Genomic DNA, 53,456 nt, shown 5'->3' with positions numbered 1-53,456 from the left:
CCCCCCCCCCCCCCCCCCCCCCCCCCCCCCCCCCCCCCCCCCCCCCCCCCCCCCCCCCCCCCCCCCCCCCCCCCACAACCCCCCCCCCCCCCCCCCCCCCCCCCCCCCCCCCCCCCCCGGCTGGTCAAACCTTGCTAGCCAAAACTAGTAGCAAGTCGAAAGGTTACCTTGGCCGCCCTGCGCGGACTGGTATGGGCCGCCGCAACGGTGATACGGGCGCGGACCGATATACGAGTCGCCGCCGTAATAGACCGGACCGTCGTCGTAGTAGACCGGGCCGCCGCCGTAATAGGCAGGAGCATCATAAGCGTAGGCGTCACGGGTCGCTGCGATTGCGAGGCCGGTGCCGATAGCACCGGCAATGGCTGCGCCGGCAAAGGCCGCGCCGCCGCCACCATGCCAATGACGGCCGCCCGCGTATGAAGCGGTCGGAGCCATTGCGGTCAGCGCCAGCACCGCGGTGGTAGCGAGAACGGCCTTACGGCCGGCAAATCCCGAAAATCTATCAAACATGTCCTGGACCCTCCTTGGGACCTCGAATGGTGCCTGATGACAGGCTCGTGTCTCTCAAACACCCGCATCCCATGTTGGGTTCCCCTACCCAACACAAGCTGGACGGGGTTGCGTGATCGTGACGCAACCGCCGCTCATCCGCCGTTCATATTGGCGCAAACAGACTGCTATGCCCGCCGGCGCTGCGAGCGTCACGAAACCACAACAATGCGGGACCGGCGCGACTGATGTTCGGATTCAGGACCATTGCCCTTCGCTGCCTGCTCGCCGCTGCAATCTCGCTTGCCGCGCTGACGGTGCGCGATGTCTCGGCGGCCGAAACCGCCGTGCCTTCCATTGCGATCCACTTCACCTTCGACCGCCCGATCGATGCGAGCATGGCGCCGTTCTTTCTTGCCGCAAAGGACGGCAGCTTCGGCGCCGAACGTCTCAACGTCTCCTTCAGCAGCGCGGCCGGATCGCCAGAGGCGCTTGCGCGCGTCGCCAAGGGCGACAGCGAGCTCGCGCTGGTCGACATCAACGAATTGATCCGTTTCCGCGACAAGGATGCGGCACCGGTCAAGGCGGTGTTCGTGCTGTTCAACCGCGCGCCCTACGCGATCATCGCCCGCAGGAGCCGTGGTATCCACCTCCTGCCCGACCTGGACGGCAAGACCGTCGGCGTTGCCGATAGCGATCTGTCGATGCGGCTGTGGCCGGCGCTGGCGCAGCAGAACGGCATCGACACGAATCACGTGAAATTCCACAAGATAAGCGCCGCGGTGCGCGAGCCAATCCTCTCCGCGGGACAGGTCGATGCCGTCGCCGGCTTCAGCTATCTCTCGGCAGTGAACCTGCGCGACCGCGGCGTGCCAGGCGGCGATCTCGTCGTGCTTCGCTATGCCGATTATGGTTGCGAGGCCTACGGCTTTGCCGTCGTGGTCAACCCGGCTTTCGCCGCGGCCAAGCCGGACACCGTGAAGGGATTCGTCCGCGCATTGATCGCCGGCATCAACGCGACCGTTAAGGACCCGGCGCGCGCGGCGGGCGAGGCTGCGAGCCGCATCGAGGACGGCGACCGCGATCTTGAGCTGGAGCGCCTGCGCACCGTCCTGGTCGACAACATCCTGACTGACGAGGTCCGTCGCAACGGCCTCGGCGACATCGACCCGGCGCGCATGGATCGCTCGATCGACCAGATCGGGCAGGATTTCAAATTCCGCAAACGGCCGGCGGCGGGCGACATCTTCGACGGCGGGTTCTTGCCGCCAGTCGCAGGGCGGTTGATCAACTGAGCAAAACCGACAGCTTCCGCTATATCTCGCAGCCGATCCCTGATTAGAGTATGGGCTCACTCCGTTCTATCCGCCCGAGCTCCTCGCCCATGCCCATTCTTCGCCTCTACACCCGCGTTCTCGAGCTGCTCGGCAAGGAGGCACGGCTGGGCTGGCTGCTCGCGATCGTCAATCTCCTGCTTGCGGGCTCGCAATTCGCCGAACCAGTGCTGTTCGGCCGGATCGTCGATGTGCTCTCCGGCAAGACTGTCGCAGGCTCCAACTCGGCCTGGCCATTCCTGGTTGCCTGGGTCGCGTTCGGGCTGTTCACCATTGCCTGCAGCGCGCTCGTGGCTTTGCAGGCCGACCGGCTCTCCCACCGCCAGCGGCAGGCGGTCCTGACGGACTATTTCGAGCACATCCTGCAACTGCCGCTGACCTTCCACTCCGGCACCCATTCGGGCCGGCTGATGAAGGTCATGCTCAACGGCACCGATGCACTATGGCGGCTGTGGCTGGGCTTCTTCCGCGAGCATTTTGCCGCCATCCTCTCGGTCGTGGTGCTGCTGCCGCTGTCGCTCTACTTGAACTGGCGGCTTGCAATCCTGCTGTTCGTGCTCTGCATCGTCTTCACCGCGCTGACCACCTTCGTGGTGCGCAGAACCTTCGGCATGCAGATGGAGGTGGAGGAGCACTACAGCGAGCTCTCCGCGCGCGCTTCCGACGCGCTTGGCAACGTCGCGCTGGTACAGAGTTTCGTCCGCGTCGAGTCCGAGGTGAAGGGCCTGCGCTCCGTCGCCGACCAGTTGCTAGCGGCGCAAATGCCTGTGCTGTCGTGGTGGGCACTCGTCACCGTCATCACGCGCGCCTCCACTACGATCACGGTGCTCGCGATCTTCACTTTCGGCATCGCGCTGCACGACCAGGGGCTGACCTCGGTCGGCGAGATCGTGATGTTCGTGAGCTTCGCGACGCTGCTGATCCAGAAGCTGGAGCAGGTCGTGAGCTTCATCAACAACGTTTTCATGGAAGCCCCGCGCCTGCGCGAGTTCTTCAACGTGCTCGATGCGGTGCCTGCGGTGCACGACCGGCATGACGCGATCGATGCGGGTCGGCTCTCCGGCCTCGTCGAATTCAACGACGTCACCTTCTCCTATGACGGCAAGCGGCCGGCGGTGGCGGACCTCTCCTTCACCGCGCTTCCGGGCCAGACCATCGCGCTGGTCGGCGCGACCGGCGCCGGCAAGTCGACGGCGATTGCGCTGCTGCATCGCGCGTTCGATCCGCAGTCCGGCTTCATCAGGATCGACGGCATGGACGTGCGCGGGGTGACGCTGACATCGCTGCGGCGGAACATCGGCGTGGTCTTTCAGGAGGCGCTGCTGTTCAACCGGTCGATCGCCGAGAATTTGCGCGTCGGCAAGCCGGACGCCACCGAGGCCGAGATGCGCAAGGCGGCGGAGCGCGCGCAGGCGCTCGAATTCATCGAGCGCAGTGGCGGCTTCGAGACCAACGCCGGCGAGCGCGGCCGCATGCTGTCGGGCGGTGAGCGCCAGCGGCTGTCTATCGCCCGTGCATTGCTGAAGGATCCGCCAATCCTGATCCTGGACGAGGCGACCAGCGCACTCGACGCCGTCACCGAGGCCAAGGTAAATACCGCTCTCGACGAAGTGATGAAGGGCCGCACCACCTTCGTGATCGCCCACCGTCTCTCCACCATCCGCAATGCTACTCGGATCCTGGTGTTCGAGAACGGGCGTGTGATCGAAAGCGGAACTTTTGATGAACTCGTGACCAAAGGCGGCCATTTCGCCGACCTCGCCAGGGCTCAGTTCATGGTTCAGGAGAACGCACGGGCCAGCGTGACAGCGGCTGAGGCTGCCGCGACGGCAGCCAAATCGCCTTAGCAAGCCGCCTTGGCAAGTTCTCATAGAATCGTCGAAATTCGGCCTATTTCATTGCGGAATACCCCGGTGATGCCCCTATTCGCGACGCACGAGCCGGTATAGGTTTGCGGCGCCGCAAGCGGCGGCGCTGGATTTCAGAACCGAACATCAGATCACGAGAGCCGACCGGAACCGGCGGGTCTCCAAGGACCGGAATCGGATAGTGCACGCTCTTCGCCCGCTGCTTCGTCAATCCCTGTTCAACCTGCTTGCTGCGGGACTCGCGTGTGCCGCATTACTGGTGCCGCGCGCGGCGAGCGCCGAAGCGCTGCTCCTGATCGAGGCCGATAGCGGCAAGGTGCTGCAGGCGGAAAACGCGACCATTCCCTGGTATCCGGCTTCCGTCACCAAGATCATGACCGCGTACGTGACGCTGAAGGCGGTCAAGGACGGCAGGCTCACACTCAACACACTGCTCACGGTGTCGCCGACGGCAGCCTCGCAGTCGCCCTCGAAGATGGGGTTTCGCCCGGGAACGCAGCTTACCGTCGACAACGCACTCAAGATGATGATGGTGAAATCGGCGAACGACATGGCCGTCGTGCTCGCCGAAAGCGTCGGCGGTTCGATCGACGGTTTCTCGGCGCTGATGAACGACACCGCGCAGAAGCTCGGCATGACGCAGACGAGCTACGTCAATCCGAACGGCCTGCCCGCCGACGGACAGATCACCTCCGCGCGGGATCTCGGCATTCTCGCACGCTCGTTCCTGCGCGATCTGCCCGAGTACGAGTATTTCGTGCACATTCCGGCAATCCGCTTCGGCAAGCGCGTCACCGGCAATTTCAACAAGCTGATCGGTCGCTATCCCGGCGCCGACGGTTTCAAGACCGGCTTCATCTGCGCCTCCGGCTACAATCTCGTCGCATCGGCCACCCGCAACGGCCGCCGGCTGATCGCCGTCGTGTTGGGCGCCAACTCCGGGACCGCGCGCGCGGTGAAGGCGGCGCAGCTGCTGGAACGCGGCTTCTCGCAAGACAATCTCACCTGGCTCCGGCCCTCGCTCGGCACCGTCGACAAGCTGGTGCCGGTCGACGCCTCGCCGCCGAACCTGCGTGACGACATGTGCGGCGGCCACCGCAAGCGGCCGGCCAGCGATGATGACGACGCGCTGATCGCGACCAATGGCGGCATGTCCGGATCGGCCTCCGCCACGGGGGGCGAAGCCCAGGTCACCTTCTTCACGGCCGGGCTTCAGCCGCCCCTGATGAAGGCCTCCGAGCTGATGGCCTCGGCCCCGGCGGCGGCCGAACCCGTGCTGGTCTATACCGGTCCGACCCGCACCGGGACCGCCCTGATCGCGGCGGTCGCGGCGGATGCCGACCAGCAGGCCACGCCAAAGCCGCGTGGCAAGAAGTCGCGCGTCGCCAAAAAGCCCGACGCGGCAGACAAGCCGAAAGATGCCAAGACGGCGGCAGCGAAGCCCGATGCGAAGCCGGCGGACGGCAAGTCCGCAGCCAAGCCGGCCGGCACCAAGCATGCCGCAGCCAAGCCCGATGCGGTGGCAAAGCCTGCGGCAAGCGGCGAGCAGGCGGCCAAGCCCGCCAAGCCCAAGGCCGCCACCAAGCCCGCCAAGCCGGCCAACAACAGTTAACGCCGACGCGAGGCGAGACCGCGCCGCACTTCGCACTTGCGGCAGCGCCGTTTGCGAGGATTCCGGTAGCCACTCCCTGACGTTTGTCTTAAGCCTCGACCGCTTGCCACCCGTTCCGGCAGGCTCGATACTGACGGCAATGAGGCAAGCCCGAGACACAACGGGCTCTGGTCAATGAGGGGAGTTTCCATGGAGCGCATCTGGCTTAAGCAATATCCGCCCGGCGTCCCCGCCGATATCGAGCCGACGCAATATTCATCGCTGGTCGACCTCCTGGAGGAGAGCTTCGCCAAGTTCGCCGACCGCAAGGCGTTCATCTGTATGGACAAGTCGATCAGCTATCGCGACCTCGACCAGATGTCGCTGGCGATGGCGTCCTACCTGCAAGGGCGAGGCCTGCAACGCGGCGCCCGCGTCGCGATCATGATGCCGAACGTGCTGCAATATCCGGTCGCGACCGCAGCCGTGCTGCGCGCCGGTTTCGCGGTGGTCAATGTCAATCCGCTCTACACGCCGCGCGAGCTCGAGCACCAGCTCAAGGATTCCGGCGCCGAAGCCATCATCGTGCTGGAGAATTTCGCCCACACCGTCGAGCAGGTGATCGCGAAGACGCAGGTCAAGCACGTCATCGTCGGCAGCATGGGCGACCTGCTCGGCTTCAAGGGCGTGATCGTCAATCTGGTCGTCCGCCGCGTCAAGAAGATGGTGCCGGCCTGGTCGCTGCCAGGCGCGGTGTCCTTCAACGACGCGATCTCCGCCGGCCGCTCTCTGGCCTTCAACAAGCCGAAGCTGTCGCCGGGCGACGTCGCCTTCCTGCAATATACCGGCGGTACCACCGGCGTGTCCAAGGGCGCCACCCTGCTCCACCGCAATATCGTCGCTAACGTCCTGCAGAACGACGCCTGGCTGCAGCCGGCGATGGCCGCGCCGCCGCATGTCGATCAACTCATGGTCGTCTGCGCGCTGCCGCTCTATCACATCTTCGCCCTGACGGCCTGCTACCTGCTCGCCGTGCGCGCCGGCGGCTGCAATCTCCTGATCCCCAATCCGCGCGACATCCCGGGCTTCATCAAGGAATTGGCGAAGTATCAGGTCAACAACTTCCCGGCCGTGAACACGCTCTACAACGGCCTGATGCACCATCCCGACTTCAAGAAGCTCGACTTCTCCAAGCTGAAGATCTCGAACGGTGGCGGCATGGCGGTGCAGCGCCCGGTCGCCGAGCAGTGGAAGGCGATCACGGGCTGCTCCATCGCCGAAGGCTACGGCCTGTCGGAGACATCTCCGACGCTGACCTGCAACACCACGACCGATCCCGAGTTCAACGGCACCATCGGCATCCCCGTGCCCTCGACCTGGATCTCGATCCGCGACGACGACGGCAACGAGATGCCGCTCGGCCAGCCCGGCGAGATCTGCGCCAAGGGCCCGCAGGTGATGTCGGGCTACTGGAACAGGCCGGAGGAGACCTCCAAGGTGATGACCGCGGACGGTTATTTTCGCACCGGGGACATCGGCATCATGGACGAGAGGGGCTACACCAAGATCGTCGACCGCAAGAAGGACATGATCCTGGTCTCCGGTTTCAACGTCTATCCAAACGAGATCGAGGAAGTGATCGCGAGCAACCCGGGAGTGCTCGAATGCGCCGTCATCGGCATTCCCGATTCCAAGTCGGGAGAGGCGGTGAAGGCGTTCGTGGTCAAGAAAGACCCGAACCTCACGGCGGAGGCCCTGGTCAAGTTCTGCCAGGAGCAACTGACGGGCTACAAGGTGCCCAAGCACATCGAATTCCGCACCGACCTGCCGAAGACCAATGTCGGCAAGATCCTGCGCCGGCAGCTGCGCGACGAGAAGAAGGCGGAGGCGGCCTAAGCGCCTCTTTCGTTCATGACTGATTTCGGCAACATCAGCCCGGCCGGCATCCTCGCCTTCTGGCACGAGGCCGGCCGCGATGCCTGGTACGAGCGCGACGACGCATTCGACGCGGAGGTCAGGCGCCGCTTTCTCGCGCTGTGGCAGAAGGCGGTCGCCGGCGAGCTCGCGTCATGGGAGGAGACCGACGAGGGCGCACTCGCGCTCGTCATCGTGCTCGACCAGTTTCCACGCAATATGTTTCGGGGCACGTCGCAGGCCTTTGCCAGCGACGCGCTGGCGCGCGACGTCGCCCGCCGCGCCATTGCGCGGGGTGCAGATCAAAGGATCGACCCGGTCCTGCTCGAATTCCTCTATTTGCCTTTCATGCATTCCGAGCACCTGCCCGACCAATTGCACTGCGTCGCGCTGTTTCAAAACACCGACAATGCCGAAAACCTGAAATACGCGCGTGAGCACGCCGATATCATCCGGCGGTTTGGCCGCTTTCCTCACCGCAACCGTCTGCTCGGCCGTGACACCACCCCGGACGAGCAGGCCTTCCTCGACGGCGGCGGGTTCGCCGGCTGATGACATAACGGTGAAGGGTCCCGCCCTCACCGCTTCCCGTATCACTATCCGTGTCGGCAATATTGTGCAGGCCCGCCGCACGGTCTAAAAAGCGGGACCGATTTTCAGGGAGACTAACGATGGCGATCCAGACTGGCGACAAGCTGCCCGAGGCGAAATTCCGCGTGATGACGGCGGAAGGTCCGCAGGTGAAGACCACCGATGAGATATTCAAGGGCAAGAAAGTGGCGCTGTTCGCGGTGCCCGGCGCCTATACCGGCACCTGCCACAAGATGCATCTGCCGAGCATCTTCCTCAACGCCTACGCCATGAAGGACAAGGGCGTCGACACCATCGCCATCGTCTCCGTCAACGACGCCTTCGTCATGAACGCGTGGAAGCGCGACACCGACCAACGCGACGAGGCCATTTTCCTGGCCGACGGCAATGCCGACTTCGCCAAGGCGATCGGCATGGAGCTCGATGCTTCCGGCAACGGTCTCGGCATCCGCTCCAAGCGCTATTCGATGCTGGTCGAGGACGGCGTGGTCAAGAAGCTGAACCTCGAGGCGATGCCCGGCAAAGTCGAAGTGTCCGGCGGCGATACGCTGCTCGGGCAGCTGTAGGTTTTAGACGCCGCTCTCAGCCACCAGTGACACTGTCATGCCCCGCGAAAGCGGGGCATGACAGTATTCCAGAGACGTCGAGATTCATTACAGCCGCCGCGGCGTACTGGATCGCCCGCCTTCGCGGGCGATGACACTTGAGAGTGGAGCGCCGACCGCGCGCCTACTCCGCCACGCGTGCTTGCAACCGTGCCTTCACGATCCCGTCGCGCGCGAGCTGATCGGCGCGTTCGTTCTCGGGATGCCCTGCGTGGCCCTTGACCCAGTGCCAGCGCACGTCGTGAGCCTTCAGCGCGGCATCGAGGCGCTGCCATAGCTCGACATTCTTCACCGGCTTCTTGTCGGCGGTGCGCCAGCCGTTGCGCTTCCAGCCGTGGATCCAGCCGGTGATGCCCTGACGGACATATTGGCTGTCTGTGTAGAGATCGACAGTGCACGGCTTCTTCAGCGCTTCCAACGCGGAGATCGCCGCCATCAATTCCATCTGGTTATTGGTGGTATGGCGCTCACCACCGTTCAGCTCTTTTTCCTTGTCGCCGAACTTCAGGATCGCGCCCCAGCCGCCGGGCCCCGGATTTCCCGAGCAGGCGCCGTCGGTGTAGATCGTGACAATCGGGAGCTCGCTCACGCCACCAGCCCCGACGGCGACAGTCCGTAGTCGCGCACGCTGGAAACGCTCTGGTGGAAGCGCAGCTTGCGGACATATTCCAGCGGATCCTTCGGTCGAACCAGCGCGCCGGGCGGAACATTGAGCCAGTCGACTAGGCGCGTCAGCAGGAAGCGCATCGCGGCGCCGCGCGCGAGCAGCGGCAGCGCTGCCTCTTCCCCCTCGGACAGCTTTCGCACGCGGCCATAGGCATTGAGGAAGGCCCGCGCCTTGGTGACGTTGAAGGAATGATCCGGCTCGAAGCACCAGGCGTTGAGGCAGATCGCGACATCATAGGCAAGCCAGTCATTGCAGGCGAAAGTGAAGTCGATGATCCCCGAGAGCTTGTCGCCGAGAAAGAAGACATTGTCGTTGAAGAGGTCCGCGTGGATCACGCCTTCGGGCAGCTGTGTCGGCCAGACCCCGCTCTCGAGGTAGTCGAGCTCGTGGCTCAGGAACGCGCGCAGGCCGGGCTGCATCTCGTCGGCCCGGTGTGACGCCGCATCGAACAGCGGCCGCCAGCCCGGGACCGACAGCGCGTTCGCACGCCTGATCGCGAAATTCGCGCCGGCCAGATGCATCATGGCGAGCCCCTCGCCGACGCCGGCGCAATGGGCCGCGTTCGGCTTGCGCGGCCAGACGCCTTCGAGAAAGGTGATGATCGCGGCCGGCCGGCCCGACAGCTCGCGCAACGCCTCGCCGTCCATCCCCTTCACCGGCAGCGGACAGTTGACGCCGTGCTCGGCCAGATGCGTCATCAGCGCGAGGAAGAACGGCAGATCGTTCTTCGCCACGCGCTTCTCATAGAGCGTGAGGATGAACGATCCCTTGGTCGTATGCAGCAGGAAGTTGGAATTTTCGACGCCCTCGGCGATGCCCTTGTAGGAGAGCAACTCGCCGAGATCGTATTGGTTGAGGAAGTCCGCAAGCTCGTCGGCGGCAACGTCGGTGTAGACCGCCATGAAGGTCTACTCGGCGGCGGCTTCGGGGCGCACCTGGCGCGGCAGCGGGAAGAACTCGTTCTCTTCCGCGGCCGAGACCGTCTCCACATGCAGCGTGAAGCGCTCGGCGAACGCGTCCATGATCTCCTCGACGATGACTTCCGGTGCCGAGGCGCCAGCGGTGATGCCGAGGCTGGTGATGTTCTCGAACCGCTTCCAGTCGATTTCGGTGGCGCGCTGCGCCAGCACGGCGATCGGGCAACCCTCGCGCTCGGCGACTTCGCGCAGGCGCTGCGAGTTCGACGAGTTAGGCGCACCGACTACGATCAGGGCGTCGACCACCGGCGCCACCTTCTTCACCGCGAGTTGGCGGTTGGTGGTGGCGTAGCAGATGTCTTCCTTGTGCGGCCCGTTGATGTTCGGGAAGCGCTCCTTCAGGAGCGCCACGATCTCCGCGGTGTCGTCGATCGACAGCGTGGTCTGGGTCACGAAGGCGAGGTTGTTCGGATCCTTCGGGGCGATGGTCTTCGCGTCCTCCGCGGTCTCGATCAGGGTCACGGCGCCGGTCGGGAGCTGCCCGAGCGTGCCCACCACCTCCGGATGATGGGAATGGCCGATCAGGAAGATCTCACGGCCGCGCTTGAAATGGATTGCGGCCTCGCGGTGCACCTTGGTGACCAGGGGGCAGGTCGCATCCAGCGAGAACAAATTGCGGGACGTGGCGTCGGCCGGAACCGATTTCGGCACGCCATGGGCCGAGAACACCACCGGCGCGGTGGTGTTTTCCGGGATCTCGGCGAGTTCCTCGACGAAGATCGCGCCTTTCTTTTTCAACCCATCGACGACGTATTTATTGTGCACAATCTCATGGCGAACATAGACGGGGGCGCCGTATTTATCGAGTGCCCGTTCCACGGTATCGATCGCCCGGACCACCCCGGCGCAGAAGCCACGGGGAGAACAAAGCACGATCTTGAGGTCTGGTTTGCCTGACATTGAGCGATCTCGGGACCGAATCACCTCGCCAAATGGGCGGGCAGCGGTCGATGGATGAATAGGGCTTGGGTACGGTCTTACAGGGACTTCAGAGGGAATTGGGCCCCCTTTCGGGCGCTGTCAAGGCACTATCTATAGCAGAACCATTGCGTGGCTACCCCCTCCGGGCTTATATAGCCCGAATTCCCAGTCATCGCTGATGACCACCGGTTTCGCCTCCAAAGGGGTGGGCGAAGCACAAAGGAGATTTGCCATGAGCAACGCACCTCTGATGCCCAAGGCGACCGCCGTCTGGCTGCTCGACAACACCGCGCTGACCTTCGATCAGGTCGCCGATTTCACCAAAATGCACCCCCTCGAGGTGCGCGCGATCGCCGATGGCGACGCCGCCCAGGGCATCAAGGGCATGGATCCCCTCTCGAATGGCCAGCTGACCCGCGAGGAGATCGAGAAGGGCGAGAACAACCCGGACTACCGGCTCCGCCTCCAGGAGAGCAAGGTGGTGCTGCCGCCGCAGCCCAAGCGCAAGGGCCCGCGCTACACCCCAGTCTCGCGCCGCCACGAACGCCCGAGCGCCATCCTCTGGCTGCTGCGCAATCATGCCGAGCTCAAGGATGCCCAGATCATGCGCCTGGTCGGCACGACCAAGAGCACGATCGCCAGTGTCCGCGATCGCACCCACTGGAACACCTCCCAGCTGACGCCGATTGATCCCGTCACCCTCGGCCTCTGCTCGCAGATCGAGCTCGATTTCGAGGTCGCGCGCGCGGCCAAGGAAAAGCCGATCGACGCAGCCTATGGCGGCGCCACCCTGCTGCCGGCCTCCGAAACCACCAAGAAGGACGAGTACGAACCTGCAGAGAGGTCCAGCGACGATCTCAACGTCGATGCCGTGTTCGCCAAGCTGAAGACGCTCGGCGGCAAGAAGCAGGACCAGGAGGAGGAGTAATCCTTCGCTCCCTGCTGGTCATCGAATGGGAATGCGAACGCGGCGGGGCCAACCCGCCGCGTTTTTGTTTGTGGCTTCCGCAAACTTCAGAACTTATACGTCACGCCGCCGCCGACCAGCCACGGGTCGATATGCGCGGTGCCGGTGACCGGCAGACCACTGACCGTCGCCGAATAGTCCGGCCGCAACCAGAGCTTCTTGACGTCGACGTTGAAGCCCCAGTGCCGATCGAGCATGTAGTCGAAGCCGAACTGCACCGCGCCACCGAAGGCGTTGCTGACATGCAAGCTCGTGGTGGTGGCGACGATCGCGGGCGGACCGACAATCGCGGCCGGCGCGTTGGCGGCGGAATTGTTGAAGAACACGGTGTAGTTCACGCCGGCGCCGATGTACGGCTTGAACGCGCCGAAATTGTCGAAGTGATATTGCAGGGTCAGCGTCGGCGGCAGCAGCGTGGTCTTGCCGATCGGCAGATTTGCAAGCGAGCCGGTGCCGCTGATCGAATGCCGGGTCACGCCGAGGATCAGCTCGGCCGCGATATTCCTGGTGAAGAAATAGCTGATGTCGAGCTCAGGCACGACCTGATCACTGATCGAGAGGCCCGAATTCGGCGACGACAGCGATGGAACGCCGGCGACATTGACGGTGGAGCCGCCCGCATCCGGCAAAACGCCTAGCACCCGCAAACGCACCATCCAGGGATTGAAGGCTTCTACCGACGGCGGCGCCTTTTTGTAGATCGGCAAATCGGCGGCCCGCGCCGAGGCAATAGCCCCCACCAGCGCCGCACCCAGCGCCGCGAGCCGCGCCACGTTTCGTAGCATTTCGTCCATTGCATTCCCCTTCAGCCATGTGCGCGCTTCGTTGCGCGACATCAGCGTCAGAGCAGAAAGGCGATGGTGAAGGATTTGATGCCGATCAAATCAGGACAAATGCGATTGCGATTCGACTGCGGCGTTGCAGATGTGTCGCGGCAGGATAATGCCGCAGCTTACATTATGGCCGGTCCGGATGGTTCAGCATGTATTCGCCGAGGTCGCGCTGGCGACGGTCGGCGCGGGTGGTCGCGGCACTGCGCTGGACGTCGCGGTCCTTGCGACAGGCCACGTATTCGGGCGAGCCGGCCGCATAGCCGCGGCCCTGGCAGACCGCGTCGTCATCATCGCCGCCCATCGCCACCGGTGTCTGGTAGCGCGCGGAGCAGGCGGAGAGAATGATGGCAAGCAGCACAGCTGCAAGCAGGCGCGGCGCAGCGGCGAGTGGCATACGAGGTCCCCTATTGGCCCGCTCTGTTTAGCGCGGAATGAGGAGAATGTAAGTCCCTGGACGCCGTTCCCGCTACCAGTGTCATCCCCGCGAAAGCGGGGAATGGCCTGCCTGCGCAGGCGATGACAGCGGGATTGGAGAGGCGGCGTCGCGCCTCAATGGCTATCCTCGCAAAGCAAATTCACACCCGCCCCTTCAGCGCGTCGCCGATCTCGTCGAGCACCTTGGGGTCCTCGATCGTCGCCGGCATGGTCCAAGCTTCACCATCTGCGATCTTCTTGATGGTGCCGCGCAATATCTTTCCGGATCGCGTCTTGGGCAGGCGGCCGACGGTGATGGCGAGCTTGAACGCGGCAACGGGCCCGAGCTTGTCGCGCACCAGCGCGATGATCTCCTTCTCGATCTCGGCGGGCGCCCGCTTCACACCCGCCTTGAGCACCAGGAAGCCGCAGGGGACCTCGCCCTTGATCGCGTCCTTGACGCCGAGCACGGCGCATTCGGCGACATCGGGATGCGAAGCCAGGATCTCCTCCATGCCGCCGGTGGAGAGCCGATGACCGGCGACGTTGATGATGTCGTCGGTGCGGCCCATGACGAAGACATAGCCGTCTTCGTCCTTGTAGCCGGCATCAGACGTTTTGTAGTAGCCGGGGAATTCGGTGAGATAGGCTTCCTTGAAACGGTCGTCCTGATTCCACAGCGTCGGCAGGCAGCCCGGCGGCATCGGAAGCTTGATGACGATCGAGCCCATGGTGTTCGGACCGACCGGCTTTGCCGCTTCGTCGACCACGTCGACCTGATAGCCCGGCATCGGCACTGTGGGCGAGCCGTGCTTCACCGGCAGCTGGCCTAAGCCAACCGGATTGCCGGCGATACACCAGCCGGTCTCGGTCTGCCACCAATGGTCGATGACAGGCACTTTCAACTGCTGCTCCGCCCATTCCACCGTCGGCGGATCGGCGCGCTCGCCGGCCAGGAACAGCGTGCGGAACGTCGAGAGGTCGTATTGCCGGATGAATTTTCCTTCCGGATCTTCTTTCCGTATCGCGCGGAACGCGGTCGGCGCAGTGAAGAAGGCGACAGCCTTGTGCTCGCTGATCACGCGCCAGAACGCGCCGGCATCGGGCGTGCCGACCGGCTTGCCCTCATACATGATCGAGGTCGCGCCGTGCAGCAGCGGGCCGTAGACGATGTAGCTGTGGCCGACCACCCAGCCGATGTCGGAGCCGCACCACCAGACCTCACCCGGCTTGACGCCATAGAGGTTGAACATGGACCATTTCACCGCGACGAGATGGCCGCCATTGTCGCGCACGACGCCCTTGGGAATGCCGGTCGTGCCTGAGGTATAGAGGATGTAGAGCGGATCGGTAGCGGCGACGGGCACGCAAGGCGCCTGCTTGCCGTCGTTCATCGCCTTGCGGCGCAGGCCCGCCCAATCATAGTCGCGGCCGGGCGTGAGGGCGCAGACGAGCTGCGGACGTTGCAGCACGATGCAGGCCTTCGGCTTTGCGCCCGCAAGCCTGATCGCCTCGTCGAGCAGCGGCTTGTACTGCACGATCCGGCCGGGCTCGATGCCGCAGCTCGCCGACAGGATCAGCTTTGGCTGCGCATCGTCGATGCGGGTGGCGAGCTCTTTCGCGGCAAAGCCGCCGAACACCACGGAGTGCACAGCGCCAATGCGCGCGCAGGCGAGCATCGCGACGACGGCCTCCGGGACCATCGGCATATAGAGGATGACGCGATCGCCCTTGGCGACACCAAAATCCTGCATGATGGCGGCGAGCGCCTGCACTTCGGCCAGCAGTTCGGCGTAGCTGAGTTTGGTGACGCTATTTGCCAGCGGCGAATCATGGATCAGCGCGATCTGGTCGGCGCGGCCGCGTTCGACGTGGCGGTCGAGCGCGTTGTAGCAGGTGTTGACGACGCCACCGCTGTACCAGCGGCCGTAGACGCCCTGCGAGGGATCGAAGATCTTTTTCGGCGGCTCGATCCAGTCGATCTCCTTGGCCGCCTCGGCCCAAAAGCCCTCAGGATCGGCCAGCGAACGCGTATAAACCTCGTGATAGAGGCTTTTTCCGTCGACGTTTCCTCGGACGTTCATTCCCGCGCTCCCGTTCCCTTATCCGCCTGGCCTTGACCTTGTGGCAGGACAAACGTTCCGCCATGACAGGGATCAAGTACCGGCCTTGTTTGAGGGGTATTTTCCCGGGAACGGGCCGCGGTTCAAGCTCAAAAGAACAATGCTCAGCTATCCATCGCATTCAGCCGCTGCAGCCGCTCCTGCATGACCTTCTTCAGATCATAGCCCGGGCGGCCGAAGCTGGTATTGCGGGCGGCGAGGAAATCGCGCTGGGTGCGACGGAGGTCGCCGGCCGGGCGGGACCTGGCCGATTTCAGCACGCGCTCATAGGTCTCGGCGATCTGGCGATCGAGCACGCCCAGCTGTGGATCGGCACAAATTACCTTCTCAACCTCGCGCTTCGCAGTGGCACAATCGAACGACGGGCCATTGCCGGAATTCGCTGCGAGCGGCCGCAGCAGCTCGCCGCCGAATTTCGCGATCTCCGCGATCATAGCGCGGCGGCCGGCGGCGGCGTTGTCATTGCCGGGATCGAGTTTGAGCGCGGTTTCGTAGTCGGCCAGCGCCTTCCTGCGCTCGCCCGTCTTCTTGTAGAGCACGGCGCGGTTGTTGTAGGTCTGCGCAAAATTCGGATCGAGTTTCAGCGCGGCCTCGTAGTCGCTCAGCGCCGCGCCAAGCTCACCCTTGAGGTGATAGGAGTCGCCGCGGTTGGTGAAGAAGTTCGGCCGCGGCGCCAGCCGCAGCGCCTGATCGTAATCGGCAATCGCCTTGTCGTACTCGCCCATCGCAGCCAGCGACAGCCCGCGATTGTCGTAATATTCGGGCACCTTCGGATCGAGCCTGATCGCCTCGCCGTCGTCGGCAACCGACTTCTCGAGCTGGCCGAGCTTCTTGTAGGCGGCGCCACGATTGGTGTAGCTGCGCGGCCGGTTCGGATCGAGCCGCAACGCCTCGCTGAGATCGCGGATTGCCTTCTCGTTGTCGCCGCCGAGATAATAGGTCACGCCGCGGTCGGACCAGGCCTGTGCATTGTCAGGCTTCAGCTTGATCGCCTGGTCGTAATCGGCAAGCGCGCGATCTAGCCGGCGCTGGTTGGTGTAGACGACGCCGCGCAGCTCGTAAGATTCCGAATCCTGCGGATCGAGCTCGATGGCCTTGCTGAGGTCCGCCGCGGCGCGGTTGAGATCGCCGCCAGCCTCCCGGAGGAGATCGCCGCGCAGGCGCCAGGCTTTTGCGTTTTTGCCATCGAGCGCAATGGCGCGATCGATATCTCGCAGCGCCTGCGTGAGGCCGCCCGAGGTCCGCGCATTGGCGTCGGCGCGCACCAGCAATGCCGCGGCGCGATCGGAGGATGGATTTGAGGCCTGGTCGACGATAGCGCTGCAGGCCGGGATCAGCTCAGCCGGGGCGGCCTTGCTCCCCATCACGCAATCGACACCAGCCGTCGCGGGGGCGACGAGGATGACGCTCATGGCCGCGCTGAGAAGGAGCGAGCGAAACGAGATTTTTGCAAACGAGAACATTTGCGCGGAAGGATGCGTGCCGCACATGGCATAGGACTCCGGGACATCAGGCTTTCACCATTGTCGCGGCGGCCAAAGAATCGGTTCAAATCGAGGCGTGTCAGGGGCGTATCGACCCCTCCCTTGCTCGCCCGCTCTTACGGGGACACGAGGAGCCTCAATACCCGTCAGCCCCGTTCAGCCGCCGCAGCCGCTCCTGCATCGCCTTCTTCAGATCGTACCCCGGCCGGCCGAACCCGGCATTGCGGCGGGCGATGAAATCGTCCTGCTCGCGTTGAAGCGCCTTCGCTTCGCTTGCATTGCGCGCTTCGCGCAAGACGCGCGCGTTGGCCGCAAAGACCTCGCGATCGAGATCGGCGAGCTCGCGGTTGACGCAGATCGCCTTCTCGACGGGGCGGCGCGCACCCCTGCAATTGAAGCTGGGCTTGCCCGCGACCGCCATCTGCGCGCCGATCCGCTCGATCTCGCGCGCCATCGCCTTGTGATTGGCCTTGGCCTTCTCGTGGTTCGGGTCGATTTTCAACGCCGCGGCGAAATCCTGCACCGCCTTGGGCTTGTCGCCCTTCCTCAGCCAGAGCTCGCCCCGCGCGTTGAAGATATCGGCGAGACCGGAATCGAGCTCCAGGGCGCGGCTGTCATCGGCTATCGCGCGGTCGACCTGATCACGCCGAGAAAACAGCGCGCCGCGCGCGGTCAGGGCCTTGATCAGGTCGGCCTTCGCCGTCTTCTCGTTGTCGATCACGGCAGCGCAGGCCGTGGCGGCCTTGTCAATGTCGTCGGCTGCGGCAGCCGCGAGGCAGGGCGCGATGTCGACCTGCGGGACCGCGGCCGGTTCGCCGCCGGTCGCAGCATGAGCGGCAGCGAACGAGAGCGCGAAGAGCAACCCGACGCCGGACCATTGAATGAGAGAACGCATGCTCGCCACAGTTGGAAAGTCTTGAGTTAAGGTCCGGGTTGAGGTCTTGCCTTATGGCCGCACTATCCATCATACGGCCGGATTGGTGCTAGCTTGTGGCGCCGCTCAAATCGGTTTCGGGGATCAACGTGTCGACATTCGAATGGATCATTGTGCTTCTGCTCGGCGCCGTTGCATTATCGGCGCTGGCGCGGCGGATCAAGGTCCCCTACCCGACCTTTCTCGCGATTGGGGGCGCGCTGATTGCGTTTGTGCCGTCGAGCCCGTCCTGGACGCTGGAGCCCGACCTAGCACTGGCTCTTTTTGTCGCACCGGTCCTGCTCGATGCCGCCTTCGACACCTCGCTGCGCGATCTCCGCAACAATTGGGTTCCGGTCGCCACCCTGGTCGTCGCCGCCGTCGGCCTGACCACGGCCGCTGTGGCCTACGTCGCGCACCGGCTGATGCCTGACATGCCCTGGGCCGCCGCGGTTGCGCTCGGCGCCATCGTGGCCCCGCCAGACGCGGCCGCCGCGGTCGCGATCCTGAGCCAGGTCAAGCTGCCTCACCGCATGGTCAAGGTTCTGGAGGGCGAGAGCCTGCTCAACGACGCGACCGCGCTCCTGATCTATCGCATCGCGGTCGGCGCGGTCGCCACCGAGCATCTGGCATGGAGCCAGATCGCGCCGACCATGGCGCTGGCGCTGGTCGGCAGCGTCGTCGCGGGCCTGGTCGCAGGCCGCATCATCCCGCTGTTCATGGAACGCGTGAAGGAAGCGCCGAGCGCGATCATCGTGCAGTTCGCCACCACCTTCATGGTCTGGATTGCCGCCGAACATCTCGGGCTCTCCGGCATCCTCACCATCGTAGTCTACGGCATCACCATCGCGCGCACGGCGGGGGCACGCATGCCTGCGCGGCTGCGTGTACCTTCCTATGCGGTGTGGGAGACCATGGTGTTCGTGCTCAACGTGCTCGCCTTCATGCTGATCGGCATGCAGATGCGGCCGATCTGGACACGGCTCGATGCGGACGTGCGCTGGGAGTATTGCGTGGCCGCGGCCTGGATCCTGCTCACGGTGGTCCTGGTGCGCCTGGCCTGGATCACATTCTACCGCACGACGCTGCGCGCGCTGATCGCGCACGGGATCTATCACGCCAAGGATCCGAAGCAGGTCGCCTCGGCCAAGGGCGGCCTCATCATCTCCTGGTGTGGCATGCGCGGCCTCGTCACCCTCGCCACCGCCTTTGCCTTGCCGGAAAGCTTTCCGCATCGTGACTTCATCGTCTTCTCGGCGTTTGCCGTCGTGCTCGGCACGCTAATCGTGCAGGGCCTGACGCTGCGGCCGCTGATCCTGGCGTTCGGCCTCAAGGACGACGATCCCGTCGGCATCGAGGTCGCGCGCGCCCGCGCCGTCGCCTATCGCGCGGCGCTCGACGCGATCGAGGACGATCCGTCGGAGGAAGCGGAAATCCTGCGGCTCGAATATCGCGCCATCCTGATGCAGGCCGACGACGATCCCCATGGCGGCATCACGAACGGCGAACTGCCCGCCGACCCGCTGCGCCGTCGTGGCATCGCGGCCGCGAGAAAGTCGATCTTCGACCTTCGCGCCAAGGAAGTGATCGGCGACGATGCGTTCCATCGGATTGAGGAAGAGCTCGATCGCGCAGAATTGAGCGCCGGCGGTTAAAATCCTGTTGGACACGACCAGCGCCCTGCACAGGTGGTTAGGGGCTTGAACCAAACGCCATCTCTTCAGACACACTCCAGATGACGACCCTGATCGACGACCGTCGTGTGCGCGCGCGAGATGCGTCGCCCGCACGATATTTCTATCTCCACATGGCAATGGCCTGCGCGGCCACCGCTTTTCTCGGCTTCGCACCGACCTATTTTGTGCCGCTCGCGCAACGGACACTGTCCGCAAGCCCCGTTATTCATGTCCATGGTCTATTGTTCTTCACCTGGTCTCTCTATTTCGTGATCCAGACCTGGCTCGCCGCCTCAGGTCGCGTGGTCAATCACCGTGCGCTCGGCATCGCCGGCGTTTCGCTCGCGACCGCGATGACGATCTTCGGCTTCCTTGCCTCCGTGCATGTGATGCAGCATTCCGCGGCGCTCGGCCAGAAAGAGGCCGGCATCGCCTTCTCGATCGTGCCGATGAGCGGGATCGCGTTCTTCGCTGGTGTATTCGTGCTGGCGATCATGAACACGCGAAAGCCTGAGATTCACAAACGTCTGATGCTGCTCGCGGCGGTCTCTATCCTTGATGCCGCGATCGCGCGCTGGTTTCTCACCTTCCTCGCACCTCCCGGACCGCCCGGGCCGCCGCCGGTGCCGGTCACGATCGCGCCGGCCGTGGTCGCCTCGCTGCTGCTCGTCGTCGCCATGGTGCGCGACTGGCGCACCGAAGGCCGGGTGCACCCCGTCTACATCACCGGCACGCTCGCGATGCTGGCGGTGAAGATCTTGAACTGGCCGGTCAGCGAAACTGCGGCGTGGCATGCATTCGCCGGCGGGATTCTGGCGCTGGCGCAGTAAAGCAGCCCACGTAACCCGTCACCCTGAGGCGGCCGCTTCTTCAGCGCCCTCGAAGGGCGACGGCCCGGCTGCATGGTGGCCGCTCATCCTTCAAGGCTCCCCATGGCGCGCGTTGCGCCCCATGGCTCGCGCCTCAGGATGACGGAACTGACTGAAGTGCTTTAAGCCCCCGCCTTGCACGTGATCCCGCCGTCCACCACGAGCTCGATGCCCGTCACATATTTCGCTTCGTCCGAGGCCAGGAACAGCGCGGCGTTGGCGACGTCGAAGGCGTCGCCCATGTGGCCCATCGGCACTTGCGCATCGCGGGCGCGCCACATCGCTTCGACGTCGCCCTTCGCATAGCTGTTCGCAAGGCCTGCCGAATGCTCCACCATCGGCGTCTTCATCAGGCCGGGCAGGATCGCGTTAACGCGGACATGGTGACGCGCGAATTCGATCGCGGTGGTGCGCGTCATCTGGTTCATCGCCGCCTTCGAGGTGCCGTAGGTGACGTAGGAGATGCCCATGTGGCGGATCGAGGCGATCGAGGAGATGTTGATGATGGAGCCGCCGCCCTGTTTCACCATCAAAGGGATGACGTGCTTCATGGCGAAATAGGCGCTCTTGAGGTTGACGCTGAAGACGCGGTCCCAGCTCTCCTCGGTCACTTCGACGACGCTGCCCATCTCGGCGATGCCGACATTATTGTCGAGTACGTCGATGCGGCCGTAGGCCTTCAGGCACGCTGCGACCATCGCCTCGACCTCGCGCGCATGCGAGACGTCGGCTGTGAACGCTCTCGCCTTGCCGCCTTCGTCCGTGATGATCTTCGCGGTCTCCTCGGCGGCCGCGCCGTTGCGATCGACGCAAAACACCTGCGCGCCCTCGCGCGCAAAGGTGACCGCGGTGGCCTTGCCGTTGCCCCAACCGGGTCCGATCGAGCCGGCGCCCACCACCACTGCAACCTTGCCCTTGAGCCGATCCATCGCGTTCCTCCCGTGTTGTTGTTCTTGTAGCCCGGATGGAGCGCAGCGTAATCCGGGGGCCGCTTTCCCCGAATTGCGCTGCGCTCCATCCGGGCTACGGATCTTTGCAGACGCTCATCTTTGTGACGTTAGCACCAATGGGATGACCGACAATCTCGGACAACGTCCGGCACTTGCCGTCATGGCATAGCCGCCATTCGCCAGCCGCGCCCGAATTGCCCAGCACGACCTCCGGCATCGGCGCCCGCGCGGGCCTCCACTGAAACCAGCCGTCGACCAGCCGCGCCTCGGGCGGCGGCTCCATGCCGGGGCCGGTGCCCTTCACGCGTGCCTGCGTCAGTTCGAGCCCGGCGGTGGTGACGCGCCAGTCTTCCTGCCACTCGACCTTCGCGATCGAATGCGTCCACACCAGCGTGAACGCGGACAGCGCCAGCGCCTTCACGCCTAAGGCTGTGACGAAGCAGAGGCTCACGCCGCCTCGACGGGCGCCGGCGGACGCCGCCGCCACTGCCACAGCACGATCGCCGCGGCGAGCAGGAAACCCGCGGTGTCGCTGAACGGAAAGTCGCCGAGCAGGCACAGCGCGCCAGCAAGCGCGACCACACGTTCGAGCAGCGTCAGCCGCGTGAACAAAAAGCCGATCGCGACCATGCCGAACAGCGCGATCGCCACCAGGGCCTTCAAGGTCGCCAGCGCCACCGCGCCGTAGAAGCCGAGCTTGGCGGCCATGGGATCGCCGGCCTGCAGCATCAGCGCCGGCGAATAGACGAAGATGAAGGGGATGACGTAGCCGGCGAGCGCGATGCGCATCGCCTCCCAGCCGATCTTGTCCGGGTTTTCCTTCGCGATCGGTGCTGCGGCTAACGCTGCCAGTGCCACCGGCGGCGAGAGGTCGGCCATGATGCCGTAATAGAACGCGAACATGTGGCTCGCGATCAGCGGCACGCCGAGTTTCGCCAGCGCGGGCGCCGCGAGCGCTGCCGTGATGATGTAGGTCGGGATGGTCGGGATGCCGGTGCCGAGCAGGATCGACAGCAGCATGGTCATGATCAGCGCCAGGAACAGGCTCTTCTCGCCGAGGCCGATCACCCAGCCGCCGAAGATGGTGCCGACGCCGGTCTGCGACATCATGCCAATAATGACGCCGACGATGGCGCAGGCCATGCCGACGGTGATGGCGGATTTCGCGCTTTCGGCCAGCGCATCGCGGCAGGCGCGCAAGGCGGAAAATCCGCCACGCACGAACGCGGTGATCACGATCAATGCGACGACGACGCAGGCGACCGGCACGATCTGAAGGCCGTCGCGCGACAGCGCGGCAACGACGAGCGCGAGCCCGATCCAGAAAATGTAGCGGATCGCCATCGAAGACGCGCCCGTCGTGATGGCGGTGCCAAGGATCAGCCCCACTGTGAGCGCGAGGCCCATGCTACCGGCATAGAGTGGCGTAAAGCCTTCGAACAGCATGTAGACGAGGGCTGCGAGCGGCAACACGAGGTACCAACCCTTCACCAGCGCCTTCCAGGCGCTCGGGGTCTCCGACTTCTTCATGCCCGTGAGGCCGTGCTTGCCGGCTTCCAGATGCACCATCCAGAAGGCGGAGGCGAAATAGAGCATCGCGGGAATCGCGGCCGCTTTCACGACCTCCGAGTACTGGACACCGAGCGTCTCCGCCATGATGAAGGCAACCGCGCCCATCACCGGCGGCATGATCTGCCCGCCCATTGAGGCCGTCGCCTCGACGCCGGCCGCGAACGCGCGGCGATAGCCGAACCTGATCATCAGCGGAATGGTGAACTGGCCGACGGTGACGACGTTGGCAACGCCGGAGCCGGAGATCGTACCCATCATGCCCGAGGCGAACACCGCGACCTTGGCCGGGCCGCCGCGGGTCCTGCCGAATAACCCAAGAGAAACGTCGGTGAAGAGCTGGATCATGCCGGCGCGCTCCAGGAACGAGCCGAACAGGATGAAGAGGAAGATATAGGTCGCCGAGACGTAGATCGGCACGCCGTAGAAGCCCTCGGTGCCGAACGACAGATGCGTGACGATCTGGTCGAAATCATAGCCGCGATGGTTGAGCGGCGACGGCAGATACTGGCCGAAGAACCAGTAGACGAGGCAGGCGCCGCACATCAGCGGGAGCGCCGCGCCCATTAGCCGCCGCGTCCCCTCGAAGATCAGGACGGCGAGCAGCGTGCCGACCACAAGATCGAGGCGCGTCGGATCGCCGTCACGCGCGATGAGATCCGCATAGAAGATCCACTGATAAAGCCCGCACAGAAAGCCGGCGCCGCCAATCAGCCAGCCTATCGCGCGGCCGAAATCGCTTTTGGCGGTGAAGTTGCCGATCAGGCCGAAGGTGAGGAGAATGAGGAAACCGACATGGACGCCGCGCACCACCTGGCTCGGCAGATAGTTGAAGGCTGCGACATAAAGCTGGAAGGTCGCGAAGGCGATGCCGATCCAGTACGCAAGAGCGCCCCACCAGCCCGGGCCAAAGCCTTCCGGAAAACCGTGCTCGAAATTGTCGAACTCGACCTTGATGGGCGCTTCGCTGCCCTCTGCTTGCAACATCGATATGTCCCCGCGCCGATCGCCGTGGCGCTTATAACATTGCACAGCGCCTCCAGACCGTCATGCCCGGGCTTGTCCCGGGCATCCACGGACTTTCTCGCCTGCTCTTAGAACGTGGATGGCCGGGACAAGCCCGGCCATGACGTCCGATAATGAAAGCTGATTACTTGATCAGCCCTTTTTCCTTGTAATAGCGGATCGCGCCGGGGTGCAGCGGAACCGGGCTGCCGCTGGCGGCCGTCTCGAGCTTGATCTCCTTGCCGGCCGCATGCGCGTTGGCGAGCTCGGGCAGCGACTCGTAGACCAGTTTTGTCATCTGGTAGGCGAGATCGTCCGACACCGCCGAGCTGGTGACGAGATAGTTGACCACTGCCGCGGTTGGCACGTCCTTGTCCTGCCCGGTGTAAGTATTTGCGGGAATGGTTGCCGCGATGAACGGCAGGCCGATCTTGTCGACGGTCTCCTTCGGCACCGACACCACAACGATCGGGCTCGAGGTCGACAGATCCTTCAGCGAGGCCACGCCGAGGCCGGCCGATTGCAGCGTCGCGCCGAGCTGGCGGTTTTTCATGAGATCGACGGATTCGGCAAACGGCAGATACTCCACCTTGCCGAGATCCTTGTAGCTCACGCCGGCCGCCGCCAGGATCGCGCGCGAATTCAGCTCCGTACCCGATTTCGGCGCGCCGACCGACAGGCTCTTGCCCTTGAGGTCCGCCAGCGTCCTGATGCCGCTCTCGGCGGTCGCGACGATCTGGATGTAGTTCGGATAGATCGCGCCGATGGTCCTGAGCTTGTCGAGCTTGGTCTTGAAGCCCGCCTCCTCCTCGCCGTCCCAGGCGGCTTTCAGCGAGTCGCCCAGCGTGAACGCCAGTTCGCCGCGGCCCTGCTGGAGCAGGATCAGATTCTCGACTGACGCCTTGGTGGCCTGCACCTGCGTCTTCACGTTCGGAATCTTGTCGCCGTAGATCTTCCCGATCGCGACCCCGAGCGGATAGTAGACGCCGGAGGTGCCGCCGGTCAGCACGTTGATGAAGGATTGCGCCTGCGCGCAAGGTGCCGACGCCGCCAGAGCAAGAGCCGTGGCCACGCCGAAAATCGTCCGTTTCATGATCTTTCTACTCCCCAAACCGGCCGGGAAGTTGGCCGGACGACGGGTGCGGGTCAACCCATCCAAAAGTCAAAACAGGACTGCGGTAAATGGCTGTCCTGGCTCGATTTTTGGGGAACCCGGCGGGTGCGGCGAGGTGGCGCAGCCAAGTCGGGGCCGCCCCTCACTGGAAGGTCATGTCCAGGCATTTGGAGATGTCGGAGCCGAGGCCGGAGGAGATGATGATGCAGCCGCGCACCTTCTGCGCGCTGACGTCGGCGGCCCACACCGAGTAGCCGCCGGGGCCGAAGAACGAATTGGTGTTCGGCGGCTCGGTCTCGGTGGCGTCGAAATCGTAGTGGCCATCGGTCTCAAAGATGCGCGGCTTCTTGGTGCAGGCGCCGTCGGTCTGGACGTTGATGACTTCCTTGTTGTCGCGGGTCAGCGCCAGCGAGACCTGGCAGCGGAAATATTCCGAGGTCTTGGTGTTGAAGAGGTAAGTGTATGACTTGCAGGTCGCGGTGTTCAGCTTGCCCGGAGCCAGGCCGCGGCTGCACGAAATCCGCTGGTTGTGGCTGAGCTGGTAATCATCGGCCCGGGCGGCCGGCGCGAGTGCCGTCAGCAACAGGCCGGCGGCCCAGCAAGCTTTAATGACGAGGTTCATTCGAATCATCCCCTACCCAATGTTTTGTCGAATTGCGTTCTAGACGGAAAGCGGAACATAGTCGCGCGGGGACGAAGGGAAAATCACAAACTGCTCGGCAAGACGTGATGCGCTGCGGCGCTTTCGCAAATTGACCTGGAAACGCCGTTCGTGATTTGTTCAAGCCGGGAGCCTCGATGGGGAGGATAGGGTGATGGCATTTTCGACAAGGATTTTTTTGGTGACGGCCGTGCTCGGCGCGTTCGCTACACCCGCATTGGCGCAGACCGCTGCAACACCTTGGGAGCTCAAGCCCGACACCGGCTACGCCTATGACAAGGACGGCAAGACCCTTTCCTACAAGATGGGCACCAGCAATGCCGGCGAACTCCTGAAAGGCGCCAAGAAGGTGCCGAAGGGCACGCTGTTCTTCCTCGGCCACAACGGTCAGCTCTACATGCGCAGCGGCCCGTACCTGGAAGGCGACGGCAAATTCAAGTTCGGGTCGGATCAGTAGGGCGGGTCGCGGCGACGCCACGCATTGCTGTCGTCCCGGCGAAGGCCGGGACCCATACCGCGTGATCCCTCGATTGCGGACGGTCGCAGTACCGAAGGACTGTCCTTCCAAACCACGCCCTGTGGTGATGGGTCCCGGCCTGCGCCGGGATGACAGCTTTTAAAACGCCCCCGCCAGCTCCCGCGCGCCGGCGTTGTTGCTGTTGCTGTCCATCCTCGTATCCGTCACCGCCAGCAGCTTCGCCACCGTGTTGTGGCGGATCGCAACCGGGTTGCGCTCGTAGCCGCCGCGCTGGAAGAAGTTCGAGGTCGGCACCTGCTCGCGCATGGCCTGCGGCATCGTCACCATGTCGAGGCCGGTGCCGTCGCCGGTGAGGTTCATCATCTCGAGTTCGGCCGCGCTGAGCGGGCGGCTATAGCCCTTGGCGCGCGCGAACAGCACCGAGGTGAGCAGCTTGTGGGTCTGCAGCATCGGCCCGATATCGATGTCGAGCACCATGGCATGCATGGCCCAGCCCTGCGCGGTATTGCCGATCTTCTCGTGCTCCGACCAGGTATCGGGCACCGACTTGGCGTGCGCCACCATTTTTTTCAGAACGGTGAGCTTGTGCTCGAGCGACTGGCGCGCCGGGCCCGAGCTCCTCGCCACCTTATCAGAGAGCGCGCGGATGAATTCATGGCCTTGCTCGGCCAGCAGCTCGACGCTGTTGGTCGTCAGCAGCTGGTTGTAGCCCATCGCGGTCGAAATGGCGCGCTTGCCGCCATGCTCGATTCCCGCCTGCACGTCGTAACTTCCGGTGCCGCCGGTCTCGAACGCATAGACCCGCACCGCCTGCTCGCGCGTCAGCCCCGAGGCCAGCGCGTAGCGTGCATAGACGCGCTTGAATTCGACTTCGCTGGCCGGCCGCTGCGGCGTGAACTGATAGAGTTCCTGCGCCGCGCGCAGCAGATCGGCGACCACGGGGATCGGCTTTTTCGTCGGGCGGTCCGGGGTTTCCTCCGGCTCCGGATTCACCGGCCGTTTCGGCCCGTTATAAAGCGGCGGATGCTCCAGCACGTAGTCGTCGAGCGTGACCTGCTGACCGTTGCGCCGCTTGGCGTTGCGACCTTTCCGCTTCTCGGAGATCTGGCTCCAATAGGCGCCGGCCTCCTCGTCGAAGGCTGCACGCGCCGCCTGATACTCCTGCAGCTTGCGGCGATATTCGAGCACGGCGGGCGACGCGCCGCCTTGCGCGAAAAACTGCGACAACAGTTGGGCTTTGGCATTGCGGACGGCCGGCGGCAGCGCGTCGGATTCGCCACCGCGCGCGGCAGGCGCGAGCAGGACGAGCGCGAGTGGAACCAGTCCCACGGCATTTCGAATCGATCGATGCATGCTGCCCTCTTAGCAGGCATCCGGTAACCGTCACGTTAACACGCCGTTTACCTCTTTTTCGCCCCTTGCATCATTTCCAGGCGAACACCGGCTGCTCCAGCTCGGTGACGCGGGTGTGCCGTCCTGCCACCACTTCGCGGAACTGGTAGATCAGGGCCGCCGTCGGTGCGTGGATCAAGCTCGACTGATGATGGAAGCGGATCACACGGCGCGTGCTCTCGGGGATCGCGACGAAATCGAACGCATCTTCGCGCTCGACCGCCCCAAGCGCGATGCGATGGACGGACGCGACCTCGTCCGGGTTTGGTTTGATCGCGGCACTATCAGCGGCCCAAACCACGACCGGCGTGATCAGATAGCCGGAGCGGGTCGGATAATCGTCGAGCGTGCCGAGCACCTCCGCGCCGGTGAGGCGCAGGCCAAGCTCCTCGTCGAGTTCGCGCAGCGCCGCCTCGACCGGCGTCTCGCCGGCATCGCAGCGTCCGCCGGGCAGAGCCCATTGACCACGATGGGCGCGCAGATGCGATGCGCGCAACGTGAGCAGCAACGCCGTGTCATCGCCCTCGCTGGCCGCGGTCAGCGCAATCACCACCGCAGCACGCTTCAACGCCGCCGGCTGCTCGTCCTCCGGCAGTCGCGTGAAGGCCGCGCAGGCAGCCGCGATATTCCGCCGTGTGGCATCGTCGAACGGTCTCATGATGCTTGACTACACCACGTCCGGCCCCGATGAAATGAGTTCGCAAGACCCTTTCAGGAATGGACGACATGACCAATAAGACAGCCGCACGGCTGAAAGCAGACGGCTGGACCATCCTGGAGACCACGGGCTTCATGCATCTGATCGGCCCTCTGTGGGAGCGCAAGGTCGACGGCCAACACGAATTCGCGCTGGCGACAGAAGACAAGCATCACAATCGACGCGGCATGGTCCAGGGCGGCGTGATGATGACGTTCGCGGACCGTACCTGCGGCATGACCGCCCGCTACGTCTCCGGCAAAGAGTTCATGGCAACGGTGCAGCTCGACACCCATTTCGTCGAAGCCGGCCAGATCGGCGATATCCTGATCTCCCGCCCGCGCGTGGTGCGCGCGACGCGCAGCCTGATCTTCATGAGCACGGAGGTCAGCGTGGACGGCCGTTGCGTGGTGATGGCCAATGGTGTGTTCAAGATTTTGAAGGGGCCGGGGTAGGGTCCACTGTCGTCCTGGCGAAAGCCAGGACCCATTACCCCAGGGAGACGTCGTGCCGCGAGCAGCTCACCGCGAATCTTCGTCAAATCTCCTCTCGGGGTAATGGGTCCTGGATCGGCGCTCCGCTTGTCCAGGTCGACGTTGACGAGCGACGTGCTCCCAAGCTCGTCATTGCGAGCGCAGCGAAGCAATCCAGAATCTTTCCGTATACGCATTTCTGGATTGCTTCGCTGCGCTCGCAATGACAGCACTGGGCCGCTATGCTGATGCCACAAGAAGCAGCAAGGACGCGCCCTATGCAATATCGCCAGCTCGGCCGCAGCGGCCTGAAAGTATCGCCGATCTGTCTGGGCACCATGATGTTCGGCGGGCCGACCGATGAGGCGGCATCGAAGCGGATCATCGCGAAGGCGCATGAGGCCGGGATCAATTTCATCGACACCGCGGATGCCTATTCGAAGGGCGCATCCGAAGAGGTCGTGGGACGCGCGATCGGCAACAACCGTCACGCCTGGGTGCTCGCCACCAAACTTGCGAACCCGATGGGCACCGATCCCAACCGTGTTGGCCTGTCGCGGCGCTGGGTATTGCAGGCAGCGGATGAGAGCCTCAAGCGGCTCGGCACCGATCACATCGACATCTATTATTTGCACAAGGAAGACCACACGACTCCGCTGGAGGAGACGGTGCGCGCGATGGGCGATCTGATCCGCGCCGGCAAGGTGCGCTATTTCGGCGTCTCCAACTACCGCGCCTGGCGTGTCGCCGAAATCTGCAACATCTGCGACCGGCTCGGCATCGACCGGCCCGCGGTGAGCCAGCCCTATTACAACGCCATGAACCGCATGCCCGAGGTCGAGCACTTTCCGGCCTGCTCCTATTACGGCCTCGGCATCGTGCCCTATAGCCCGCTGGCGCGCGGCGTGCTGACGGGCAAATACAAGCCCGACGCAGCTCCTGATAAGGAGTCGCGCGCAGGCCGTAACGACACCCGCATGATGCAGACCGAATGGCGGCCGGAATCGCTCCAACTGGCGCAGGAGATCAAGGCTCACGCCGAGAAAAAGGGCATCACCGCCGGCCAGTTCGCGGTCGCCTGGGTGCTGAACTCCGCCTTTGTCTCCTCGATCGTTGCCGGCCCGCGCACCGAGGAGCAATGGGACGGCTACACCGGCGCGCTCGACTATCGCTTCACTGCGGAGGACGAGGCGCTGATCGACAGACTGGTCGTGCCGGGTCATCCGTCGACGCCGGGCTACAACGACCCGGCCTATCCGATCGAAGGACGTCGCGCGCGGACGGCTTGAGACGGAGACACGAATGGCCCTCGAAGATCGCTACGGCCTACCGATCACTACCTCTTCGCCCGAGGCGGCATCCGCTTATCGCGAGGGCGTTGACCTCATGCTCTCGGGCTGGACCGGCACGGCGGAGATGCTGGAGCGCGCGATTGCGGCCGATCCGGATTTTGCGCTGGCCCATATCGCCCGCGCCCGCCTGCATGGCTTCTATCAGCAAGGCGATCTGGCACGGCAGAAGGCGGCCCTCGCGCGCGAGCTCGTGGTGACACGCGGCACGGAACGCGAGCGTTCGCATGTCGAGACTCTGGCGCTCGCAATCGAGGGCCGGCTGCCCGAGGCAATCGCGGCGACGATGAAGCACGTCCAGGCGTGGCCGCGCGATGCATTAGTGCTGTCGCTGCCGCTCGGCGCGTTCGGCCTGTTCGCGTTCTCCGGCATGGCCGATCACGATCGCGCGCGGCAGGAGCTGTGCGAGCGCGTCGCGCATCACTATGGCGAGGATTGGTGGTTCCTCACCATGTACGGCTGGGCAATGACCGAGAACGGCAATGTCGGTCGCGGCCGCGGCGTCACCGAGCGCGGCTTCGACCTGCGCCGGCAGAATGCCCATGCCGCGCACGCCGTGCTGCATGCGATGTTCGAGGACGGTTCGATCGAAGCGGCTGACCGGCTCGTCGACGACTGGATCCCCAGTTACGACCGCGCCGGCATCTTGCACGGCCACATCTGCTGGCATCAGGCGCTCGGCGCACTGGAGCATGGCGATGCCGCGCGGGCGCTCGCGATCTATGCCGATGTGCTGCAGCCGAAGGCGACACCGGCGCCGCCGCTGAATGCCGTCACCGACAGCGCGTCACTGCTCTGGCGCCTTTCGGCTTACGGCCACGCCGTGCCGAGAGCGCTCTGGGTCGAAGGCGATGCCACCGCGCAAAAGCTGTTTCCGAAATCGAGCCTGCCCTTCGCCGATATCCACATGGCGCTGTTCGCGGCAGCGACGCAAAATCGCGAGGCACTCGCCACACGTCTTGCCGCGATCGAGCAGCGGCTCGCCGATGGCAAGCTTCCGGCCGGTCCCGTGGTGCCCGCGGTCTGCCGCGCGCTGGCAGCCTTTGCGGACGAGGATTACGCGGCATGCGTGCAACTGCTCGCGCCGGTTCTCGGTGAGGTCGTGCGCGTCGGCGGCAGCCACGCCCAGCGCGAGTTGATCGAGGACACTTTTGTCGTTGCCCTCATGCGGGGCGGCGACCTGCGGCGCGCCCGCGCGCTGCTCGACGCGCGCCTGCACCGCCGTCCCTCCCTGCGCGATACGCGCTGGCGGGCGACGATGGGCTAGCTCCGCCACGAAAAAAACACCGGCCGGGCGGCAATTGCCGGTCGGGAATAGGTTGGGCGATATGGACGAATCGCCGTTGGGGGTGGCGCGGTGGTATTTCAGACGGATTCGGCAGAACAAACGGGATCGCAACCAATTTGCGGTTCGCTGGTTATCGGACGGAACTTTTCCGGGGTTCCCTGGCATGTGAGCCTTCCGATGCGCCTCTGCCGACCAGTCTTCACCGCCGCCCTCATGGCCTTGGCAAGCCCTTGTTTTGCCGAGTCTTCCTTGTCGATTCCCGTCAACAACCCTCAGGCCCCAAACGCTTACGTCGACCTGCTGGCGCTAATGTCCGGCCACTGCAAGACGCTGAAGGTCGCCGGGCGTACCTTCGCCTGCAAGACGGTCGCCTACGCCCATGGTGACAAGGGCCGGGTCAATTTCGCGGTCGCGGTCGACGATCCCGCCGATGACAATCACGTCGTGTCGTTCTCCGGCGAGAACGGCAAGCGCGCCGACGACAATTCCTACGAGCTGCCGATCGACCGCATGCTGCTCAATTCCAAGGACCGCCCCAAGGTCGACGGCCTGCCGGTGCCGGCCGAGCAGACCTCCACCGGCCTCTGCCGCCGGACCGGCAATTTCGCCGCCAAGAAGGTGACTGACGTCACCTGCTCTGCCACCGACAGCGAGGGCCGCAGCTACGAACTGCTGTTCGTTTCCGACGGCACGCCCGTGAGCGTGCGTCGTATCAGGCAGTCGGCGCCGTCGATCCAGGATCCGTTCAAGTAGCGACCCTTCTTCGCTCTGGAGGCGGGCGAGGCGAACTGCCGCCTGCGCGGCTCAGCCGGATCAAATCCTTTCGTTGAAACTTCGGAACCGGCAGGTATGCTCGGATGCGTCCTCATTGAGGAGGCGCCCGTTGCAGACACAGGCAGGCACAGAGTCCAGCAATGCGGATGGTCATAGCGATCAAGCGGCTCCTGATCGTCTGCCTGTTCGCAACCCTGGCACATGATTGCCCTGCAGCCGACGGTCCGGGGCAGCGCTCGATCCTGGTGCTGGAAGACGCCGACTTTCGTTCGCCGTTCTATTCGGAGATTTTTGCCGGTATCCGCACCGCGGCGAAGGAAAATGGACAGATCCATACCGTGATCTACGGCGAAAGCCTGGATCTCGCCCGTTTCCCGGGACCGGACTACGAGGAGAGCCTGGTCGGTCATCTCAAGACCAAATACGCGCACCGGTCGATTGACGTCATCGTCTCGATCGGCGTCGCGTCGGCGAGATTCCTTCAGGGGCGCAAGCACGACATCTGGCCCGCCGCACCCGTGGTTTACGGCTTCGTGCCCGATCTGCCCGAGACGCGCGCACTGTTCCTGCCCGGCACGACCGCAATCTTTGCCAAGGTGTCTCCGGCGCAGATACTGACTGCGGCACGCGCGGTCGTTCCCGACTTGACCGGTGTCGTCCTCGTTGGCGATGCATGGAAAAATCCGCTGATATATGGCCACTGGAAACAGGAATTCGCGGCCACGATGCCGGATCTCAAGATTATCGATCTGTCCGGCATGGTGCTGCGGGAGGTGCGCGAACGGGTCGGCTCCTTGCCCCCCGGCTCTGCAATTCTGACCTCGGCGATGTATTCCGACGGCGAAGGCACCCACTATTTGCCGGCCGCGGCGCTTGCGCGTGTCGCCGAGCGCGCGAACCGCCCGATCATCATCACCTCCGATACATTTCTCGGGCGGACGGGAGTTGGCGGCTTCCTGCTGCTGCCCGAAACCATCGGACAGGAAGCCGGCCAATTGGCAATGCGTATTCTCGGCGGCGAATCGCCGTCGAGCATCCCGCCCGTTGCCGGGGACAACGTGAAGCCGATCTTCGACTGGCGGCAGCTCAAGCTCTGGAATGTGGACGAAGCCCATCTGCCTCCGGGCAGCGAGGTGCGTTTCCGAGAACCAAGCTTCTGGGAGCAGTATTACTGGCGCGTCATGATCAGTGTCGGCGCGTTGCTGGTGCAGACGACGATGATCGCCATCCTCCTGCGCGAGCGCAGACTGCGATTCCTGGCGGAGATCGAGGCACGCCAACGCATGTCGGAGCTAGCCCACATGAATCGCCTTGCGACCGCGGGCGAGATGTCTGCCACGATCGCGCATGAGCTGAGCCAGCCGCTCGCCGCCATTCTGATCAATGCTGAGACCGCCGAGCAGGTGCTGCAGACACCGGCACCTGACCTCGGCGTGATCAAGGACATACTGGGTGACATTCGCCGAGACGATATGCGCGCCAACGAGATCGTCGTTCAGGTGCGCTCATTTCTGAAGAAGGCCCGCACAGAGCGGCGCGAACTCGATCTCAACGCGACGGTCGGCGAGGTGTTTCGATTCCTTTCCGTACAGGCCCTGACCTACGACGTTGCGCTCGCGACGGATCGATCGTCCTCGGATATCCGCGTAACTGCCGACAAAGGGCAGCTCCAGCAGGCTATTCTGAATCTGGTCATGAATGCCATCGAAGCGGTGACCGATCTGCCGGAGGATCGGCGACGCATCGTCGGTCGAACCAGCCTTGCGAACAATCAGGCCATGATCTCGATCGCAGATGCCGGCGACGGCATCCGCACAGAAAAGATAACCGAAATCTTCAAGCCGTTTTTCACAACCAAGACGCAGGGGATGGGCATCGGCCTCTCGATCACGCGCACCATCATCGAGGCACATGGCGGGCGCATCTGGGCCGAGAACGTCCCGACAGGAGGCGCCGTCTTTCATATCAGCCTGCCACTGGCTGTGGCGCGATCGTGAGTCGGGGCCTTCTGCCGGAAGACGTCAGCCATCAGTCGGCGCCGTCGATCCAGGATCCGTTCGAGTAGCTCCACCCGTCACGTGAACGCCTTTTCCAGCGTCGCGAAGATCACCGCGAGCGATTTGTCGTGCCGCGTCACCGGCGGCACCGGGCGATCAATCTTCATCAACTGATAGACCGCCATCTGGGCCGCGCGCACCGAATATTCGACGGTGAACACGACGTCATCGGGGATTTCGACGAACTGGCTGACGAAGGCGAGATTGACGGATTTCCTCGGCACCGGCAGCGGCCGGTCGGTCACGGTGCGCGGCATGAACATGCTGGTGATGTAGGGCATGCGGCAGGGAACGCAGATCGCATCCTCGAACACGCCAGGGTCGAAATTCAGTTGACCGCAAAGCTCCTTCAGGAGGTCGGCGCCGCCGCAATCGGACATCGGCTTGGCCACGAAATTGCCGACGCGGTCGGGATGCAGCGCATAGCCCCAGAACACCTGCACGTTCTTCGGCTGTCCGGCGAAATGCGGCTGGTGATACAGCACCACCGCTGAGGCCGGGATGTTCGAGCGAGGGAATGCTCGATAGCAGGTCCCAGGTGCATTCGTAGTGATCGGTGATGAGCATGCGCCCGCCGCGCAGCGAATAAGCGCCGTTCGCGAGCAGCGCGCCGTCGAGGCTGCCGCCGACCAGCGGCTGCGCCTCGTAGATCACGATGTCCCGCCCCGGCAGCTGCGCGTCACGAACGAGGAACGCCGCGCCCGCGAGCGATCCAATGCCGCCACCGATGAAATACGCCTTCATGTCCTGCCTCGATCTGCAATTTCGAATTTTCGCGGCGACATTGCATGGGGAGACACTGGCCTGAGTTGCGCTGGATCAAGCGCAACGCGCATGAGGATCACGTTGAGTTGAGCGATCGACTGATCAACCCCGGCAGCGCGACTCTCGTGTCCCGGACGCGCTGCAATGCTCTCGGCGTGCTGCGCAGAGCAGGGACCCAGAGCAGGGACCCCATGCCGCACAAGATCCCGCTGGAGACATGGGCCCCGGCTCTGCAGCGCACCGTCGAAGAGACGCTGCGCTGCGTCCGGGGCACGAGGCGTCGCGAAACGAGGGAAGATTGGCATTGCGTGTTGTCACTATCGCCTCGCATAGTCGGCGCAGTAAGCAAATCTGCAGGTAAGTCTGAAAGCCGCCCCTCATGTCCCTCGCCCTTCCCGCCCTCATCGTCGTCGACGTCCAGCATGCGTTCGACGAATGGGAGGCGGCGGGCAAGCAGCGCAACAATCCGGAGGCGGTGGCGCGTATTGCCGATCTCCTGACGGCCTTCCGAACGAGCGGCGCGCCGATGTTCCACATTCGTCATGAGGGCACCAAGCCGTCCTCCTCATTTCTGCCTAAGAGCTCCGGCTATGCCGTCAAGGACGAGGCGCGCGAGCGGCCGGGCGAGATCGTGATCGTCAAGCGCGTCAACAGCGCCTTCATCGGCACCGATCTGGAAAAGCGCCTGCGCGCCGGCAACATCGGCACGCTCGTCATCTGCGGCGCCACCACCAATCATTGCGTCGAGACGACGACGCGGATGGCCGGCAATCTCGGCTTCGACACACAGCTGGTGCGCGACGCGACCTGGACGTTCGAACAGGTCGGGCCGGATGGCGACAGGCATTCTGCCGAGGAGATCCATGCGATGACGCTGTCGAACCTGAACGGCGAATTCGCGCGCATCGTCACCACCGATGACGTGATTGCGTCATTCGCGGCAGAGTGATGGCAGCGTTGCGATCGACGCCCGTGATGCGACAATAAATCCCACGAGATGCACGCAGCCGCGCGAATCGGAGGCCCATGAAACTGCGTCGTTTCGACGCCCGCACTGGCCGGAACGCACCTGACGACCATGTGTTGTCACACGACATTCAACTGGAGTGATGACATGAAGTATCTCATTGTCGCGATAGCCGTCGGTGCTGCGGCGCTTGCCGGAGGATCGGCGGCGAACGCGGCCAATTATTCAAGCGCGAAACAGAACGCGCCAGCCGCCCAGTCAACCGATATCAGCGCGCAGCACAGGCACCACCATCACGGCCATCGCCATCACTGGCGTCCTCACCACCATCACGGATTTCATCGTCCGCACTACCGGAGCTACGGCTATTATCCTCGGCACCACGGCTATTACGGCGGCGGACCGTACGGATATTACGGCGGCGGCGGTCCCAGCGTGACGTTCGGCTTCGGCGGCAGCCGCTGGTAAGACGAAAGGCAGCAACACGAAAGGCCCGCGAAATGCGGGCCTTTTTGCTCGTCAGCCTATCCCCGCAAGATCATCTCCGCCGCCTGCTGACCGCTCGCCAGCGCGGCCTCGACCGTGCCCATGTCGGCTCCGCGATAAAGCGCCTCGCCGGAGAACAGCACCGGTCCATCGCCGCGAGCTAGGATCGTTTGCGCCTCGCGTGTTCGCGGCGTCGCCCAGGAATAGGCGCCGCGCGCGTAGGGATCGTGCGCCCAGTTTGTCGCAGCGGCCGCAGTGAGCCCGCGCGCGAGGTCCTCGCGCGACAGGGCGAAGACAGCAGCAAGCGAATCGAGCCCCGCATCGATCAGCGCTTGCGGGTCGAGGTGCGCCAGCGCTGCCGTGCGCGGGCCGCCGAACCATCCGGTAAGCACGAGATGCCGGTCCGGGTATTGCGTCCACCACACCGGGATGAGCTGGTCGGACAAAAGGAAGCTCATGTCCGCGAGCTCTTCCTTGCGTTCGCGCCACCATGGCCGCCTGAAGCGCAGCAGGATCTTGATCACGTTACCGAAGCCGATGTCGTCGGCCGCCGCCGCCTTGGCGCGCGCGCGGCCCGGCAGCCCGATCTCGCGCAGCAACGGCAACGGAACAGTGAGGATCACGCGATCACAGCCATGCACGTCGCCGCCGACACAGCGAACGGCGATCGCGCCGCCCTCCTCCTCGATCGCCGACACCACGCAGCCGAAGCGAAAAATCACGCCAAGCTTGCGGCACTGGGCCGTCAGGAAGTCGATCATGGCTCCATAGCCGCCCTGGACCCGCGCCTGGGGTGAGTGCCCGCCAGCCATCCATTCCTCGCGCAGCGCCAGCGTGGAGGCGCGCTCGGGGTCGGCCGCATCGTAGCCCTCGACCATTCGCTCGATCGAATGGCGCAGCCGCGCATGCTGATCCCCGGCAAAATGCCGGCGCAGGAATTCGGCGACGGTGAGGTCGTCGTTCAATTCCCGAACCACGGCGTGCAGCTCAGCCTCATGCGGATCGTGACGATCCTCGCGCATGATGTCAGCGCCATCAAAGCTCCACCGCTCGCCTTCGATCTCTTGAAGAACCATCCCGGCCTCACGCAGCAACGCGCGCGTGACCGGCGCCTCGCCGTGGACGAATTCGGCGCCGCCATCAGCGGGGTAGCCGAACTCCGAAGCAGGCAGCGGGTGGATGCGGCCGCCGCAGCGCTCGCGCGCCTCCAGAATCGTCACTGTCCTCCCGGCGCGCGCCAGCTCGCGCGCCGCCATCAGGCCGGCCGCGCCGGCACCGACGATGACGATATGCTCTGATGTTGCGGACATCTCGGTGCTGTTACTTGCCCACGGCCCGCGGATCGTTCCGGATCAGATAGCGCAGCAGCAGGACGCCGCCGCCGAGATCCCGCGTGCTCTCCAGCGTCATCGCGGTCAGCGGTGCACGCCGATCCCCGTCAGCGTCCGTGGAATCGAACACGAAGGGCGCGCCCTTGGCGCCGTCGATCGCGGGACTGAGGATCAGGTTGAACTCGTCGATCAGGCCGGCGCGCAGGAACGCGCCGTTGGCAACGCCACCGCCCTCCACCAGCAGGCGCTTCACGCCGAGCTCGCGGTTGAGAATGTCCACCGTCAGCGCGAGATGGATCTCGGACTTGCCGGCAAAGATATAGGATACCCCCTCGCCGCGGAGCCCGGCGAGATGCGAATCGGAGACGCTCTCGGTCAGCACGACGACGATCTGATCGCCGCCGATATCGGAGCGGCCCCAGCCGATCTTGCCCTGCGCATCGAGCACGACGCCATAGGTTTTCGCGTCGCGTCGCGCGAACCAGTTTTCGCGCGGAAATTTCGCGTCTACCGTGGGATAAGGCTTGCCCTTGGCGAACTCCGAGCCGGTGACGCGGCCGATCACCCAGGCATCGCCGCCGAGCTCGTCATGGATCTTCTCGAACCAGTCCGTCCCTGCCCCCTGCGGGCGCCAGCGGCTCGGATGCGTGCGGCCGTCCAGACTCGAATGCATCAGACAGATGACGTAAGGCTTCATGCGCATCTCCAGGCCGCGCTCAGGCTGCCGGCTCACTGCCCTTCTCATTTCCCTTGGCGCGATCGTTCACGATCACCGCGAGGGGATTGAGCTTTGGCGGCGCGACGAGTTTGAGCGTGTTGGTGTCGCGGTGGTTGAACGGCGCGCCGCGCACGAACAACTCGGTCTGGATCAGATAGGTCCAACTGCCCTCGTCGTTGAAGGTGATGTCGCAGCGGTAAGCATCGGTGCGGAACGCTTGTTCCAGAAAATCAGTCGAGCAGATCCCGTAAGCGGTGTCGCCGCGCTTTGCGGTGACGGAGATCTCTTTGTCGTCCGGCCCGGCCTTGCCCGACGCCAGCAGCACCTGCCCGCGCGGGATCGCCAGCGTCTGCATGATCAGCCCGGTCTTGGGCTCCCACAACCAGTAGCCGACCTGGTCGTGGAAGGTGATGTCTTCCTCGGGCGTGTTGATGTGGATGTGATAGCGCAGCCCATAGAGCAGCTGCGGCCCGTTGGCCTGGGGATCGATCGGATCCATCCGGATGCGCTCGATGAAGGTCCGCCGCTCCGGCCCCTCCGCCTTCGGATTGATGTCGATCCCCTTGTCGGCCTGCCAGACGCCGGCCAGAGGGCGGAGCGGGCCGAGATTGGCAAGGCCGTCGGGCGAGACGTCCTCGGGTTCGGTGAAGATATCGGCGGGAAGGGGGAGCATGGGTGTCCTCGCATCGTTGCGAGGCAGCAATAGCATGAGAGCGCGGGCGTGGCTCGTTCTCAAGCCTCACAATCGGGAATGGACATAGGCCCCACGCGCAGCCGATCCGCGAAGCGGAGCCGAACCGACTTGGTTCGGCCCGGTCGCAAAGACGTCTAGTGGCGGTGGTCGCGGACGATGGACGTCGCGTTCAGGGTTGTCACGACGTTCGCCAATGCGGTCGCTGCGAGAGCCACGAGGATGTCGTTGCGCATGTCACGATCCATCATGATGCGGCTGCGTCCGGCTGACGGCCGCCGCAGCCGCGAGTGGTGGGTCGGTTGCGCTTTCGCCGTGCCGCTGAAGCCGCACAGCAGCAATCCAATCGAGAGGACCGCGACAGCAAGACGCGCAACGAAGCCCGACGACAACGTCATGACCATGTCCTCCCAGATGTGAGCAGGGCGATTGCATATGAAGAACGATATGGCTGGAAGCCCGCCTGCGGCCGGCGTTCATGACGGATGATGGGGCCCGCCGCCCCGGCAAGGCCTGGAACCAACCCGATCAGCGTTCGTTAAACTCTCGTCCGCGCCAGAACGATTGGCTGAAAGGATCATGTCCCACCCGCCGTATTCCGGCTGAGACCCCGTTTTGGTATCGATGACATCGCGGTCCCCCTCCTCGTCTCGTATCTGGCCCCTGTTCGCTCTCAACTTCTTCATGGCCGACATGCAGTCGGGCATCGGCCCTTTCGTCGGCGTCTTCCTCCAGGAGCGCGGCTGGGCGACCGGGCTGATCGGCACCGCCATGACGATCGGCAATGTCGCGGGCATGCTGGTCACGACGCCGATCGGCGGCTTCATCGACGCCACGCGCAACAAGCGCATGTGGGTCGTCATTCCCGGCATCTGCGTAGTGCTCGCGTCCGCGATCATCCTGATCTCGCAGAATTTCTGGGCGGTGACGTTCTCGCAGGTCGCACAATCGCTGGCGAGCGCCGCGATCGTGCCGGCGGTAACTGGCATCACGCTCGGCATCGCCAAGCAGAAGGGCTTCAACGCGCTCAACGGCCGCAACCAGGCGTTCAACCATGCCGGCAACATGGTCGGCGCCGCGCTGTCGGGCTATCTCGGTTACAAGTTCGGCTACGTCTCGGTGTTCGTGCTCGCGGCAATATTCGGCGCCATCGCGATCGCCTGCGTGATGATGATCCCAGCCAAGGCCATCGACGATCGCGCCGCGCGCGGCAGCAAGGAGGACGATCCGGACAGCGCGCCGGACGCGTTCACGATGCTGCTCAAGCACCGCGCGCTGCTGGTGCTGGCACTGGCGCTCGCGGTGTTTCATCTCGGCAATGCCGCCATCGTGCCGCTCTATGGCCTGGCGGCGGTCGCCGAAGGCCAGGCCAACGGCCCGAGCTTCGTCGCGACCACCGTAGTTATCGCACAAGGCGTCATGGTCATCACGTCGCTGATCGCAATGAAGGCGGCGACCAAGCGCAACTACTGGCCTATCATCCTCGTCTCCTTCATGTTCCTGCCCATCCGCGGCGTGCTCGCATTCTTCGTCACGGGATGGTGGGGCGTCGTACCGATGCAGGTGCTCGACGGCCTCGGTACGGGCCTCCAGACGGTTGCCGTCCCCGGCATGGTCGCGCGCTCGCTCAACGGCACCGGCCGCATCAATCTCGGCCAGGGTGCCGTGATCACCGTGCAGGGCATCGGCGCGAGCCTCAGTCCCGCGCTTGGCGGCTGGATCGCGCAATGGATCGGCTACGGCCCGACCTTCCTGCTGCTCGGCGGTTTTGGCCTCGCGTCCATGGCGCTGTGGTTCGCGTTCGGCGCCCACGTGAAGAAGTATTGAGGCTTCCTTCTCGCTCTCCCCGTTCTTGCGGGAGAGCGAGAAGAGGAATGCATCAGGTCCCAAAATTCTTCTGGATCGCCTTGTCGAGCGTTTCGCCACCGACGAAGCGTTGGCGCAGCTCGCGCTTGAGCAGCTTGCCGCTCGGGTTCTTGGGCAGGGCATCGACGAAGATGACTCGCTTGGGCACCTTGAAATGCGCCATCTGGCCGGCGCAATGCTTGATGACCGTGTCCTCGTCGAGCTTCTCGCCGCTCTTGACCACGACGATGGCAGTCACCGCCTCGATCCAGCGCGGATCGGGCAGGCCTACCACAGCAACTTCCGACACTGCAGGGATGCGGTAGACCATCTCCTCGACCTCGCGGCTCGCGACGTTCTCGCCACCGGTCTTGATCATGTCCTTGACGCGATCGACCACGGTGATGTGACCCTCTTCATCGACGGTGGCGAGATCGCCGGAGTGAAACCAGCCGCCGGAGAACGCAGCCGCCGTCTTGACAGGATCGTTATAATAGCCGGAGAGAAGATGCGGCGAGCGGTGCACGATCTCGCCCACCTCTCCGACCTTCACATCCTCCATCGAAGTGTTGACCACGCGGGTCTCGACATTGAGCACCGGCTTGCCCGCCGAGCCGGCCTTGCGCAGCTGGTCCGCGGGTCCGAGCACAGTCGCGAGCGGCGCGATCTCGGTCTGGCCGTAGAAATTCCAAAACTTCACATTGGGCAGGCGGCGCTGGAGCTCGAGCAGCACCTCCACCGGCATGATCGAGGCGCCGTAATAACCCTTCTGCAAGGTCGACAAATCCGTCTTGTCGAAATTGGGCGAGCGGAGCATCGCGATCCAGATCGTCGGCGGCGCGAAGAACGACGTGATCTTGTGCGTCTGGATCAATGACAGAATGTTGTCGGCCGCAGGCTTGCCCGTGATCACGCCGGAGGCGCCGAGATAGATTTGCGGCCCCAGGAATACATCGAGCTGCGCGCAATGATAGAGCGGAAGCGCGTGCAGGAATTTGTCGTCCACGCTCATGCCGCCATCGATGATGCAGCTGACATACTGCCACATCACCGCTTCATGGGTCAGCATCGCGCCCTTGGGCAGCGACTCCGTGCCGCTGGTGTAGACGATCTGCGCGAGATCGCGGCTGTCGACCGACGACTCCAGGTACGAGCCATCGGCGCTGAGAAGATCGTCGAAGGTGGTGAGGCCCGCCGGCGCCGTGGCGGCATCCTCACCCGGCAGCCAGATCATCTTCTCGACCGCGCAATCCCTGGCGCTGGCCGCGCGCGCGGGCTCGACGAAATCAGGGCCGGCCGCGAGCAGCTTTGCACCAGAACTCTTCAGGATGAAGTTGATCTCGTCCGGATTGAGCATGAAGTTGATCGGCACCAGCACCGCGCCGATCCGGGCCAATGCGAACCGGAGCGCCGCAAAGGCGTGCGAATTGCGCGAGAGCACGGCGAGGCGGTCACCCTTTTTCACGCCGAGGCCAAGCAGGCCGCGGCCCAGCCGATTGCAGATCGCGTCCATTTCGGCAAATGTCCAGCTTACATTGCCGCAGCTCACCGCGAGCTTGCCCGGATCGCGGCCCGCCGCGCGCCGCAGGATGTCGCCGATGGAATGCTCGCGGGCCTTCGAGATGGTGGCTGCGATGTCGCGGGTCATTTCCGTTCCCCTGAATTTTCTCTTTGCGTGAATTGCCAGCCTGAACCCAGTCAGGCCATGGCATTCACGCGCTTCTTGTCTTCGCAAAAGCGTAGTCGGGGCGACCGGCCACGTCAAATCAGCCAGCGAGCGCGGCGCCATTACGCAAGAGTTGAGCTCAGAGCTTGTGCCCTTTCTGGCGCAGCGCCTCGATGAGGCGCTGCTTCAACTCGTCGGCCGTCTTCTGGCTGACGTCTTGGCTGATCCGCGCGCTTGCCTGCGCCAGCGCATCCGACTTCTCCAGAAGCTTCTTCCCGGCCGGCTGGGCATAGAAAGTCTCGATCTGGCGCAGCTCATCGATGCTGAAGCTCTGGGCATAGAGAGCGGCGACCTGGTCGATCATCGAAGTGAGGGCTGGAGTGTAAATCTCGGAGCCGGGTGCCGTCACCGCGTCATAGTCGCGCTCGATTTCCGGCCTGTCCTGCGCGACCACGGGCCTCAGCTTGAGCAGGAGCTGCGGCAACAGCGCGCGATACTGGTCCGCGATCTTCAAGGTGACCACGAGCTTGCGCGCCGCGCTCATCGCCTCCGCCGGCGGCGCTTGCGCCGATGCACCAGAGATCAGGAGCAGGAGGGCGCCGGCGATCGTCAACACAAGTCTGGGCATGAACCTCTCCGTTGGATCTCTCCGCGAATGCAGGCCGGCGATAGTCAGTGACCCGCGGGCGCCACGGCAGACCTGTCCGCAGGCGCACTTTCCAGGACGGTGTCGGCCTCCTCGATCTCCGTCACCTTCACGAACAGGTTGGGCACCCGTTCGGCCCGGTCGAGCAGCCACGCGGCTGCGATCATGATGACGATGCCGACGACGGAGACCGCGAGCTGCTCCCAGACGCCCCTGGTGTATTGCGTCAGGATCCAGTGCGCCGAGAACGACAGGAAGACGCCGAGGCAGAAGATCGGCAGCGAATGCTGACCGCAGAGGATCACAGGGCGCAGCCAGGCCCCGTGCAGGGTCCGCCATTTGCGCGAGATGAGGTGAGTCACCCAGATCGCCAGCGCCAGGAAATGCGTGAAGCGCAGCATGTCGAGGTCGGTCTTGTCGATCGGGTAGATCGCCTTGATCATCCACTTCGGGATCAGGGCTTCGAGCGCAGGGACGTGCCAGGTCATCACGATCAGGAGCGCGAAGGCGAGCCAGGCCGCGGCCAGCGCCATCGCCGCCTTTGACCACACCCATCTCGCGATCTTGTCGATCTGGCCGATGCCGCACCAGGCCGCGAACACGAACATCAGCTGCCAGCAGAACGGATTGAAGTACCAGGTCGTGCCCGGCGGATAGGAGGCGATGTTCCAGTTGAACCAGCGCGCCAGCACGTAGAGCACCACGGAGCCGGCGAGCGTCAGGTTCGGCCGCCGCACCAGGCACCACACGATGAAAGGCGAGGCGAACACCAGCGTGATGTAGAGCGGCAGCACGTCGAGATTGACCGGCTTGTACTTCAGCAGGATCGCCTGCCCGATCAGCTCGTCCGGATGCGACAGGAAATTGAACACGTTGAACTCGTGCTCGTACATCGGATTGTCGAAGCGGCGCGCGGTGCGGGCGATCTGCGCCGTGAACAGCAGGAACAGCATGATGTGGGCGACATACATCTCGACCGCGCGCCGCCACAGCCGCTTCAGCGCGGCGACGAACCAGCCGCCCGCGACGATCGGCCCGTAGATCCAGCCGACCAGATAACCGGAGATGAAGACGAAGAATTCGGCGGCGTCGCTGAAGCCGTAATTGCGCAAGGTCAGCCAGGCCACGACGTCGTGCGGGATGTGGTCGAGGAAGATCATCCACAGACCGATGCCGCGGAAGAGATCGAGCCGCAGGTCGCGGTCGACCGGCGCGAGCAGCGCTGACTGGTCCCGTGTGATCATGGCCCCGCCTCGTTCGGTGGGCGTCGCGCCGTCGCGGCGCCGAAAAATCGGATGCTAAAAAATTGAAATCAAAAGTCACCTGGCCGTGCGGCCAGGGCCGACGGTAGCCGACCTTGCTGCGCGTGCAAGGGCATAGTCATCGGAGCGGGCCGCACAAGGGTGCCGTCATTCGCGCTGCACCATGGGGGCCTCTTCAAAAAACGCCAAAAACAACCCCATGCACAGTAGCTAAGTCTTTGCAAAGCCTACTGGATTTATTCGACGCGTTGGGCAGATTTCGGCCGCGATGGCGGCCCGGCCGCCGCTGCCGTCAGCTTAGCTCGTCGCCCGTCGCCTGCATCTCGTTGAGCATCGCCGCGGCCTTGTGCTGCAGCGGCAGCGCGCCACTCTCGGCGGCGATCGCGATGGTCGCGCGCAAGGCCCCAAGGATGGCTGCCTTGACCTCCGCATCCGACGGCGGCGTCACCACGGCCTCGCCGAACAGGGCCTCCGCCTCCAGGCCGGAGAACCCCTGTTGCCGCGCCGTGTTGCGCGCCTCGCGCAGCATGTTCTGCGCGGCCTGGACGTCGCCGAGACGGTGGGTGGCGAGCGCCAAATAGATCGAGCTGCGCAGCACCGCCGAGGTATAGCCGACCGCCTTCGCCTCCTCACGCGCCTCCGTCAGCATGCCGCGCGCCCGGTCGAACAGCCCCTGCTCCAGATAGGCCATCCCGAGGTGGCAGGCGAGCACCGGCACGAACAACCGGATGCCGTGCTTCTGCGCCAGGACGAAACCGTCCTCGAGAATGGCCGCGGCCGCCGCCGGCTCGCCGCGGCCGAGCATCAGCCAGCCGCCGCTATAGGCCGCGGCGACGCGGTCGTAGGGGCGACCCGTCTCCTCCGCGATCGCGGCAGCCTGTTGCTGGAGCTGCTCGGCGAGATCGAGCTCACCCATCACGGTGTGGGTGATGCTGTTCATCATGCAGCAGAGCAGGAGCAAAGATCGTGGGGTCGTGCCGATCGGGGCACTTGCTGCCGGCCCCGAGAGATGGGCACGGGTGGTAACCAGCATCTTCTCGGCGCGATCGTAGCGGCCGGAAAGAAAATAGGCCTGCCCGAGACTGTATTGCGCGAGATTGCGCCAGGCGGGATTGCCCGAATTTTCCGCCAGATGCACCACATCTTCTCCGATCGCGACAGCTTCGACCGGCGTTCCATAGAAATTCTGGGCACCCGCTCTCATGGTCATGGCCGCGACCTTGCGTTCAATGTCGCCAATCACATCGGCTCGCCGTTCGGCCTCGCTCCCCAAATCCAGGGCTTCGGCGACACGCCCCGACCCGGCAAAGGCCAACCGCGCCTCCATCCGCAGGTCAATGGCGTCCGTTTCGCGCGCGTGCGTCACTGGGGTCTTGTCGAGAGAACCCATCGCGATCTCGAAATAATCGACCGCTTCGGCAAAGGCCGAGCGCACCAGACATTTTCGAGCCGCGCTCCTGCCATGCTGAAAAGCCTTCCCCCAATCCTTCGCTCGGGCCGCGTGATAGCAGAGCGTATCCGGACCGTCGGTCCACGCCTCGTCGGTCTCGAGAGCCGCCAGAATGCTGGCATGGATGCTTTCCCGCACCTTCTCGACCATCGAATCGTAGGTCACCTGCCTGACCATCTCGTGGCGGAATTCGAGCGAATCCTCCAACTCACTGTCGATCCTGACGAGCAGCTCGGCCCGGTCGAGCGCGGTAACGCAATCCTGCAGGACGTCTTCCGGCACGGCCGCTACTCTTCGCAGTGTGGCCTGGTCGGCCCGGGGTCCAAGCGCCGCGGCGATCTGGAGAAGCGACCGTTCCTGTCGTGACACACGATCCAGCCGCGCCGCGATCACACCCTGAATGCTGCTGGGGATGCCGAGTTCGTCCACAGGACGCGCAAGGGAAAGGTCGCCCCACTGGCCAAGAAGCATGCCGCTGTCCTTCAGACTGCGGCAGACCTCCTCGATGAACAGCGGAACGTTGGCCGTATGAGAGATGATCCGGTTCTTCAGGTCTTCGTTGGTCGTGGCGGGACCAAGCATGTCCGCGAGCATGGCCAAGCCTGAATCGTCATCGAGAGGCCGCATCGCCACGATTTCCGCGCGGCAGCTCGCGATCCAAACCGGCATCCCATTGGGCCGCGTCGTCAGCAGCACAAGCAGATCAGGGCATTGTAGCCCCGAAAGGGTCGCGACGACCGCATCGCTGGCCCGATCCATCCAGTGCAGGTCCTCAATCAAAAGGATCGTACGCTGACGACGGGCGACGCTCTCGACGATCGCACAGCTTGCGTCTGAAATCGCACGACCGCGCGCGTGAGGCTCCAATTCATCCCATTGCGGATCGGAAACCGGCAAATCCAGGATCGCGTCGACGGCCCGCTGTTGCACCACCGGCAACGCGTCTCTCGGATCATCCGTCCTGGTCTGATCTCTCGCAGCTGTATCAAGGATCGAGAGCAACAGGCGCTTGAGCGCGCTGTACGGCGCACCCTGGAGATTCGGACTGCACTCGACATCGATCAGCCGCCAGCCGCCAGCCCGGAGATCCTGCGCGAATTCATGCGCAAGCCGAGACTTGCCAATGCCGGCGTCACCCATCAGCAGAACCGTCTGCCGGCCGGCAGCAACCCTATCCGCAGCGCGCCACAACAACGCCCGCTCCGTCGTGCGGTCGACGAATCTGGAAACGCTCCGCGCACGTCGGACCCGCCAGCTCGACAGATCACTCGCCCCCATGACCCGGTAGACAGGCAGGGGCTCGCCGAAACCACGGAGCGCCTTGCGGCCAAGGAATTCAAAGCGGACGTGTCCGTCCGCAAGCTCCTGGCAGGCTTCGGAGACGTAGATCTGGTTCGCCTCGGCTGCCGTCTCCAGCCGAGCCGCGAGGTGCTGGGCTGCGCCGCCGATCTCGTAGACCTTGGAAAATTCGCTCGCGACCATGTAGGCCACCACATGACCCGAGTGCAGGCCGACCCGGACTTGAAGTCCTGGATCGCCCAGACTGCCAACGCGCCGGACCAGCTCGATGGCCGCGTGGCAGGCCAGCGGCGCATGGTTGTCGTCGGCGATCGGGGCGCCGAAGACGGCGGCCAACCCGTCACCCAACTCCTTGCTGACGATGCCGCCGAACTGGCGCACCGCGCCTCTCATCGCCGCAAGAGCAGGCTCGAGGCGCGACACCGCCGCCTCCGGCTCCAGTTCGGCAACAAGACCTGTGGAATCGACGACGTCGGCGCGCAGAATCGTCACAAAGCGTCGTTCGCTGTCGGGGTCGACGGGCTGGCGCACCGCCGCTCCGCATTTGGAGCACCAGCTGTCGCCCGGACCAATCGCCGACTGACAAGCGAAGCAATGCATTCCAGCGCCTTCAACCACTGCCTCGGCAGCCCCACCCCAACCCCCGCGAGGCGTTCGACCTAACAATACCTATAGGAAAGTGCATGGCAATTGGGCTTGCGACATAGGCGACGTTACGGGATGGAGGCTCTCTGGACGAAATACATTCCTGAGTGGTAGCGTTGACTGCGCACAACAAACAGCGTGATCGGCCGTAGCGTGACGCGTATTTTCGGCCACCGCACCAGAGATTTTGACAAACAGACATATGAAGGAAAGAGGCGATGGCCGGACTGGTATATAGCGGCAAGGCATTTCGAGACTTGATGAATAGCAATTACTATCCTTTGGCGAACATGAAGAAGAGCGTCGCGAAGCTCAAGGCGTCCGAGGACATCGACCTGCCGACCTTGGAATACGGCCAGTACCACCTGATTTTGAACCCGGCATCAAACTGGCCGCAGGGCAGCGCCAAGTACTGGCACAAGGAAAAGGGCCGGGCCCGCGTCGACCTCAGCACCCAGCCGAACACAGTCCCCCTGTCCAGAGATGAGCCGGGCGTCATTCCGCTGACACGATGCGATCTGCTCGATGCCTGCGTCCGGAAATGCTTCAATTCCGAGCCGCCGATTCCGATGAAGACGAAGATCATCACCCACGAGGCCAGCGACGCTTTCGCGCACCGGCACGAGATCCGGCTGGAGTGGGACTACAAGAAGGGTTCGGACAAGCCGACGCTGCTCAATCTGACGATGGTCTGCCCGCACAGATCCTGAGCTTCGGACACATTCTGCTTCATTCAGAAGATCATCTCCGCCCGGGCGCTACAAGCGTGCGGGTTAGAACCTCCGGCGTGTCGTGCCTGTCGCATCGTCCGTCATGGGCTTGTCGTGCGAAGATGATTCGCTGCCTTCTGAACCATGAGAGGAGCGGCCGATGCCCGTTGGACTGCTGGAGGTCGAAGGCACCATTGATGTCGGCCAGTTCTGGCCGGAGGGGCGGTCGGACGCCGACACCACAAAGGTCGTGGTGAATGTCGCGCCGGACGCGATCCGCTTTCGCAAGAACGATACCGCGCCGTTCCAGCCGACCCATGTGTTCGACAACGCCAAGGTCAAGGGCCGCACCAACACGGCGGCGATCAAGAATGGCAAGCTTACCATTCGCCTCCAGGGCATTGACGCGCCGGAGCTGCATTACCAGCCCTCACCGCTCTCGCCCGCGGAGAAGACGGGGCTGACCGACGCCAGGCGACAGGCCTATCACGAGCTCACGCATCCCTACCGGCAGTTTCTCGGCGCGACGACGAGCAAGGCGCTGCATGATTTTCTCGGCAGTAGCGCCGAGCCGACGCTCACCTGCCGGGTGTTCACGCATGTCGATGCCCCGAACGAGGTGTTCGACACGTATGGACGGCTGGTCGGCGACATCGAGGTGACGGTCCGCGGCCACAAGGTCGACGTCAACCATTGGCTGGTCGAGCAGGGCTTTGCCTATCCGACGTTCTACTCCTCGATGAATGATGACGAGATCCGCGCCTTCCTCGCGCTCGCCAAGACCGCGCGCGCGAAAAAGCTGCCAGTCTGGAAGCACCTCGCCAGGACGATTGGCGCCTTCGACTTCGACCTGCGCGAGCCCAAGACAAACGAGACCGGCGTGCTCGCGACCGACAAGGGCCCGGTGATGCTGCCAAAGCTCTACCGCCGCTACGCCAACTGGTCGGCCCGCAAGAAGGCCAAGGTGACGAGCCAGAATTTCCAGAAATTCTTGGGCGAAGGCTCCGGCGGCAAGCCCGACACCTGCTACGAGATCGGCGATTTCCTCACCAACGGCGTGCACTCGGCGACGCCACGAAATTTTGCCGAGTTCGTCGAGGGCGGCAAGACGATCAAGTTTCAGCCCGAGGGCCTGGTGTTCGGGGAAGCGCCGTCGATGCTGGTCGGGGCGGACGGGAAGGCGATCAAAGAGTTTTGAGGACACCAGAAACAAAAATGGCCCGCTCAACGCGGGCCATTTTCGGATCGGGACCGGTAAGGTCCGAACTTGGTTGCGGGGATAGGATTTGAACCTATGACCTTCAGGTTATGAGCCTGACGAGCTACCGGGCTGCTCCACCCCGCGTTAACCGTTGCTTTGCCTTCGTGAAAGTGCCGGGGACGGTGAATGAAGGGCCGGCGCTGTTCGCGTGGCTTGCTTCGTTCGTCCCGAAGGCTTCCTTGGAAGGCAACCCCGGGCAAAGCCCGTTGGGTGCGGGCGGTATGTACCAACCCGGGGTGGCTTTGGAAAGGGCTGCGCGGACGTTTTTTTCGACTTTATGACAGCGCGGTGGACGAATTTGCGGCCTCTTTGGCCCGCCCTTGCCAGAAGTCCCACAAGGGGCCAGCTTGCGGCAACAAAACTAGGCGGAAACGCCACTTAAAGAGGGAGAACGCCATGGACCACGCTTTGGACCGTCCCTCGGACCGCCCCTTGAACCGCCCCCCGACGAGCGCCCCGCTTCGGGCCCTCGAAGACGCCTTCCATGCCATGGTCGCGCGGTCGCGGGCGGAGCCGGCGCCTGGCCTTGCCGAGCGGCTCGACCGGCTGACGCGGCTGCGCACTGTCGTCGCCGACAACGAGGAGCGCTTCCGGCAGGCGATCTCGGCCGATTTCGGCCACCGCTCGGCAGTCGAGACTACCATCGCCGAGACCATGATGGTGTTCTCCGAGATCCGTCATGCCACCAAGCACCTCAAGAGCTGGATGGCGCCGCAGCGCGTTTCGACGGCGCTGCAATTCCTGCCCGCCCGCAACCGGCTGATGCCGCAGCCACTCGGCGTCGTCGGCATCATCGCGCCCTGGAATTATCCGCTCCAGCTGACGCTCGCGCCCGCCATCGGCGCGCTCGCCGCCGGCAACCGCGTCATCATCAAGCCGAGCGAGCTTGTGCCGCATTTCTCGGCGCTGCTGAAGGAGACGGTCGCGCAAAAATTCGACGCTGCGGAGTTGCTGGTCACCGGCGTCGAGGACGAGATCGCAAAGGCCTTCGCATCGCTGCCGTTCGATCATCTGGTGTTCACCGGCTCGACCCGGGTGGGACGACTGGTCGCTGAAGCCGCGGGGCGCAATCTGACGCCCGTCACGCTCGAGCTCGGCGGCAAGTCGCCTGTCATCATCGACGCCTCCGCCGACCTCGAAGAGGCCGCCGAGCGCATCGCCTATGGCAAGCTGCTCAATGCCGGGCAGACCTGCATCGCGCCCGACTATGTGCTGGTGCCCGAGCGCGCGCTGCAGGCCTTCGCCGAAAAAGTGCGCGCGCAGATGCGGCGCATGTTCGGCACCGATTCCGCCAACAAGGACTACACCTCCGTGATCTCCGACCGGCATTATGCGCGGCTGGAGACTCTCGTCTCAGATGCGGCAAGCCGCGGCGCCAAGATCCTGCAGCCGGCGAAGGCGGACGATCCCAACTGGAAGGCGCACCGCAAATTCCCGCCGACGCTGATCGTGGGCGCAACCGCAGACATGGCGGTCATGCAGGAGGAGATTTTCGGTCCTGTGCTGCCGGTGCTTGGTTATCGCGAACCGGCCGACGCCATCGCCTTCGTCAACGCACGCGACCGGCCGCTGGCGCTGTACTGGTTCGGCAAGGACAGCAATGCGCGCGACGAGGTGCTGGCGCGCACCGTCTCCGGCGGCGTCACCATCAACGACTGCCTGTTCCACTTCGCGCAAATCAACCAGCCGATGGGCGGCGTCGGCGCATCCGGCACCGGCGCCTATCACGGCGAATGGGGCTTTCGCACATTCAGCAAGTTGAAGCCGGTGTTCTATCGCTCGAAATTCAACCGCCTCGCCGACCTCTATCCGCCCTACGGCGGCAAGATCGCGCGGCTGGAGAAGTTGATGCGGTTCATGTCGTAGGGTCTCAGCATTCCGTCATTGCGAGCGCAGCGAAGCAATCCAGAATCCCTCCGCGGTGACAGTCTGGATTGCTTCGCTTTGCTCGCAATGACGAGAAGAAAAATGCAAGAGGGGGAAACATCAGTGACGGACACATTCGATTTCGTCGTCGTGGGCGCGGGCTCCGGCGGCTGCGCGGTTGCGGGGCGGCTTTCGGAGGATGCGGGGACATCCGTGGCGCTGATCGATGCCGGCGGACGGAACGACAATTGGCGGATCACCACGCCGTTCGGGCTCGCTTTGCCATACAAGGCAGCGAACTGGGGCTTCGATACCGTGCCGCAGAAGGGATTGAACGGCCGTATCGGCTATCAACCGCGCGGCAAGGGGCTCGGCGGGTCCTCGGCGATCAATGCCATGGTCTATATCCGCGGCAACAAATGGGACTACGACCACTGGGCCTCGCTCGGCAATGCCGGCTGGTCGTACGCGGACGTGCTGCCCTACTTCAAGCGGTCGGAGAACAACGCTGATTTTGACGGCGCGTATCATGGCAAGGGCGGCCCGCTGCATGTCAACAGGCTGCGCGCGGACAATCCGATCCACGAAATCTTCCATCAGGCCGCCCGCGAGGCGCAGTTTCGCATCCGCGAGGACTTCAATGCGGAGGACCACGAAGGGCTCGGCAGCTACCAGGTGACGCAGCACAATGGCGAGCGCTGGAGCGCGGCGCGCGCCTATCTGCATCCCCACATGGACAAGCGCGCGAATCTGCGTGTCGAGACCCAGGCGCATGCCACGCGCATCCTGTTCGAAGGTGGGCGCGCGGTCGGCATCGAATATGTCCAGGGCAAGCAGACAAAGCAGCTGCGCGCCCGCCGCGAGGTGATCCTCGCCTCCGGCGCCTTCCAGTCACCGCAGCTATTGATGCTGTCGGGCGTCGGCGACGGCGAGGCGCTTGCCGCGCACGGGATCGGCGTCGTGCATCATTTGCCGGGCGTCGGACGCAATCTGCAGGATCATCCGGATTTCGTGTTCGTCTACGCCTCCGACTATCCGCACTTCGTCCATTCATCACTCGGCCGGCTGCCGTCCCTGCTCCGCGCCATCCAGCGATACCGCCGGGAGCGGCGCGGCCTGATGACCACCAATTTCGCCGAGTGTGGCGGCTTCCTGAAGACCCGATCCGACCTCGATGTGCCCGACATCCAGCTGCACTTCATCGTCGCGATGCTCGACGACCATGGCCGCAAGAAGCACAAGGAGGCGGGCTTCTCATGCCATGTCTGCCTGTTGCGGCCGAAGAGCCGTGGCAGCGTCTGGCTGAAAAGCGCCGATCCGCTGGCAGCGCCGATGATCGATCCGAACTTTCTGGGCGAGGCGGAGGATCTCGAGACGATGGTCGCGGGCTTCAAGACCACGCGACGGCCGATGGAGACGCCCGCGATGCGCGCGTTGCAGAAGAAGGACATGTTCACGTCCGATGTGAGAACGGACGACGACATCCGCGCCATCCTGCGCGCGCGCGTCGACACCGTCTATCACCCCGTCGGCACCTGCAAGATGGGTACCGACGCGATGGCCGTGGTCGATCCGGCATTGAAGGTACATGGCATGGCAGGCTTGCGCGTCGTGGACGCCTCGATCATGCCGACACTGATCGGCGGCAATACCAATGCGCCGACCATCATGATCGGGGAGAAGGCGGCGGATATGATACGGGCGGAGATGCGGTGACTCTACCTCGTCGTCCCGGCGAAGGCCGGGACCCATACGCCGAGTGTGAGTTATTAGCGCGAGCTGGTCACCACCTATCTTCGCCA

Annotated in this window: 47 protein-coding genes, 1 tRNA gene and 1 pseudogene; 22 read left to right on the top strand and 27 right to left on the bottom strand. The window is 64.2% G+C overall.

All coding sequences use genetic code 11. From position 1 onward, the window contains the following. Positions 1-144: 144 nt before the first annotated feature. A complete protein-coding gene (locus AC0L3P_RS33240; protein ID WP_275170875.1) occupies positions 145-513 on the bottom strand; it encodes a hypothetical protein in 369 nt (122 codons plus the stop codon). Positions 514-740: 227 nt separating this feature from the next. Here AC0L3P_RS33240 and AC0L3P_RS33235 point away from each other — a divergent pair, with 227 nt between their 5' ends. The 6 genes from AC0L3P_RS33235 (at position 741) to AC0L3P_RS33210 (ending at position 8,356) form a co-directional block, all read left to right on the top strand. After that, positions 741-1,787 (top strand): ABC transporter substrate-binding protein, encoded by a 1,047-nt coding sequence (locus AC0L3P_RS33235; RefSeq protein WP_473308526.1) that lies wholly within the window; start codon positions 741-743, stop codon positions 1,785-1,787. An 89-nt stretch (positions 1,788-1,876) separates the two neighbouring features. Further along, positions 1,877-3,673 carry a glucan ABC transporter ATP-binding protein/ permease gene (locus AC0L3P_RS33230; protein ID WP_473308524.1) on the top strand — a complete coding sequence of 599 codons (1,797 nt, stop codon included), beginning with the start codon at positions 1,877-1,879 and terminating at the stop codon, positions 3,671-3,673. Positions 3,674-3,875: 202 nt separating this feature from the next. Next, positions 3,876-5,306: a D-alanyl-D-alanine carboxypeptidase family protein gene (locus tag AC0L3P_RS33225; RefSeq protein WP_473308521.1), complete on the top strand. Its 1,431-nt coding sequence runs from the start codon at positions 3,876-3,878 to the stop codon at positions 5,304-5,306. A 189-nt stretch (positions 5,307-5,495) separates the two neighbouring features. Next, on the top strand, positions 5,496-7,181 hold the full coding sequence (locus AC0L3P_RS33220) for a long-chain-fatty-acid--CoA ligase (RefSeq protein ID WP_473308519.1): 1,686 nt from the start codon (positions 5,496-5,498) through the stop codon (positions 7,179-7,181). A 15-nt stretch (positions 7,182-7,196) separates the two neighbouring features. Continuing rightward, a complete protein-coding gene (locus AC0L3P_RS33215) occupies positions 7,197-7,751 on the top strand; it encodes a DUF924 family protein (RefSeq protein ID WP_354061047.1) in 555 nt (184 codons plus the stop codon). Between the two features lie 119 nt (positions 7,752-7,870). Beyond that, a complete protein-coding gene (locus AC0L3P_RS33210) occupies positions 7,871-8,356 on the top strand; it encodes a peroxiredoxin (RefSeq protein WP_275170869.1) in 486 nt (161 codons plus the stop codon). Between the two features lie 163 nt (positions 8,357-8,519). Here the strand turns inward: AC0L3P_RS33210 and rnhA are convergent, their stop codons facing one another. Genes rnhA through ispH form a run of 3 tightly spaced genes read right to left on the bottom strand, consistent with a single transcriptional unit; the run spans position 8,520 to position 10,939 of the window. Further along, positions 8,520-8,984 (bottom strand): ribonuclease HI, encoded by a 465-nt coding sequence (rnhA, locus tag AC0L3P_RS33205; protein WP_007597503.1) that lies wholly within the window; start codon positions 8,982-8,984, stop codon positions 8,520-8,522. Then, positions 8,981-9,964, bottom strand: a complete 984-nt coding sequence (locus AC0L3P_RS33200; protein ID WP_275170868.1) for a homoserine kinase — start codon at positions 9,962-9,964, stop codon at positions 8,981-8,983. Before AC0L3P_RS33200 ends, rnhA begins: the two co-directional genes overlap by 4 nt. Before the next feature lie 6 nt (positions 9,965-9,970). Further along, positions 9,971-10,939 carry a 4-hydroxy-3-methylbut-2-enyl diphosphate reductase gene (gene ispH / locus AC0L3P_RS33195; RefSeq protein WP_473308517.1) on the bottom strand — a complete coding sequence of 323 codons (969 nt, stop codon included), beginning with the start codon at positions 10,937-10,939 and terminating at the stop codon, positions 9,971-9,973. Positions 10,940-11,192: 253 nt separating this feature from the next. On the opposite strand from ispH, the gene AC0L3P_RS33190 reads away from it, so the two are divergent. Continuing rightward, the gene (locus AC0L3P_RS33190; protein ID WP_027565675.1) at positions 11,193-11,888 is read left to right on the top strand and encodes a DUF1013 domain-containing protein; all 696 of its coding nucleotides are present in this window, start codon (positions 11,193-11,195) and stop codon (positions 11,886-11,888) included. An 86-nt stretch (positions 11,889-11,974) separates the two neighbouring features. Here the strand turns inward: AC0L3P_RS33190 and AC0L3P_RS33185 are convergent, their stop codons facing one another. The 5 genes from AC0L3P_RS33185 to AC0L3P_RS33165 form a co-directional block, all read right to left on the bottom strand. Next, entirely contained in the window at positions 11,975-12,721 is a 747-nt protein-coding gene (locus AC0L3P_RS33185) for an OmpW/AlkL family protein (protein WP_473308513.1), read from the bottom strand. A gap of 163 nt (positions 12,722-12,884) precedes the next feature. Beyond that, positions 12,885-13,154, bottom strand: a complete 270-nt coding sequence (locus AC0L3P_RS33180; RefSeq protein ID WP_354061039.1) for a hypothetical protein — start codon at positions 13,152-13,154, stop codon at positions 12,885-12,887. Between the two features lie 181 nt (positions 13,155-13,335). Next, the gene (locus AC0L3P_RS33175; protein WP_473308509.1) at positions 13,336-15,258 is read right to left on the bottom strand and encodes a propionyl-CoA synthetase; all 1,923 of its coding nucleotides are present in this window, start codon (positions 15,256-15,258) and stop codon (positions 13,336-13,338) included. Between the two features lie 143 nt (positions 15,259-15,401). Continuing rightward, positions 15,402-16,787 (bottom strand): tetratricopeptide repeat protein, encoded by a 1,386-nt coding sequence (locus AC0L3P_RS33170; RefSeq protein ID WP_354101222.1) that lies wholly within the window; start codon positions 16,785-16,787, stop codon positions 15,402-15,404. Between the two features lie 130 nt (positions 16,788-16,917). Further along, positions 16,918-17,676 (bottom strand): tetratricopeptide repeat protein, encoded by a 759-nt coding sequence (locus AC0L3P_RS33165; protein WP_473308506.1) that lies wholly within the window; start codon positions 17,674-17,676, stop codon positions 16,918-16,920. A 95-nt stretch (positions 17,677-17,771) separates the two neighbouring features. Here AC0L3P_RS33165 and AC0L3P_RS33160 point away from each other — a divergent pair, with 95 nt between their 5' ends. Both AC0L3P_RS33160 and AC0L3P_RS33155 read left to right on the top strand, forming a co-directional pair. Continuing rightward, on the top strand, positions 17,772-19,349 hold the full coding sequence (locus AC0L3P_RS33160) for a cation:proton antiporter (RefSeq protein ID WP_275170863.1): 1,578 nt from the start codon (positions 17,772-17,774) through the stop codon (positions 19,347-19,349). A gap of 80 nt (positions 19,350-19,429) precedes the next feature. Next, on the top strand, positions 19,430-20,200 hold the full coding sequence (locus AC0L3P_RS33155) for a hypothetical protein (RefSeq protein WP_473308502.1): 771 nt from the start codon (positions 19,430-19,432) through the stop codon (positions 20,198-20,200). A gap of 161 nt (positions 20,201-20,361) precedes the next feature. Here AC0L3P_RS33155 and AC0L3P_RS33150 read toward each other — a convergent pair whose 3' ends face one another. The 5 genes from AC0L3P_RS33150 to AC0L3P_RS33130 form a co-directional block, all read right to left on the bottom strand. Then, positions 20,362-21,168, bottom strand: a complete 807-nt coding sequence (locus AC0L3P_RS33150) for an SDR family NAD(P)-dependent oxidoreductase (RefSeq protein ID WP_473308500.1) — start codon at positions 21,166-21,168, stop codon at positions 20,362-20,364. 94 nt (positions 21,169-21,262) lie between these two features. Beyond that, on the bottom strand, positions 21,263-21,676 hold the full coding sequence (locus tag AC0L3P_RS33145) for a DUF1850 domain-containing protein (RefSeq protein WP_473308530.1): 414 nt from the start codon (positions 21,674-21,676) through the stop codon (positions 21,263-21,265). After that, complete coding sequence (locus AC0L3P_RS33140; RefSeq protein WP_473308498.1) at positions 21,637-23,745, bottom strand: TRAP transporter permease; 2,109 nt, start codon at positions 23,743-23,745, stop codon at positions 21,637-21,639. The genes AC0L3P_RS33145 and AC0L3P_RS33140 overlap by 40 nt, the downstream gene beginning before the upstream one ends. A gap of 163 nt (positions 23,746-23,908) precedes the next feature. After that, a complete protein-coding gene (locus AC0L3P_RS33135; RefSeq protein ID WP_473308495.1) occupies positions 23,909-24,856 on the bottom strand; it encodes a TAXI family TRAP transporter solute-binding subunit in 948 nt (315 codons plus the stop codon). Between the two features lie 163 nt (positions 24,857-25,019). Beyond that, positions 25,020-25,499, bottom strand: a complete 480-nt coding sequence (locus tag AC0L3P_RS33130) for a hypothetical protein (protein ID WP_473308493.1) — start codon at positions 25,497-25,499, stop codon at positions 25,020-25,022. 193 nt (positions 25,500-25,692) lie between these two features. Here AC0L3P_RS33130 and AC0L3P_RS33125 point away from each other — a divergent pair, with 193 nt between their 5' ends. Then, a complete protein-coding gene (locus AC0L3P_RS33125; protein ID WP_275170856.1) occupies positions 25,693-25,995 on the top strand; it encodes a hypothetical protein in 303 nt (100 codons plus the stop codon). 159 nt (positions 25,996-26,154) lie between these two features. Here AC0L3P_RS33125 and AC0L3P_RS33120 read toward each other — a convergent pair whose 3' ends face one another. Together AC0L3P_RS33120 and AC0L3P_RS33115 are read right to left on the bottom strand one after the other, a co-directional pair. Continuing rightward, positions 26,155-27,369, bottom strand: a complete 1,215-nt coding sequence (locus AC0L3P_RS33120; RefSeq protein WP_473308490.1) for a hypothetical protein — start codon at positions 27,367-27,369, stop codon at positions 26,155-26,157. Between the two features lie 70 nt (positions 27,370-27,439). Beyond that, entirely contained in the window at positions 27,440-28,069 is a 630-nt protein-coding gene (locus AC0L3P_RS33115; protein ID WP_473308528.1) for an NUDIX hydrolase, read from the bottom strand. 65 nt (positions 28,070-28,134) lie between these two features. Between AC0L3P_RS33115 and AC0L3P_RS33110 the strand changes: the two genes are divergently transcribed. The 5 genes from AC0L3P_RS33110 (at position 28,135) to AC0L3P_RS33090 (ending at position 33,986) form a co-directional block, all read left to right on the top strand. Continuing rightward, entirely contained in the window at positions 28,135-28,560 is a 426-nt protein-coding gene (locus AC0L3P_RS33110) for a PaaI family thioesterase (protein ID WP_275170853.1), read from the top strand. A gap of 296 nt (positions 28,561-28,856) precedes the next feature. Further along, complete coding sequence (locus tag AC0L3P_RS33105; RefSeq protein ID WP_354255913.1) at positions 28,857-29,867, top strand: aldo/keto reductase; 1,011 nt, start codon at positions 28,857-28,859, stop codon at positions 29,865-29,867. A gap of 13 nt (positions 29,868-29,880) precedes the next feature. Next, positions 29,881-31,194 (top strand): tetratricopeptide repeat protein, encoded by a 1,314-nt coding sequence (locus AC0L3P_RS33100; protein WP_473308485.1) that lies wholly within the window; start codon positions 29,881-29,883, stop codon positions 31,192-31,194. 198 nt (positions 31,195-31,392) lie between these two features. Then, a complete protein-coding gene (locus tag AC0L3P_RS33095; RefSeq protein ID WP_473308482.1) occupies positions 31,393-31,968 on the top strand; it encodes a hypothetical protein in 576 nt (191 codons plus the stop codon). Between the two features lie 554 nt (positions 31,969-32,522). Beyond that, entirely contained in the window at positions 32,523-33,986 is a 1,464-nt protein-coding gene (locus AC0L3P_RS33090) for an ATP-binding protein (protein ID WP_473308477.1), read from the top strand. A gap of 77 nt (positions 33,987-34,063) precedes the next feature. Here AC0L3P_RS33090 and AC0L3P_RS33085 read toward each other — a convergent pair whose 3' ends face one another. Then, positions 34,064-34,534 carry an oleate hydratase gene (locus AC0L3P_RS33085; RefSeq protein ID WP_473308472.1) on the bottom strand — a complete coding sequence of 157 codons (471 nt, stop codon included), beginning with the start codon at positions 34,532-34,534 and terminating at the stop codon, positions 34,064-34,066. Between the two features lie 90 nt (positions 34,535-34,624). Continuing rightward, positions 34,625-34,790 (bottom strand): annotated as a pseudogene (locus AC0L3P_RS33080) (oleate hydratase); the annotation flags it as partial. Positions 34,791-35,190: 400 nt separating this feature from the next. On the opposite strand from AC0L3P_RS33080, the gene AC0L3P_RS33075 reads away from it, so the two are divergent. Beyond that, complete coding sequence (locus tag AC0L3P_RS33075) at positions 35,191-35,760, top strand: cysteine hydrolase family protein (RefSeq protein ID WP_473308469.1); 570 nt, start codon at positions 35,191-35,193, stop codon at positions 35,758-35,760. 165 nt (positions 35,761-35,925) lie between these two features. Continuing rightward, positions 35,926-36,246, top strand: a complete 321-nt coding sequence (locus AC0L3P_RS33070) for a hypothetical protein (protein WP_354061003.1) — start codon at positions 35,926-35,928, stop codon at positions 36,244-36,246. 56 nt (positions 36,247-36,302) lie between these two features. Here the strand turns inward: AC0L3P_RS33070 and AC0L3P_RS33065 are convergent, their stop codons facing one another. The 4 genes from AC0L3P_RS33065 to AC0L3P_RS33050 form a co-directional block, all read right to left on the bottom strand. After that, the gene (locus AC0L3P_RS33065; RefSeq protein ID WP_473308464.1) at positions 36,303-37,574 is read right to left on the bottom strand and encodes a flavin monoamine oxidase family protein; all 1,272 of its coding nucleotides are present in this window, start codon (positions 37,572-37,574) and stop codon (positions 36,303-36,305) included. 10 nt (positions 37,575-37,584) lie between these two features. Next, on the bottom strand, positions 37,585-38,292 hold the full coding sequence (locus AC0L3P_RS33060; RefSeq protein WP_473308460.1) for a RibD family protein: 708 nt from the start codon (positions 38,290-38,292) through the stop codon (positions 37,585-37,587). 19 nt (positions 38,293-38,311) lie between these two features. Continuing rightward, positions 38,312-38,986, bottom strand: a complete 675-nt coding sequence (locus AC0L3P_RS33055) for an FABP family protein (protein WP_354060997.1) — start codon at positions 38,984-38,986, stop codon at positions 38,312-38,314. 155 nt (positions 38,987-39,141) lie between these two features. After that, positions 39,142-39,402: a hypothetical protein gene (locus tag AC0L3P_RS33050; RefSeq protein ID WP_354060995.1), complete on the bottom strand. Its 261-nt coding sequence runs from the start codon at positions 39,400-39,402 to the stop codon at positions 39,142-39,144. 226 nt (positions 39,403-39,628) lie between these two features. Here AC0L3P_RS33050 and AC0L3P_RS33045 point away from each other — a divergent pair, with 226 nt between their 5' ends. Then, positions 39,629-40,831, top strand: a complete 1,203-nt coding sequence (locus AC0L3P_RS33045) for an MFS transporter (RefSeq protein WP_473308453.1) — start codon at positions 39,629-39,631, stop codon at positions 40,829-40,831. 52 nt (positions 40,832-40,883) lie between these two features. On the opposite strand, the gene AC0L3P_RS33040 is transcribed toward AC0L3P_RS33045, so the two are convergent. The 4 genes from AC0L3P_RS33040 to AC0L3P_RS33025 form a co-directional block, all read right to left on the bottom strand. Next, complete coding sequence (locus AC0L3P_RS33040) at positions 40,884-42,497, bottom strand: acyl-CoA synthetase (protein ID WP_473308450.1); 1,614 nt, start codon at positions 42,495-42,497, stop codon at positions 40,884-40,886. A gap of 157 nt (positions 42,498-42,654) precedes the next feature. Continuing rightward, a complete protein-coding gene (locus AC0L3P_RS33035) occupies positions 42,655-43,143 on the bottom strand; it encodes a DUF2059 domain-containing protein (protein ID WP_473308446.1) in 489 nt (162 codons plus the stop codon). A gap of 44 nt (positions 43,144-43,187) precedes the next feature. Further along, the gene (locus AC0L3P_RS33030) at positions 43,188-44,405 is read right to left on the bottom strand and encodes an OpgC domain-containing protein (RefSeq protein ID WP_473308444.1); all 1,218 of its coding nucleotides are present in this window, start codon (positions 44,403-44,405) and stop codon (positions 43,188-43,190) included. Between the two features lie 310 nt (positions 44,406-44,715). Further along, positions 44,716-47,772, bottom strand: coding sequence for an ATP-binding protein (locus tag AC0L3P_RS33025; RefSeq protein WP_473308442.1), 3,057 nt, complete (start codon positions 47,770-47,772; stop codon positions 44,716-44,718). Between the two features lie 263 nt (positions 47,773-48,035). Between AC0L3P_RS33025 and AC0L3P_RS33020 the strand changes: the two genes are divergently transcribed. Beyond that, complete coding sequence (locus tag AC0L3P_RS33020; protein WP_473308440.1) at positions 48,036-48,527, top strand: hypothetical protein; 492 nt, start codon at positions 48,036-48,038, stop codon at positions 48,525-48,527. 160 nt (positions 48,528-48,687) lie between these two features. Beyond that, entirely contained in the window at positions 48,688-49,725 is a 1,038-nt protein-coding gene (locus AC0L3P_RS33015) for a thermonuclease family protein (RefSeq protein WP_275170834.1), read from the top strand. Between the two features lie 70 nt (positions 49,726-49,795). On the opposite strand, the gene AC0L3P_RS33010 is transcribed toward AC0L3P_RS33015, so the two are convergent. Then, positions 49,796-49,872 (bottom strand) — tRNA-Met (locus AC0L3P_RS33010). Positions 49,873-50,184: 312 nt separating this feature from the next. Here AC0L3P_RS33010 and AC0L3P_RS33005 point away from each other — a divergent pair. Both AC0L3P_RS33005 and AC0L3P_RS33000 read left to right on the top strand, forming a co-directional pair. Beyond that, a complete protein-coding gene (locus AC0L3P_RS33005; RefSeq protein WP_473308436.1) occupies positions 50,185-51,654 on the top strand; it encodes a coniferyl aldehyde dehydrogenase in 1,470 nt (489 codons plus the stop codon). Positions 51,655-51,777: 123 nt separating this feature from the next. Further along, complete coding sequence (locus AC0L3P_RS33000) at positions 51,778-53,370, top strand: GMC family oxidoreductase (RefSeq protein WP_473308433.1); 1,593 nt, start codon at positions 51,778-51,780, stop codon at positions 53,368-53,370. Positions 53,371-53,456: the final 86 nt, after the last annotated feature.

The organism is Bradyrhizobium sp. WSM4874 (assembly GCF_055811835.1).
This window is presented reverse-complemented; position numbering and strand designations above follow the sequence as displayed.

Coding starts and splice junctions, on each gene's coding strand:
- AC0L3P_RS33095 (WP_473308482.1), top strand. CDS start 31,393: ATGCGCCTCTGCCGACCAGTCTTCACCGCCGCCCTCATGGCCTTGGCA.
- AC0L3P_RS33215 (WP_354061047.1), top strand. CDS start 7,197: ATGACTGATTTCGGCAACATCAGCCCGGCCGGCATCCTCGCCTTCTGG.
- AC0L3P_RS33130 (WP_473308493.1), bottom strand. CDS start 25,499: ATGAACCTCGTCATTAAAGCTTGCTGGGCCGCCGGCCTGTTGCTGACG.
- AC0L3P_RS33235 (WP_473308526.1), top strand. CDS start 741: ATGTTCGGATTCAGGACCATTGCCCTTCGCTGCCTGCTCGCCGCTGCA.
- AC0L3P_RS33155 (WP_473308502.1), top strand. CDS start 19,430: ATGACGACCCTGATCGACGACCGTCGTGTGCGCGCGCGAGATGCGTCG.
- ispH (WP_473308517.1), bottom strand. CDS start 10,939: ATGTCAGGCAAACCAGACCTCAAGATCGTGCTTTGTTCTCCCCGTGGC.
- AC0L3P_RS33040 (WP_473308450.1), bottom strand. CDS start 42,497: ATGACCCGCGACATCGCAGCCACCATCTCGAAGGCCCGCGAGCATTCC.
- AC0L3P_RS33240 (WP_275170875.1), bottom strand. CDS start 513: ATGTTTGATAGATTTTCGGGATTTGCCGGCCGTAAGGCCGTTCTCGCT.
- AC0L3P_RS33075 (WP_473308469.1), top strand. CDS start 35,191: ATGTCCCTCGCCCTTCCCGCCCTCATCGTCGTCGACGTCCAGCATGCG.
- AC0L3P_RS33025 (WP_473308442.1), bottom strand. CDS start 47,772: ATGCATTGCTTCGCTTGTCAGTCGGCGATTGGTCCGGGCGACAGCTGG.
- AC0L3P_RS33005 (WP_473308436.1), top strand. CDS start 50,185: ATGGACCACGCTTTGGACCGTCCCTCGGACCGCCCCTTGAACCGCCCC.
- AC0L3P_RS33030 (WP_473308444.1), bottom strand. CDS start 44,405: ATGATCACACGGGACCAGTCAGCGCTGCTCGCGCCGGTCGACCGCGAC.
- AC0L3P_RS33065 (WP_473308464.1), bottom strand. CDS start 37,574: ATGTCCGCAACATCAGAGCATATCGTCATCGTCGGTGCCGGCGCGGCC.
- AC0L3P_RS33185 (WP_473308513.1), bottom strand. CDS start 12,721: ATGGACGAAATGCTACGAAACGTGGCGCGGCTCGCGGCGCTGGGTGCG.
- AC0L3P_RS33125 (WP_275170856.1), top strand. CDS start 25,693: ATGGCATTTTCGACAAGGATTTTTTTGGTGACGGCCGTGCTCGGCGCG.
- AC0L3P_RS33175 (WP_473308509.1), bottom strand. CDS start 15,258: ATGAACGTCCGAGGAAACGTCGACGGAAAAAGCCTCTATCACGAGGTT.
- AC0L3P_RS33105 (WP_354255913.1), top strand. CDS start 28,857: ATGCAATATCGCCAGCTCGGCCGCAGCGGCCTGAAAGTATCGCCGATC.
- AC0L3P_RS33220 (WP_473308519.1), top strand. CDS start 5,496: ATGGAGCGCATCTGGCTTAAGCAATATCCGCCCGGCGTCCCCGCCGAT.
- AC0L3P_RS33060 (WP_473308460.1), bottom strand. CDS start 38,292: ATGAAGCCTTACGTCATCTGTCTGATGCATTCGAGTCTGGACGGCCGC.
- AC0L3P_RS33070 (WP_354061003.1), top strand. CDS start 35,926: ATGAAGTATCTCATTGTCGCGATAGCCGTCGGTGCTGCGGCGCTTGCC.
- AC0L3P_RS33140 (WP_473308498.1), bottom strand. CDS start 23,745: ATGTTGCAAGCAGAGGGCAGCGAAGCGCCCATCAAGGTCGAGTTCGAC.
- AC0L3P_RS33055 (WP_354060997.1), bottom strand. CDS start 38,986: ATGCTCCCCCTTCCCGCCGATATCTTCACCGAACCCGAGGACGTCTCG.
- AC0L3P_RS33050 (WP_354060995.1), bottom strand. CDS start 39,402: ATGACGTTGTCGTCGGGCTTCGTTGCGCGTCTTGCTGTCGCGGTCCTC.
- AC0L3P_RS33180 (WP_354061039.1), bottom strand. CDS start 13,154: ATGCCACTCGCCGCTGCGCCGCGCCTGCTTGCAGCTGTGCTGCTTGCC.
- AC0L3P_RS33100 (WP_473308485.1), top strand. CDS start 29,881: ATGGCCCTCGAAGATCGCTACGGCCTACCGATCACTACCTCTTCGCCC.
- AC0L3P_RS33135 (WP_473308495.1), bottom strand. CDS start 24,856: ATGAAACGGACGATTTTCGGCGTGGCCACGGCTCTTGCTCTGGCGGCG.
- AC0L3P_RS33150 (WP_473308500.1), bottom strand. CDS start 21,168: ATGGATCGGCTCAAGGGCAAGGTTGCAGTGGTGGTGGGCGCCGGCTCG.
- AC0L3P_RS33110 (WP_275170853.1), top strand. CDS start 28,135: ATGACCAATAAGACAGCCGCACGGCTGAAAGCAGACGGCTGGACCATC.
- AC0L3P_RS33165 (WP_473308506.1), bottom strand. CDS start 17,676: ATGCGTTCTCTCATTCAATGGTCCGGCGTCGGGTTGCTCTTCGCGCTC.
- AC0L3P_RS33045 (WP_473308453.1), top strand. CDS start 39,629: ATGACATCGCGGTCCCCCTCCTCGTCTCGTATCTGGCCCCTGTTCGCT.
- AC0L3P_RS33190 (WP_027565675.1), top strand. CDS start 11,193: ATGAGCAACGCACCTCTGATGCCCAAGGCGACCGCCGTCTGGCTGCTC.
- AC0L3P_RS33020 (WP_473308440.1), top strand. CDS start 48,036: ATGGCCGGACTGGTATATAGCGGCAAGGCATTTCGAGACTTGATGAAT.
- AC0L3P_RS33015 (WP_275170834.1), top strand. CDS start 48,688: ATGCCCGTTGGACTGCTGGAGGTCGAAGGCACCATTGATGTCGGCCAG.
- AC0L3P_RS33170 (WP_354101222.1), bottom strand. CDS start 16,787: ATGTGCGGCACGCATCCTTCCGCGCAAATGTTCTCGTTTGCAAAAATC.
- AC0L3P_RS33210 (WP_275170869.1), top strand. CDS start 7,871: ATGGCGATCCAGACTGGCGACAAGCTGCCCGAGGCGAAATTCCGCGTG.
- AC0L3P_RS33035 (WP_473308446.1), bottom strand. CDS start 43,143: ATGCCCAGACTTGTGTTGACGATCGCCGGCGCCCTCCTGCTCCTGATC.
- AC0L3P_RS33120 (WP_473308490.1), bottom strand. CDS start 27,369: ATGCATCGATCGATTCGAAATGCCGTGGGACTGGTTCCACTCGCGCTC.
- AC0L3P_RS33230 (WP_473308524.1), top strand. CDS start 1,877: ATGCCCATTCTTCGCCTCTACACCCGCGTTCTCGAGCTGCTCGGCAAG.
- AC0L3P_RS33200 (WP_275170868.1), bottom strand. CDS start 9,964: ATGGCGGTCTACACCGACGTTGCCGCCGACGAGCTTGCGGACTTCCTC.